This is a genomic window from Croceibacterium soli, from assembly GCF_009828065.1.
Classification (GTDB): Bacteria; Pseudomonadota; Alphaproteobacteria; order Sphingomonadales; family Sphingomonadaceae; genus Croceibacterium_B; species Croceibacterium_B soli.
The window spans coordinates 332167-388665 of sequence record NZ_WTYK01000001.1; the positions used below are offsets into that span (position 1 = coordinate 332167).

Consider the following 56499-nt stretch of genomic DNA (forward strand, 5'->3'; position numbering starts at 1 on the left):
GCGCGTCATGTTACGATATTCACCAGTCGGTCGGGCACGACGATCACCTTGCGAATGTCCGCTCCGTCAAGCGAACGCTGGACCTTCTCGCTGGCCAGCGCAAGCGCCTCGAGCGCTTCCTTCGAGGCGCCCTTGGGTGCGGTCAGCGTGTCGCGCAGCTTGCCCTTGTGCTGCACGGCGATGGTCACTTCGTCCTCCACCAGCAGCGCAGGATCGGCTTCCGGCCAGGGCGCGTCGGCGACCAGCCCCTGCTGCCCGATGGCGGCCCAGCCTTCTTCCGCCAGGTGCGGCATCATCGGCGAGGCGAGCAGCAGGATCGTGCGGATCGCCGCGCTGCGGTCCGCCGAAGGCGCCGCCTTCTCGGCCGCTGCGGTCAGTTCGTAGATCCGCGCCACGGCCTTGTTGAAGGACAGTGCCTCGATGTCCTCGCCCACCGCGGCGATGGCCTGGTGCGTCTTGCGGGCGAGCGCCTTGTCCTCGCCTTGGGCGCCGCCGTCGTACTGGCCGAACAGGCGCCACAGGCGCTGGACGAAGCGCCAGCAGCCTTCGATCCCCGCTTCGGACCATGGCAGGTCGCGCTCGGGCGGGCTGTCCGAAAGCATGAACCAGCGCACCGCGTCTGCGCCATAGCGGGCGACGATTTCGTCCGGGTCGACCGTGTTCTTCTTCGACTTGGACATCTTGATGACCCGGCCGATCTCGACCGGCTGGCCATCTTCCGTGAGAGTCGCGCCCGCGCTCGTCCGCTCGATTTCGGCGGGGCTGTAGAAGACCTCGCGTCCGTCGATCTCGCGGAAATAGGTCTCGTGCGTCACCATGCCCTGGGTGAACAGGCTGGCGAACGGTTCCCGGACTTCCAGCTTGCCTGTCCGCGCCAGCGCGCGGGTCCAGAAGCGGGCGTAGAGCAAGTGCAGGATCGCGTGCTCGACCCCGCCGATATACTGGTTCACCGGCAGCCAGCGGGCGACCTCCGCCGGATCGAACGGGCGGTCGGCCGGCTGACTGGCAAAGCGCAGGAAGTACCACGAGCTGTCGACGAAAGTGTCGAGCGTGTCGGTCTCCCGCTCCGCCTTCCCGCCGCATTGCGGGCAGTCGACATGCTTCCAGGTCGGATGGCGCACCAGCGGGTTGCCGGGGACCGAGAGGTCCACATCTTCCGGCAACACGACCGGGAGCTGGTCCTTCGGCACCGGCACCACGCCGCAGGCGGAGCAATGAATGAACGGGATCGGCGTGCCCCAGTAACGCTGGCGCGAAACGCCCCAGTCGCGCAGGCGCCAGACGGTCTTGCCTTGGCCCCAGCCTTCGCTCTCGGCCCGGCCGATCACGGCGCGCTTGGCCTCCTCGACGCTCATGCCGTCGAGAAAGTCGGAGTTGACCAGGATCCCGTCGCCCGCCTCGGCTTCGCTCAGCGGAGCATCGGCCTCGGCAGCATTCGCCGCGACCACGCGGACGATCGGCAGGCCGTATTTGGTGGCGAATTCGAAGTCGCGCTGGTCGTGGCCGGGCACGGCCATGACCGCCCCGGTGCCGTATTCCATCAGCACGAAGTTGGCGATGTAGACCGGTAGCTCCGCCCCGCTGAACGGATGCGTCGCCGTGATCCCGGTATCGAAGCCGAGCTTCTCCGCCGTCTCGAGTTCGGCCGCCGTCGTGCCCCCGCGCTTGCACTGCTCGATGAAGGCTTCCGCCTCCGGATTGTTCGCGGCAGCGGCCTGCGCGACCGGGTGGTCGGGTGCCACCGCGACGAAGCTGGCGCCGAAGATCGTGTCCGGCCGCGTGGAATAGACCTCCAGCGAGCCGCCGTCGGACAGCTTGAAGGAGAACTGCAAGCCGGAGCTTTTGCCGATCCAGTTCTCCTGCATCAGCCGGACTTTGTCGGGCCATTCCTCCAGCGTGCCGAGACCTTCGAGCAGCTCGTCGGCGAAGTCGGTGATCTTGAGGAACCACTGGCTCAGCTTGCGCTTCTCGACCGGCGCGCCGGAGCGCCAGCCCTTGCCGTCGATCACTTGTTCATTGGCCAGCACGGTCTGGTCGACCGGGTCCCAGTTGACCGCGCTTTCTTTGCGGTAGACCAGGCCGGCTTCGAACAGGTCGACGAACAGGGCCTGCTCGTGCCCGTAGTAGTCAGGATCGCAAGTCGCCAGTTCGCGGCTCCAGTCGAGCGCGAAGCCGAGGCGCTTGAGCTGCGCCTTCATGTTGGCGATGTTCTGGTAGGTCCACGCCCCGGGGTGGACCTTCTTCTCCATCGCCGCATTCTCGGCCGGCATGCCGAAGGCGTCCCACCCCATCGGGTGGAGCACTTCGTGGCCGGTCATCCGCTTGTAGCGGGCCAGCACGTCGCCCATCGTGTAGTTGCGCACGTGGCCGATGTGGATGCGCCCCGATGGATAAGGGAACATCTCCAGGACATAGCTGCGCGGCTTGGTGCTGGAATCGTCGGCGCGGAAGGTCTGCGCGTCGTCCCACGCGCGCTGCCAGCGCCCGTCGGCCTGCCCGGGGTCGAACCGGGCGTCGAAACGGCTATCGCTCATTGTCGGCCCCTCAGCCGATGTCGGTACGCCGCAGGTCGCGCGCCTTGGTCAGGATGATGTCTTCGAGCTTCTGCACGGTCGCGGCCTGCACCGGCGCGGCGACCCAGGCGCCGCCCTGCTGCACTTCGCGGCTCGCCGCGACGCGCAGCGCATCGGCGCGCAGGTCCTGGTCGAGGATCGAGACGGTCACTTTGACCCGCTCTCCCGGATTGGACGGGTTCGCATACCAGTCGGTGACGATCACGCCGCCCGCGCTGTCCGCCTGGGTCAGCGGCATGAACGACAGGGTTTCCAGCGTGGCGCGCCAGAGGTAGGAATTGACGCCGATCGCGGTCACGTTCGCGGCAGCGACATCGGCCTGGGGCCGTTCCCGTCCGCCGCAGGCCACGAGCGCCAGGCCGAGTCCGCCGACGAGCGCCGCACGAGCGATGCTGCGCGCGGCCGGGATGCGGGAAGCTGCGGCGCGGGTAGTCGGAAATGCCATTCTCGATCCTGTCATGCTGTGGGGGCTGGGCACGCCCGTGATCGCCTCTATAGCCTTCCAGCCGCGAGCGACAAGTGGCGTGGCGGCAAGCCGGCTGAGCGTCCGAATGGCCGCCCGGACCGTGAACCCGGGCTTAACCGGCGGCGATTCTGTGTGAGACTTGCAACACTGTGTGAAAACAGCCGCCTGGCGGCGATTCAAAGCTAGGCCGCAAGTCCGGCAGTGCCTATCATGCAATCCAGTCCACGGGCGCGAGGCGATTCTCTGACGGTCAGGAACCGTTAAGTGCCGCAAGCGTCAGTTGGACGGGGGAACCAGGAGAGGGCTTCGCGACATGTTGTACGGGCGGATCAGCAGCAAACGGGGCGGCCTGACCGCGTCGGTGGCGGCTGCGGCGCTTGTCTTCGCGGGCGTGCCCACCGCCAGCTTCGCGATCGACGCCCTGGGCAACGAGGAGCGGCCGGGCCTGTCCGGATTTGCATTCACCCCGGCTTCGGTCGATCCCAAGCTCGCCAAGTTCGTGGCCGAGCGGGCGACCGGCTCCAAGAAGCTGATGCGCTTTACGCCTGCCGGCGTGGCGGAGCGCGGATCGCGTTCGGTCACAGTGGCGGTGCGGGTGGACGAAGGTTCGGCCAAGGCGATCTCGGTCCGCTCGGCCATCGCCGCGGCGCGCGAACAGATGGCGCTGGGCAGCGTCGTCCGCCTTGCACCCGTGCGCTACAACCTCGGCCTGTCCCGCGGCTACCAGAGCTTCGCTCAGCCGAGCGAACTGTCCAAGAAGTTGTCCGACGCGGCGATCCCGGATCTTTCCAGCTACAAGCCCAGCGCCGGCGTGAAGGAAGAGCCGAGCCGGTTTGGAGCGCGCATCGCTCTCGATCAGGAAGACAAGGCGGGCAGCGCGCCGCGCACCCACGATGCGCTGGGCGACCAGACGCTCGATGTGGCCGGCAGCTATCGCCTGACCCGCAATCTCGATGTCACCGCCGGCGTGCGCTACTCGCAAGAGCGGGACAGGATCGCCCCGCTGGCCGATCCGGAACTGGACAGCCAGGCCGTCTACGTTGGAACCCAGTTCCGCTTCTGACCCGATAGCTGCGAATTGTTTCGAAGACCCCGCTCCGGCGGGGTTTTTCTTTGCGCCGTTCGCCCCCGCGCCTTAATCGCAGGAACGGAGAGGGCATCTGAAAGGAATTGCGATTCATGTCTCGCGTTGCGATCGTTACCGGGGGCACCCGCGGCATTGGCCGCGCCATTTGCGAAACGCTCAAGGACCAGGGCCTGACGGTCGTGGCGAACTATGCCGGCAACGAGGAGAAGGCGCGCGCCTTCTCCGAGGAGACGGGGATGCCCGCCTACAAGTGGGACGTCGGCGATCATGAAGCCACTCTCGAAGGCTGCCGGCAGGTGGAGCGTGAGGTCGGCCCGATCGAAGTGTTGGTCAACAATGCCGGCATAACCCGCGACGGCACGTTGCTGAAGATGACTTTCGACGATTGGTACGACGTGATGCGGATCAACCTCGGCGGCTGCTTCAACATGGCCAAGGCCGTGTTCCCGGGCATGAAGGAGCGCGGCTGGGGCCGGATCGTCAACATCGGCTCGATCAATGGGCAGGCCGGCCAGTACGGACAGGTCAACTACGCCGCGGCCAAGAGCGGCATCCACGGCTTCACCAAGGCCCTGGCGCAGGAAGGCGCCCGCTTCGGCATCACCGTCAACGCCATCGCCCCGGGCTACATCGACACCGACATGGTGGCCGCCGTGCCGGAGAACGTGCTGGAGAAGATCGTCGCCCGCATCCCGGTCGGCCGCCTCGGCCATGCCGACGAAATCGCCCGCGGCGTCGCCTTCCTCGCCTCGGAAGAAGCTGGCTTCGTCACCGGCTCCACCATGAGCATCAACGGCGGCCAGCACATGTACTGAAGGGCGGCGAGGCCCACCCAAATCCTCCCCCTCTGGGGGAGGTGGCAGCGCGAAGCGCTGACGGTGGGGGCTTGGCCTGGCTCTACCGTTCTTCCAGGCCAAGCCCCCACCACCACCGCCTTCGGCGGCGGTCCCCCTCCCCCAGAGGGGGAGGATTATTCAATCACGCGAAGGCGCAAAGGTGCTGCGGCGGAGCCGCCTTCTGCTTCAGACGGGAATGGGCAGTCGCCTGCTGCGCGGGCGCAACACCTTCGTGTCTTCGTGCCTTCGTGTGAGTCAGACAACCACGTTAGCTGGCCTTACTCTTCGCGCCTTTGCGCCTTTGCGTGAGAATCTCAGGCACCACCGGAGCGGCCAAGCGCGACCGCGCCATTAAATCGCTTCCCCACCGGCTCACCGTCGCCATATTGCGCGGATGACCCAGAGCCGCATCGAAACCGACAGCATGGGCGAGATCGCCGTCCCGGCAGACCGCCTGTGGGGCGCGCAGACCCAGCGCAGCCGCGAGAACTTCCGCATCGGCGGGGAGCGGATGCCGCTGCCGCTGGTCCATGCGCTGGGCCTGATCAAGGGCGCGGCGGCGCGGACCAACCGTGCGCTCGGCCTGCTCGAGCCCAGGCTGGCCGAAGCCATCGAGGCTGCCGCGGCCGAAGTCGCGGAGGGCAAGCTGGACGAGGAGTTCCCGCTGGTCGTCTGGCAGACCGGATCGGGCACGCAGAGCAACATGAACGCCAACGAAGTGATCGCCAACCGGGCCAACCTGGCGCTCGGCGGTGAACTGGGCGCCAAGAGCCCGGTCCATCCGAACGATCACGTCAACATGAGCCAGTCCTCGAACGACACCTTCCCCAGCGCGATGCACATCGCCGCGGCGCGCGAGATCGCCGGCAGGCTGCTGCCGGCGCTGCGGGCTATGCACGGGGACCTGGCGGCGAAAAGCGCCGCGTGGGACCACATCGTCAAGATCGGCCGTACGCACACGCAGGACGCCACGCCGCTCACCCTGGGGCAGGAATTCTCCGGCTATGCGCGGCAGGTCGAGGCGGGGATCGAGCGGATCGAACTCACGCTGCCGGGCCTCTACGAACTGGCGCAGGGCGGCACCGCCGTAGGGACCGGGCTTAACGCACCGAAAGGCTTCGCCGAAGGCGTCGCTCGCGAGATCGCCCAGGCCACCAGCCTGCCGTTCGTCACCGCGCCGAACAAGTTCGAGGCCCTCGCCGCGCAGGACGCGCTGCTGTTCGCCCACGGGGCGCTGGCAACGCTGGCGGCGGCGCTGCACAAGATCGCGGGCGATATTCGCTTGCTCGGCTCCGGCCCCCGCTCCGGCCTTGGCGAGCTGGCCCTGCCGGAGAACGAGCCCGGCTCCTCGATCATGCCCGGCAAGGTCAATCCCACCCAGTGCGAGGCGCTGACCCAGGTCTGCGCCCAGGTGTTCGGCAACCAGGCGGCGATCCAGTTCGCCGGCAGCCAGGGACAGTTCGAGCTCAATACTTATCGGCCGGTCATGGCCAACGCCTTCCTGCAGTCGGTCCGCCTGCTGGCGGACGCCACAGCCAGCTTCACGGAAAACCTGCTCGAGGGGCTGAAGCCGCGCGAGGACAACATCGCCGCCGGCGTCGAGCGCTCGCTGATGCTGGTCACCGCGCTGGCCCCGACGATCGGCTACGACAAGGCGGCCTCCATCGCCAAGTCGGCGCACGAGAAGGGGATCACCCTGCGGGAGGCCGCGGTTGCGAGCGGTGCGGTGAGCGCCGAGGACTACGACAGGATCGTGCGGCCGGAGGCGATGCTCGGCCCGGACCGCTCCGCCTGATGAGCGAAGTGCCCTACCACCCGCCGGTCAAGCGCTCGGTGGAGATCGCCGGCCACAAGACCTCGATCAGCCTGGAGCCGCTGTTCTGGGACCTGCTGCGCCAGGCCGCCGAGCAGGAGGCGCTGCCGATCAACGCGCTCGTCGCGCGGATCGACGAGGAGCGTATCCGCGTGCAGACGCCGCCCGGCCTGGCCGGGGCGATCCGCCTGTGGCTCGCCGCGCGGCAGGCGGATCGCGGCGCGGCTCAGTAAGTCGAGGGCGGATCGGACGCGGGGAAGCTCTCGTCGCTGGCTTCGTCGGCCTTGGACCAGTCACGCACCGGCTTGTCGGCCATCGCTTTCGGCCCGGCGTCCCGCACTTGCGCGAAATTGTCGTCGGCCCCCTGGCCATCGGCGAAAGCAGCGCGGTGTCCGCCCTTGTGCTTCTCGAAATACTTGTAACCGGCGTATCCCAGCGCTCCGAGCGCGGCCATCTTGAGCAGTGCCATGCAAGTTCTCCTTCTTCGCCGCCCCAACGCGCGGTGGCGGTGATGGGTCCGGCAGGATGCGCCGAAGCGACGCGCGTTGTGGGCCGCGCGAATTGTTGACGGAGCGCCGCGCGGGATCCTATCGCCGGTGGATGAGCAGCCGCAAACCGATCCGCAAAGCCGTGTTCCCCGTCGCCGGGCTGGGCACGCGCTTCCTCCCGGCAACTAAGGCGATCCCGAAGGAGTTGCTGCCGATCGTGGACCGGCCGCTGATCCAGTACGCGGTCGACGAAGCGCGCGAGGCCGGGATCGAGCAGATGATCTTCGTCACCGGGCGCGGCAAGACCGCCATCGTCGAGCACTTCGACATTGCCTACGAGCTCGAAACGACGATGGCCGAGCGGGGCAAGAGCCTCGATGTGCTGGAATCGACCCGCTTCACGCCCGGCGACATGATCACCGTGCGCCAGCAGGTGCCGCTGGGCCTGGGCCATGCGATCTGGTGCGCGCGGGCGATCGTCGGCGACGAACCGTTCGCGATCATGCTGCCGGACGAGCTGATGGTCGGCTCCCCGGGCTGCATGGCGCAGATGGTCGCAGCCTACCACGAAGTCGGCGGCAACCTGATCAGCGTGCTCGAAGTCCCGCGCGAGGAAGTCTCCAGCTACGGCGTGATCACCCCGGGCGCGGAGAACGGCGCGCTGACCGAAGTCCTCGGTCTGGTCGAGAAGCCGCCGGTCGAGGAGGCCCCTTCGAACAAGATCGTCTCCGGCCGCTACATCCTGCAGCCGGAAGTGATGCGCACGCTCGAAGGGCAGGGAAAAGGCGCCGGCGGCGAGATCCAGCTCACCGACGCGATGGCCCGGATGATCGGCCAGCAGCCGTTCCACGCGGTGACTTTCGCCGGGCGCCGCTACGACTGCGGCAGCAAGACCGGGTTCGTCGAGGCGACCCTTGCGCTGGCGCTGGAGCGGGAGGACATGGGCCGCGAAATCCGCGCCATCGCGGAGCGCCTGCTGGCTGGAGGCTAGCAAGAAAATCCTCCCCCTCTGGGGGAGGGGGACCGCGCGCGAAGCGCGTGGTGGAGGGGGCCTTTGGCCTGGTAGAACGGTAGAGCCAGGCCAGGCCCCCTCCGTCAGCGCTTCGCGCTGCCACCTCCCCCAAAGGGGGAGGATCAGGTTGCGAGCCCAGAAACGAAAAAGGCGGCAGGATGACCTGCCGCCTTTTTATTGCCGTCCAAGCAAATCTCTTAGTCTTCGGGGCCGCCCTGGCCGCCGTGGCCTGCAACCAGGTTGCCGGCATCGGCCATCATGTAGGGCCGCGGATCGACCGAGTCACCGGCGATGCGGACTTCGTAGTGCAGGTGCGGGCCGGTCGAACGGCCGGTGCTGCCGATATAGCCGATCAGGTCGCCCTTGCGAACCTTCTGGCCGGCGGAAACCGTGTAGCCCGAAAGATGGGCGTAGCGGGTTTCCAGCTGGCCGCCATGCTCGATCTGGATGTAGTTGCCGTAGCTGCCGAAATACTCGGCCTTGCCGACCACGCCGTCGGCGGTGGCATAGACCGGCGTGCCGGTCGGGCCGGCCAGGTCGACGCCGTTGTGCGAGCGGCGGCCGCCGAGCACCGGATGGGTGCGCATGCCGTAGTCGCTGGTCAGGCGGACGCCGCCGACCGGCATCCCTGCGGGCACCGAAACGGCCGGGCGCGCCGCGGCCACGCCGCCGACACCGCCTTCGAGCTGCTTCCAGTTGGCGAACAGCTGGCTGAACTCCTTATCGCCTTCCACCAGCGGGCCGGCAGCTTCACCCTTGAGGGCGCCGGAGATCTGCGTGGTGGTGGCGGTCTCGTTCGCCATTGCCGGGGTGGCGGCCATCGCAACGGCGGCGATGGCGAGACCTGCGACAGCGCGAAGAGCCTGTTTGAAAATCATGCGACCTGAATTCCCGTCCGTGTTTCGACTGGCCTGCCGACTGCGCCGGCGAACCGCGAAGGAGCCTAAGCTCCGGATTTTTTGAGAAAGGTCGGAACCCCCCGCCCGTCTCGTTGATTGTGGGGTATCCGGGAAGAAGTTAATTACGCAACAGCCGCGTACCAATCGCGCGGCAGACCGGCTGCGAGACGCGCCGAGTCGTTGAACGGTGGCTTCAGCGCCCCGCGAAAATGCAGTTTCACCAGCGTTTGCCACAATTTGCGCGGCGGTTCGTCGCGCATGAGGCTCGCTTCGCGGAAGTGTTTTGCGCCGACCGCGACATGGCGAATCTCGTCGTCAAGGATTCGCTGGAGAATGGCCGTTCCGCCATGGTCGCCAGAGGCCCGGATTCGCTCCAGCATGGCCGGCGTGACGTCGAGTCCCCGCGCCTCCAGCACCATCGGCACCACGGCCAGGCGGGCCGCGACGTCATGCCGCGTCTCGTGCGCGGCTTCCCACAGCCCGGCGTGGACGGGCAGCGAGCCGTAGCGGGCGCCCATCGACGCCAGCTTCCGTTCCACGACCGCGAAATGCATCGCCTCGTCGGCGGCGACGGCAAGGAAATCGCCGATGAACTCCGGGCCCATCGTGCCGCCGAAGCGCCCCGCCATGTCGAGCGCGAGATCTATCGCCACGAACTCGATGTGCGCCAGGGAGTGCCACAGCGCGATGCTGTTCTTCAGCGAGCCGCCCTTGCCGCGCTTGGGCATTCGGTTCGGCGGCAGCAGCTCCAGCCCTTCCGGCCAGCGCGGCTGTTCGGGCATCGCAATGTCGAACACGGGTGCCAGCCGGCCAAGCCGCCAGTCGCGCGCGATGCGCCGCGCGGCCATGACCTTGGCGCGCGCATCTCCCGTCAGCAGGGCCTCCCGGATCGCCTGAGCGGCAGTCTGCATCAGAGCGCCCTGGCCGCCGCCAGGACTTCTTCGGCGTGCCCCTTCACTTTTACCTTGCGCCAGATTCGGGAGATCGTCCCATCGGCGTCAAGCAAGTAGGTTGTACGCTCCATCCCCATGTAAGTGCGGCCATACATGCTCTTTTCCACCCAGATGCCGAGCGCATCGGCCAGTCCGTCCGCTTCGGGATCGGATGCCAGCGGCGCCGTCAGCTCGTGCTTCGCAGCGAACTTCAAGTGCTTCTTCGGCGGATCCTTACTCACGCCCAGCAGCGCCGTGCCGGCCTTCTCGAACTCGCCTGCGAGCGCGGAGAAATCCTTGTTCTCGGTCGTGCAGCCGGGGGTGTCGTCCTTCGGGTAAAAGAACAGCACCAGCTTGCGGCCGCGGAAGTCCGACGGCTTTACGCTGCCGCCTTCGGGCATCTCCAGGGCGATGTCGGGCAGGGCATCCCCTACGTCGGGGCGGTCGGTCATCGTGGTTCCTCCAGGGTTTCGCCGAACGTCTCGGCCCATGTACGGATGACCGCATGGCGCGCAGCATCGATGGCATGCAAGAGCCCGGCGAAATCCTCCGTCCGGCAGGCGGCGGCGAGAACCCTCCGCGCGGCTTCCGGCGGCGGCTGGCAGTCGGGAGCGAGCAGCCGCACGGCCACCAGCAGGCGGCTCAGCAGGTCGTAGTGCGCGCGGAACTCGGGCGGCAGCAACCCGGTCGCCATGAGCTCCTCTATCGCCGGGGCCAAATCCGGTGAAAGGGCGATCCGCTCGCGGAGTTGCAGGTAGTGGACGATGAACTCGCAATCGACCAGCCCGCCGCGCTGCAGCTTGGCGTCTAGAGGGCCCGCCGGGTTTTTGTTGGCGGCGATCTCCCCGCGCATCTTGAGCACGTCGGCGCGCAGCTTCGCGGGATCGCGCTCCTGCCGCAGCACGGTGTCGATGATGGCCTGCAGCTCCCTGCGCGCGCCTTCGGGGCCGACCAGAGGGCGGGCCCTGGTCAGCGCCATGTGCTCCCAGGTCCAGGCGTCCTCACGCTGGTAGCGGGCGAAGCTGTCGAGGCTGACGGCGAGCGGCCCTTGCGCCCCTTGCGGGCGCAGGCGGGTGTCAATTTCGTACAGCGCCCCCGCGGCCGTCGCCACACTGAGCGCGCCTGTGACCCGCTGCGCCAGGCGGTTGAAGTAGAGCGATGCGGTGAGCGGGCGCGCGCCTTCGGACTCGACGCCGATCTCTCCGCTGAAGAGGTAGATCACGTCGAGGTCCGAGGCATGGGTCAGCGCGCCCCCGCCGAGCCGGCCGAGGCCAAGCACGAGCAGGTCCCCGCCGGGGATCCGCCCATGGACGTTCTCGAACTCCCCGGCCGCGGCCTCCGCTCCAGCCTCCAGCGCCGCTTCGGCGACGCGGGAGAGCCCGGCGGCGATCTCGATCGGGTCGTGCCGCGCTTCGACCAGCTGCACGCCCAGCGAGAAGCGCTCCTCGCCGACCACCTCGCGGATGCGGTCGAGCCGCCGCTCGTAGTCCGGCGCGCGCTGGCGCATGCGTTCGGCGATGCTCTCAACCGGTCCCGGCAGGTCGAGCGCGCGGGCGTCGATCAGCGCGTCGAGCAGCTCGGGATGGCGGCCGAGGTCGTCGGCCAGCGGCTTGGCCAGGGTGACCACGCGCAAGACCTGGTCGAGCAGCCCGGGCCGCGCCTCGAACAGGCGGAACAGGTTGATCGCCGTCGGGACCCTCTCCAGCACCGTCTCTAGCCTGGTCAGCGCGCGTTCCGGCTCCGGCGCGGCGGCAAGGGCTTCGACAAGCGCGGGGCGCACGGCGGCGAGGGCGGCCCGTGCTTCGCTGCCGCGCAAGGTCCGCAGCGTCTCGCGCCACTTGTCGATACGCGCTTCGACCATGGCGATCACGCCGCTGTCGGGAGCAGCCGGGCGCGAGGCGGCGCGCTCTTCCGGCCGGTCGAGCAATCCGTCGTAGAGCGCGGCAACTTCGCCGGTGATCGTGCGCAGTTCGCCGATCAGAGCCGCGCCGTCGGGCAGGCCATCGAGCCGGGCCACGTTGTCGATGGCGGCGACGTCCGTGGGCAGCGAATGGGTCTGGCGGTCGCTGACCATCTGCAGCCTGTGCTCGATCGTCCGCAGCCGGTCGTAACGCTCGCCCAGCAGCGTCGCGTCTGCTTTGGGCACGATCCCGGCGGCGGCCAGGGCGTCAAGCGCGGCGCGGGTCCCGCGCAGCCGCAGCGCCGGGTTGCGGCCGCCGTGGATCAGCTGGTGCGTCTGGGCGAAGAACTCGATCTCGCGGATCCCGCCGCGCCCGCGCTTCACGTCGAACCCTGGGCCGGGCTCGCGCGGACCGGCGTGGTGATCGCGGATGCGGCGGGTAAGGCGGCGAATTTCCTCGATCGCGGTGAAGTCCAGGCTCCGACGCCAGACGAACGGCGTGATCGCCTGCAGGAACGCCTCGCCTGCGGCGACATCGCCGCTCGCTGCGCGGGCGCGGATGAAGGCGGCCCGTTCCCAGGCGATGGCGGAGCTTTCGTAGTGCGACAGCGCGCCGTCGAAGGAGATCGCCAGCGGGCTGACTTCCGAAGCGGGGCGCAGGCGCAGGTCGACCCTGAACACGTAGCCCTCGCCGGTCTGCTGGCTCAGCAGCTCCAGGATCTTGCGCGCATAGCGCTGCGCGGCTTCGGCGGGCTCGTCCCGCTCCCGCCGCGGCAGGGCTTCCGGATCGTAGAGCAGGATCGGATCGATGTCGGAGCTGTAGTTGAGCTCGCCCGCGCCGTGCTTGCCCAGCGCCAGCGCGGTGAACCCCGCCGGTTCCGCCTCCGGCACGCGGCCACGGATCGCCCCGGCAATGGCCGCGTCGAGAGCACGGTCGGCGAAGGCGCTCAGTTCCCCCATCACGCGCGTCAGCGGGAAGGCGCCGGCAAGGTCGCCAACGGCCAGCGACACGGCCAGCGCCCACCGCTCGCGGCGCAGCGCCAAGCCGACGTCATCGCTTTCCGTGCTCAGCGAGCGGGCATGGGCCAGCGCTTCCTCGCCGCGCCCTTCGCCCAGCAGCCGCTCCAGCTCCGGCTGCCGGTCGAGCCCCATCGTCAGGAACGGCGAATGGGCTCTCGCCCGCGCGAGCGCGCCTTTCCAGTCGGCTGCAGTGGGATCGGCCATCGCACGCTCACCTGCATGGGCGAGCGCGCGAGGGCAAGGGCGCTTGTGGCGCGGCGGCGGCTTTGGCAGGGAGGGTGCATGATCAGGGTTCGCGCCCGGAAAGGAATTTCCATGCTCCGATATGCCTGCGGCCCGCTTGCCGCTCTCGCGCTCGCCTCCTGCACCACCGTACCCGCGCCTACTGCCGGACCGGCCGCCGTGCCGCCGATCTCGGTCGAATCGCTGAAGGAGATGACCCGCACCCTCTCCTCCGATGCGTTCGAGGGCCGCGAGCCCGGCACGCCCGGCGAGGAGAAGACCCTCGCCTACCTGGTGGAGAAATTCGCCGAAGCCGGGCTGCAGCCGGGCAACAACGGTAGCTGGTTCCAGGACGTGCCGCTGGTCGAGATCACCGGCAAGAACCTCGCCCCGCTGACCGTCTCCATACCCAACGCCGCCGCGCCGCTGGCCTTGCAGCCGAGCAGCGACTGGGTCGGCGTGACCTACCGCGAACAGCCGCGGACCGAACTGAAGGACAGCGAGCTGGTCTTCGTGGGCTACGGCATCGTCGCGCCGGAGAAAGGCTGGAACGACTACGAAGGGATCGACATGCGCGGCAAAACCGCCGTCATCCTCGTCAACGATCCCGACTATCGCAGCGAAGGTCTCGACGGTCCGTTCAACGGCCGGGCGATGACCTACTACGGGCGCTGGACCTACAAGTATGAGGAGGCCGCCCGCCAGGGCGCCGCAGGCGCGCTGATCGTGCACGACAGCTTCCCCGCCTCCTACGGCTGGAACGTCGTCGAAAGCTCCTGGACGGGCCCCCAGGCCTATGCCCAGCGGCCGAACGGCGGGGCCGACCAGACGCTGGTCAACGGCTGGGTGCAGAAGGCGGCGGCCGAACAGATCGTCGCGGCGGCCGGGCAGGACCTTGCCGCGCTTTCGGCGGCGGCGGAGCGGAAGGGCTTCAAGCCGGTCCCCCTCGGGCTCAAGGTCTCGACCAGTTTCGATAACGATATCCGCAAGTTCGCTTCGAAGAACGTCATCGGCGTGCTGCCGGGCAGCGAGCGGCCCGGCGAATACGTGCTGCACACCGCGCACTGGGATCACCTCGGCCGCTGCACGCCGAATGCCGAAGGTGACGACATCTGCAACGGCGCGATCGACAACGCCACCGGCACCGCCGCGCTCGTCGCCCTGGCCGACGCGCATAGGCGGGCAGGCCCGACGGCACGCTCGCTGGTGTTCCTCGCCGTGACGGCGGAGGAGTCGGGGCTCCTCGGCTCTGAGTATTACGGCGCCAACCCGGTCTTCCCGCTGGAGCAGACGGTCGGCGGGCTCAACATGGACGCCCTCTCCCTCGCCGGCCCGGCGCGCGACGTGACCGTGATCGGCGGCGGCAAGAGCGAGCTCGACGCATACCTCGATCGCGCGCTCGCGCGGGTTGGCCGCACCGCCACGCCAGACCCGGCGCCGCAGGCCGGCTACTACTACCGCTCCGACCATTTCAGCTTCGCCAAGCGCGGGGTGCCGATGTTCTATCTCGACAGCGGGGAGGACCTGGTCGAAGGGGGCCGCGAAGCCGGCGCGGCCTGGGCGGCGATGTACCGCGACGAGATGTACCACGGGCCGGACGACGAATACGATCCGAACTGGGACTGGCGCGGGGTCGCGGAAGACCTCGAGCTGTTCTACCTGCTCGGCCGCGAGATGGCCGAGACCGATGACTGGCCGAACTGGCTGCCGGGTGACGAGTTCCGCCGCATCCGCGACGAACGCTGCGCCGCGCCTGGAGGATGCTGAACCGATGAACACCCCGCTGCCGATGCCCGCCGAATTCGCGGAGCAGGAATGGATCTGGATCGGCTTCCCACACCGCGCCGACTTGTGGGAGGAGTTCACCCTTCCCGCGCAGGAGCAGATTGCCGCTTACGCCAATGCTGTCGCCGAAACCGGCCAGCAGGTGCGGCTGGTGGTGCACGACGCCGCCAACGAGATGCGTGCGCGGCAGCTGGTGACCGGGTCTGTGGTGATCGAGCGGCACCCTTACGGCGATATCTGGCTGCGCGACACGGGGCCGCTGGCGCTGTTCGACCAAGCCGGCCGGCGCTTCGCTCGCCAGTTCCGTTTCAACGGCTGGGGCGGCAAGTACGACGACATGGAAGGCGACCAGGAAGTCGGCCGGTCCCTCGCTGCGGCCGGTGGGCTGCCGGTCGAGCAGTCGGACTGGGTGCTGGAGGGCGGCGCGATCGACAGCGACGGCACGGGCTTGGTGGTCACCACAGAGCAGTGCCTGCTCAATCCGAACCGCAACCCCGATCTCTCGAAAGCGGATATCGAAGCGCGGCTGCGGAGCGAGCTCGGGTTCGAGCGGATCCTGTGGCTCGGCGAAGGCCTCGCTTGCGATCACACCGACGGGCACGTGGACAACCTGGCGCGGTTCGTCGGCCCGGGCGAGCTGGCGATCCCGCTGGCGACCGGCCCCGACGACCCCAACGCCGCGATCTACGAGGACGCCCGCGCCCGCGCGCGCGACTTCGGCGTGTCGGTGCGCGACGTGCCTTCGCCCGGGCGTATCGAGGCGGCCGACCTGGTGGAGCCGGCGAGCTACATGAACTTCACGATCTGCAACGACGTGGTCGTGGTGCCGACTTACGGCACGATACACGACGCCGACGGGGTTGCCGCCATCGGGGACCTGTTCCCCGGCCGGGCCGTGGTGGGCGTGCCTGCCGATGCGGTGCTGTCGGGCGGCGGCAGCTTCCACTGCGCCAGCCAGCACGTGCCGAAAGCGCCGCGTTAGGGTTTCGTTAGCCCTTCGGGCGGAGAATGGCCGCATGACGCGCATTCCCGCCAGATCCCGGCAACTGACCGGCCGCCTGACGGAAGCCGCGCGTGTGGCGATCGTCACGGCCTTCGCGCTGGTCCTGATCGCCGCCGGGCAGGCGCTTCCTTTCTAATCCGCGACAAATCCTCGCCGGAGGGGGAGGATTGGGGATCAGTCCGCTACCGCTGATCCGGCGGCGTCGCCTCCACCTTCAGGAAAGCGATCGCCTCGTCCAGCGAGACGAACTTCTGTTGCTGCTCGCCCAGGGTGCGGATGGCGACGGTGCCTTCCTCGGCCTCGCGCTTGCCGACCACCAGCAGGTGCGGGACTTTCGCCACCGAGTGCTCGCGAACCTTGTAGTTGATCTTCTCGTTCCGCAGGTCCGCCTCGGCGCGAATGCCGGCCGCGCGCAGCTTCGCCAGCGCCTCGTTGGCATAGTCGTCGGCGTCGGACACGATCGTCGCGACCACCGCCTGCACCGGCGCCAGCCACACCGGCAGCTTGCCGGCGAAGTGCTCGATCAGGATGCCGATGAAGCGCTCATAGGAGCCGAAGATCGCCCGGTGGAGCATCAGCGGGCGGTGGCGTTCGCCGTCTTCGCCGACATAGCTCGCGTCGAGCCGCTCGGGCAGCACGCGGTCCGACTGGATCGTGCCGACCTGCCAGGTGCGGCCGATCGCGTCGGTGAGATGCCATTCGAGCTTGGGGGCGTAGAACGCGCCTTCGCCGGGAAGCTCCTCCCAGCCGTACTCCTCCGTGGCGAGGCCCGCTTCGATGACGGCGGCGCGCAGCTCCGCCTCGGCCTGGTCCCACTGCGCGTCGGTGCCGAAGCGCTTCTCCGGCCGCAGCGCGAGCTTGATCGAGTAGGTGAAGCCGAAATCGCCGTAGATCCGGTCTGCCAGTTCGCAGAACGCGCGCACTTCGGCGACGATCTGGTCCTCGCGGCAGAAGATGTGCGCATCGTCCTGCGTGAACTGGCGCACGCGCATCAGGCCGTGGAGCGCGCCGTGCGGCTCGTTGCGGTGGCAGCAGCCGTTCTCGTAAAGCCGCAGCGGCAGGTCGCGGTAGGACTTGATGCCGTGCTTGAACACCAGCACGTGCGCCGGGCAGTTCATCGGCTTGAGCGCCATCCACTCGGCGCCGTCGGAGACCAGCGGGCCTTCATCCTCGGTGTTCGGCACTTCGTCGGGAATGACGAACATGTTCTCGCGGTACTTGCCCCAGTGCCCGGACTGCTCCCACTGGCGCGCGTCCATCACTTGCGGCGTCTTGATCTCGCGATAGCCGGCGGCGTCAATCGCCCGGCGCATGTAGGCCTCCAGCTCGCGCCAGATCACATAGCCCTTGGGGTGCCAGAAGACCGAGCCGTGCGCCACGTCCTGCAGGTGGAACAGATCCATCTCGCGGCCCAGCTTGCGGTGGTCGCGCTTGGCGGCCTCTTCCAGGCGGACGAGGTGCTCGCTGAGCTGCTTCTTGTTGAGCCAACCGGTTCCGTAGATGCGGCTGAGCATTGCGTTCTTCTGGTCGCCGCGCCAATAGGCGCCGGACACGCGGGTCAGCTTGAACGCTTGCGGATCGAGCTTGCCGGTGCTGGCCAGATGCGGGCCGCGGCAGAGGTCAAGCCAGCCTTCGCCGGAATGGTAGACCGTCAGCGGCTCGTCGCCTGGAAGCTCGGCAGCCCACTCGGCCTTGAACGTCTCGCCCCGTTCCTTGAACCAGGCGATCAGCCGGTCGCGGTCCCACTCCTCGCGGCGGAGCGGTTTGTCGGCGGCGATGATCTCGCGCATCTTCGCCTCGATGACCGGCAGGTCCTCCTCGGTGAAGGGACCGCGGGCGCCGGGGGCGAAGTCGTAGTAGAACCCGTCCTCGGTCGCCGGACCGAAGGTGATCTGCGTGTCCGGCCAGAGCATCTGGACCGCTTCGGCCAGCACGTGGGCATAGTCGTGGCGGACCAGCTCGAGCGCGTCGGCTTCGTCTCGCGCGGTGATCAGCGCGAGCTCGGCATCGCCTTCGAACGGGCGCATGATGTCGCGCACTTCGCCGTCGACCCGCGCGGCGAGCGCCGCCTTGGCGAGCCCCGGGCCGATCGCCGCGGCCACATCCGCCGGGGTCGATCCCGCGGGCATCTCGCGCACGGAACCATCGGGCAGGCTGATCTTGAGCAATTCGGTCATCGTCGGTCCGTCACATCTGTTCGGCGGGGCCTTGGCACAAGGCGCGGCCCGCCGGAAGGGGCGGCTTGGAAGGGGAACCGGTTTCGGGAGGAAGCCGCGCCACCCGAAACCGGGCGGCGGCGGCCAGCGTCAACGCGCGGCCGACCGCCCCCGGAGCACCGGGGTGGTGGTAGTCGTCGCGGTGAGCTTCGTAGCCATGGACGGCTCTCTAGCAGAGGCAGGTTGGCGAGTCACTAACGGGCGAACGGCTTCGCTCAGCGCGCCCGGGCTGCTGATGCGCTAGAATAAATCATCTCCAGCAAGGGGAGGATTCGGAGTGACTAAATCCTCCCCCTCTGGGGGAGGTGGCGCCGGCCAAAAGCCGGTGACGGAGGGGGCTTGGCCTGGACGAACCGGTGAGCCAGGCCACTCCCCCTCCGTCATCGCTACGCGATGCCACCTCCCCCAGAGGGGGAGGATCTTTCTGAGCGCCTCTTCAAATCCTCCCCGGGACGGGGAGGGGGACCGCCCGCGAAGCGGGTGGTGGAGGGGGCGCGTGGCCTGGACGAACGGCTGGTCCAGGCCGCGGCCCCCCTCCGTCAGCCCTGCGTGCTGCCAGCTCCCCGTCCCGGGGAGGATTTTGGCTGAGCGTTCAAGCAATCCAATCCTTCCCCGGAGGGGGAGGATCAGTCCCGATCCGGGACCGAGAAGCTGCCGCTGACGCGGCCGCTGGTGCCGCCCGGCGCAGTGCCGCCGCGGCCGTCGACGCTGGAGACGCCGCTGTTGAGGTCCATCACCAGGCGCCCGCCGTTCAGCGTGTCGCTGCCCCGGCGCAGGGCGACGCCGCCGGACAGGATGATCACCCGCCGGTTGAAGTCGTAGACGGCTGCGGAGCCGCTCGCCCGCTCGGCACCGCGGACGACGGTGACGCCGCCGGTGGCGTCGATCCGCTGGATGCTCAGGCTGCCCGTGTCGGTATAAGCGACCGTGGTGCGTCCGGCCGTCAGCCGCATGTCGCCCTGGTCGATGACCACGTCACCCGAGAGCACGACGCGGTTCTGCCGGTCCTGCAGCTCGATCCGGTCCGCCGCGTAGTTGACCGGCTGGTTGGAATTGAACCCGGCGATCCCTTGCGCGCCGGCTTGCGAGCCGAGCGCCAGCGCGCCGATCGTTCCGGCGATGGCGCCGGCGGCGAGCCCGCGGAGGGCAAGACGGGACAAGGAGGATCGGCTACGCATCGCAGGGGTGACTAGCCGCTTGCGGCGGGCGGGGGAAGCTGTCTCGGCAGTCATCGCGGCATCTGCAGCTTGCCGGGGGTCATGCGCAGGCGGGCGTTGCCGTCCAGCGTGACCGTACGGGCGTCGAGATCGGCGCGGAGCGAGTTGGCCGAGAACGTGCCCGCCGGGATAGCGCCCTCGACCCCGCCGCTGCCGACCAGGGCCTTGTCCTTCAGGTCCACGGCCACGCCGCTGGCGGTCATCCGGTATCCGTCGGCGGCGGTCAGCCGCACCTGGCTGTCCACCACGACCCGCTCGGTGTTGTAGTTGTAGCGCCCGACGTCGGCGGTCAGCACCGCTGGGCCTTCCGAAAGAAGAATGCGGGCGATCAGGTCGCGCATGCGCACGACCGGTTCCGTCACCGTGCGTTGGACCGCTTCCCCGGCGGAGACCGAGAACGGGCGGCCCTTGGCGTCGGCCCCGCGATAGACGGCGTTGTCCACGCGCAGGCGGTCCTCTGCGACCGAGACTTTGTTGCGGTCGAGCAGGAAGCTGACTTCGCCGCGCGGGGATAGCGGCGTGACGATCATCAGCGCGGCGATCACGCCCACGGCGGCAGGCAGCCCCACCGCCAGCCAGCGGACCATCCGGTCGAGCGACCCGCCGGGCGCGGCGAAGGCGCGGCGGCGGTCGCGAATCTGGTCGGCTTGGACGGTCATTCGGACTCTTTGGCGGATCGTACCTTAGTCGTGGCTGAAGATATCGCGGTCGGCCCAGCCGGCGATGTCCAGCCGCGCGCGTGCAGGAAGGAAATCGAAGCAGGCCTGGGCAAGTTCCTGGCGGCCTTCGCGGCGGAGCCGTTCGACGAAGACCTGGTGAAGGCGGTGGAGATAGCGCACGTCGGAAGCGGCATAGTCCCGCTGCGCGTCGGTCAGCTCGGGCGCGCCCCAATCGCTCGACTGCTGCTGCTTGGATATGTCTTCGTTCAGCAGCTCGTTGAGCAGGTTCTTGAGGCCGTGGCGGTCGGTGTAGGTGCGCGTCAGCTTGCTGGCGATCTTGGTGCAGAACACCGGCGCTCCGACGACCCCGAGGTAGTATTCGATCGCGGCCAAGTCGAACCGGGCGAAATGGTAGAGCTTCAGCCGGGCGGGATCGGCCAGGACCGCCTTGAGGTTCGGCGCGTGGTAGGAACTGCCGACGCGGAAGCGCACGAGGTGCTCGTCGCCCCCGCCGTCGCTGACCTGCACCACGCAAAGGCGGTCGCGCGGGGTGACGAGACCCATCGTTTCGGTATCGACGGCGATCGGACCCGGGGCGAGCACGCCTGCGGGCAAGTCTTCTTCATGAAAATGTACGGCCATGGCCACGGGCCTTAGTGACATTGGGGAAAGAGGGAAAGCCTGCGTGGAGCTGCCGCCCGCGGCGGTGTATGGCGCGGTGCATGCTGGAAGCAGTCCCCGAAAGCTGGCGCGTCGCGCTTGGTCCGGTGCTGGCGCTGCCCGAGTGCGCCCGCCTGGACGAGTGGTTGCGCACGGAGGAAGGCGAAGGGCGGATGATCTACCCGCCGCGCGAGCATCGGCTCCGGGCGTTCGAGCTGACCCCGCTCGATGCGGTGAAGGTCGTGATCCTGGGGCAGGACCCCTATCACGGGCCTGGCCAGGCGCACGGGCTGGCCTTCTCGGTGCCGGAGGGGGTGCGTATCCCGCCTTCGCTGGTGAACATCTACAAGGAGCTGGAGAGCGACCTGGGCGTGCCCCGCCGCGCGCACGGCAATCTCGAGCATTGGGCCAGGCAGGGGGTGCTGCTGCTCAACGCCTCGCTCACCGTGGAGGCCGGGAAGGCCGGAAGCCACGCCAAGTGCGGGTGGGACGCGATCACGGACGCGGCGGTTGCCGCGGCCGCCGCGCGGGCGGAACCGAGCGTGTTCATCCTGTGGGGCAATCACGCGCGCAAGAAGGCGCTCCGGGTGCCCGAACTGGCGAACAATGGGACGCACCTGGTGCTGGCTTCACCGCACCCCAGCCCGCTGTCCGCTTACGGCGGCTTCTTCGGTTCGAAGCCGTTCAGCCAGGCGAACGCGTTCCTGGACGCGAACGGCCGCGGCGCCATCGAGTGGTAGCACTTGTTCGCCGGCCGCAACCGGTTGCAAAAGCTACGGTCCGGTGCGAGCAAGGGACATGATCAAGCCTACAGGAGCGGAACGGCCCGCGGAAACGCCTCTCGAATGGGGGCAACTCGCCGGCTCGGTAGGGCCGCGGCTGCGGCTGCTGCACAATGTGATGGTCGCCCGCTCGATCGCCGCGCTCGACGGCAGCGGACTGCCGACGGGCTCGCACACCGTGCTCTCGCTGATCGCCGCCAACCCGGGGTCGACGCAGACCGCGCTGGCCGACGCAGCCGGGCTCAACAAGTCGGCCCTTGTGGGGATTGTCGACGAGCTGGAAAAGCGCGGTTTTGCCGAGCGGGTCCGCTCGCCGACCGACCGGCGGCGCAACCATCTCACGGTCACCCCCGCGGGCGTGACCGAGATGAAGGCGATGTTCGCCAAAGTCTCGCCAACAGAAACGAAGATCCGCGAAGCGCTGGGCCCGCGCGATCATGCTCTTCTGCTGGAGCTTCTGGACCGGGCTTACGCCGCGCTGGACTGAGCCTCAGCGCGGCAGTTCGGTTACCCCCATCAGCGCCTCGTCGACCGCGCGCGCCGCCTGGCGCCCCTCGCGGATCGCCCATACGATCAGGCTCTGGCCGCGGCGCATGTCGCCGCAAGCGAAGATCATGTCGTCGCTCGTGCGGTAGTCCAGGGTGTTCGCGTCGACATTGCCGCGCTCGGTCAGCTTCACGCCGCTCTGGTCGAGCATGCCGGCCTTGACCGGGCCGACGAAGCCCATCGCCAGCAGGATCAGATCGGCCGGCAGCACGAACTCGCTGCCTTCGATCTCCTGCATCTGCCCGCCGACCCATTCGATCCGCACGCAGCGGAGGCCGGTGACCTTGCCGTCTTCGCCGACGACTTCCTTGGTCAGGACTGCCCAGTCGCGCTCGGCGCCTTCCTCGTGGCTGGAAGACGTGCGCAGCTTCATCGGCCAGTTCGGCCAGGTCAGCGCCTTGTTTTCCTTCTCGGGGGGCTTGGGCATGATCTCGATCTGAGTCACGCTTTTGGCGCCCTGGCGGTTGGAGGTGCCGACGCAGTCGGAACCCGTGTCGCCGCCGCCGATCACGATCACGTCCTTGCCGGTCGCCGTCAGCGTGCCGCGCGGCGCGGCGCGCTCTTCGCTGTCGCCGGCGTTGCGCTTGTTCTGCTGGGTGAGGAACTCCATCGCCAGGCGCACGCCGGGCAGTTCGGCGCCGGGAATGTTGAGCCCGCGCGGATCCTCGGCGCCGCCGGCCAGGACGATCGCGTCGAAGTTCTCCTTGAGCGACTTGATCGAGATGTCGACGCCGACTTCGGTGCTGGTCCGGAAGGTCACGCCTTCGGCTTCCATCTGCACCGCGCGGCGGTTGATCAGATGCTTTTCCATCTTGAAGTCGGGGATGCCGTAGCGGAGCAGGCCGCCGAGGCGGTCGCTCTTCTCGAACACCGTCACCGAATGGCCGGCGCGGGCGAGCTGCTGGGCGCAGGCGAGGCCCGCGGGGCCGGAGCCGACCACGGCGACGCGCTTGCCGGTCTTCGTCAGGGCCGGACGCGGAACGATCCAGCCTTCCTTCCAGCCGCGATCGGCGATCGCGCACTCGATCGACTTGATCGTCACCGGCTGGTCCACGATGTTCAGCGTGCACGCGGCCTCGCACGGCGCGGGGCACACGCGGCCGGTAAATTCCGGGAAGTTGTTGGTCGAATGGAGATTGTCCAGCGCTTCGCGCCAGTCGTCCTCGTAGACCAGATGATTCCAGTCGGGGATCATGTTGTTCACCGGACAGCCGTTATGGCAGTACGGGATCCCGCAGTTCATGCAGCGCGACGCCTGGTTCTTCAGCTTTTCCGCCGGCAGCGGGATCGCGAACTCCTTGTAGTTCTTGATCCGCTCCTGCGGGTCTTCGTAGCTGCGGTCCTCGCGATCCAGCTCGAGGAAGCCGGTTTCCTTACCCATCTTCGTAAATCCTATTCGGCCGCGACGGAGGCGGCTTCCTCGCGTTCGGCTTCGAGTTGCCGGAGCGCGCGAGCATAGTCGCGCGGCATCACTTTGATGAACTTTTTCAATGCGTTGTCCCAGTCGTCGAGCAGCGCGGCCGCACGGGCGGAGCCCGTGTGCAGCTTGTGCCGTTCGACCAGGATGCGCAGGCGCTCGGCATCGTGGCGGAGCATGTCGCCCATGCCCATGTCGTCCACACTGCGCGGGCGCTGCGAGGGACGGCCGGTGCCTTCCTCGGCGTCCGGAGCGGGATCGATCTCTTCCAGGTCGACCTGGGCTAAGTTGCACAAGTTACGGAAGGTGCCGTCCTCGTCGTAGACATAAGCCAAGCCGCCCGACATGCCGGCCGCGAAGTTGCGCCCGGTCTTGCCGAGCACGCAGACCACGCCGCCGGTCATGTATTCGCAGCCGTGATCGCCGGTGCCTTCGACGACGGCCACGGCGCCCGAGTTGCGCACCGCGAACCGCTCCCCGGCCACGCCGTTGAGGAACGCCTCGCCGGCGATCGCGCCGTAGAGCACGGTGTTGCCGACGATGATGTTGTCGGTCGCCTCGCGCCCGACGCCCTGCGGCTGGCGTACGATGATGCGGCCGCCGGACAGGCCCTTGCCGACGTAGTCGTTGGCATCGCCGGTGAGGTCCAGCGTCACGCCGTGGGCCAGCCACGCGCCGAAGCTCTGCCCGGCAACCCCGGTGAAGTTGATCCGGAGCTGCTCGGGCTTGAGGCCGGCATGACCGTGTGCCTTGGCGATTTCGCCCGAGAGCATCGCGCCCACGGTGCGGTTGACGTTGCGGACTTCGCGCTCGATCACCAGCGTCTCGCCGCTGTCGATCGCCGGACGCGCGGCGGCGATCAGCTCGTTGTCGAGCGCCGCGGCAAGGCCGTGATCCTGCGTGCCGGTGTTGTAGAGCGCATGGCCTTCCGCCGGCGGCACCTGGTGAAGGATGCGGCTGAGGTCGACCCCCTTGGCCTTCCACTGGGTGATCGCCGGGCGCATGTCGATGCGGTCGACCCGCCCGATCATCTCCTCGATGGTGCGGAAGCCCATCTCGGCCATGATCTGGCGCAGTTCTTCGGCCACGAAGAAGAAGTAGTTGATCACATGCTCGGGCTGGCCGGTGAAGCGCGCGCGCAGCACCGGGTTCTGAGTCGCCACGCCGACCGGGCAAGTGTTGAGGTGGCACTTGCGCATCATGATGCAGCCCGCGGCGATCAGCGGCGCGGTGGCGAAGCCGAACTCGTCCGCGCCGAGCAGCGCGCCGATGGCGACGTCGCGCCCGGTGCGCAGCCCGCCGTCGACCTGCACGGCGATGCGCGTGCGCAAGTCGTTGAGGATCAGCGTCTGCTGCGTCTCGGCCAGGCCGATCTCCCAGGGGGAGCCGGCATGGGTCAGGCTGGTCAGCGGCGAAGCGCCGGTCCCGCCTTCGTAGCCGGAGATCGTCACGTGATCCGCGCGCGCCTTGGAAACGCCCGCGGCGACCGTGCCGACGCCCACTTCGGACACCAGCTTGACCGAAACGCGCGCAACTGGGTTCACGTTTTTGAGGTCGTGGATCAGCTGCGCCAGATCCTCGATCGAGTAGATGTCGTGGTGCGGCGGGGGCGAAATCAGGCCGACGCCCGGGGTCGAGTGGCGGACTCGGCCAATCGTCTTGTCGACCTTGTGGCCAGGCAACTGGCCGCCTTCGCCCGGCTTCGCGCCCTGGGCCATCTTGATCTGGATGTCGTCGGAGTTGACCAGGTACTCGGTCGTCACCCCGAAGCGGCCCGATGCGACCTGCTTGATTGCGGAGCGCATCGAATCGCCGTTCGGCAGCGGCAGGAAGCGGTCGGCTTCCTCACCGCCTTCGCCGGTGTTGGAACGGCCGCCGATGCGGTTCATGGCGATCGCCAGCGTGGTGTGTGCCTCGCGGCTGATCGAGCCGAAGCTCATCGCCCCGGTGCTGAAGCGCTTGACGATCTCCTCGGCCGGTTCGACCTCGGAGATGTCGAGCGGCTTCTCGGCCTTCTTCAGGTCCATCAGCCCGCGGATCGTCAGCAGGCGTTCGGACTGCTCGTTGATCGTCTTGGCGTATTCTTCGTAGTTGGCCCAGTTGTTGCCGCGCACCGCATGCTGCAGGTTGGAGACCGTGGTCGCCGTCCAGGCATGCTCTTCGCCGCGCAGGCGCAACTGGTACATGCCGCCGACGTCGAGCATGTTCTCGTAGACCGGGTTGTCGCCATAGGCGCACTCATGGCGGCGGACCGCCTCTTCGGCGACTTCCCGCAGGCCGACGCCCTCGATAGTCGTGGCGGTGCCGGTGAAGTACTTGTCGACGAACGCGCTCGACATGCCCACGGCGTCGAAGATCTGCGCGCCGCAGTAGGACTGGTAGGTGGAGATGCCCATCTTGGACATCACCTTCATGATGCCCTTGCCGATGGCCTTGATGTAGTTCTTGCGAACCGTCGCCTCGTCGATCTCCGGGAACTTGTCGCGCCGCAGGTCCTCGAGCGTCTCGAACGCAAGGTAGGGGTTGATCGCTTCGGCGCCGTAGCCCGCGAGAACGCAGAAGTGGTGCACTTCGCGGGCTTCGCCGGTCTCGACCACCAGGCCGGTCTGCATGCGCAGGCCCTGGCGGACGAGGTGATGGTGCACCGCCGCCGTGGCGAGCAGCGCAGGCATCGGGATGCGGTCGGGGCCCTGGGCGCGGTCGGACAGGATCAGGATGTTCTTGTCCTGCAGCACCGCTTCCGTGGCCGCCCAGCACATCTCCTTGAGCGCCAGCTCGAGCCCTTCGGCCCCGGTCGCGGCATCCCAGGTGATGTCGACCGTCTCGGTGCGGAAGGCGCCATCGAGCGAGGCTTCGACCGAGCGGATCTTCTCCAGGTCCTGGTTGGTCAGGATCGGCTGGTCGACTTCGAGCCGCTTGTGCGTGCCGGCCTCATGGCCGAGCAGGTTCGGGCGCGGGCCGATCATCGACAGCAGGCTCATGACCAGTTCCTCGCGGATCGGGTCGATCGGCGGGTTGGTGACTTGGGCGAAGTTCTGCTTGAAGTAGTCGTAGAGCAGGCGGCTGCGATCCGACAGCACGGCCAGCGGCGTGTCCGTGCCCATCGAGCCGATCGGATCGTCGCCGGCGGTGCCCATCGGCTCCAGGAAGCGCGAGAGGTCTTCCTGGGTGTATCCGAACGCCTGCTGGCGATCGAGCAAGCTGGTTTCCGTCGCCCGGACGGCGTCGTGGTCGGTCTCGATCGTCTCGAGATCCTGCAGCTTGTACTGCGCCTGCTCGAGCCACTTGGCGTAAGGCTCGTCGCCCGCGAGCTGGGCCTTGAGCTCCTCGTCCTCGATGATGCGGCCCTGCTCGAGATCGATCAGCAGCATGCGGCCCGGCTGCAGGCGCCACTTGCGGACGATGTCCTCCTCGGCGAACGGCAGCACGCCGCTTTCGGAAGCGAGGCAGACGATGTCGTCGCGGGTGATGCTGAAGCGCGCCGGGCGCAGGCCGTTGCGGTCAAGCGTGGCGCCGATCTGGCGACCGTCGGTGAAGGCCACGGCGGCGGGGCCGTCCCACGGCTCCATCAGCGCGGCATGGTATTCGTAGAACGCGCGGCGCGCCGGATCCATCAGCGGGTTCTTGGCCCAGGCTTCAGGGATCAGCATCATCATCGCATGGGCGAGCGAGTAGCCGCCGAGCAGCAGCAGCTCGAGCGCGTTGTCGAGGCAGGCGGTGTCCGACTGTCCGTGCGGGATGATCGGCCAGAGCTTGTCGAGATCGGCGCCGAGCAGCGGCGATTCCATCGTGCGGCGGCGGGCGTTCATCCAGTTCACGTTGCCGCGAACGGTGTTGATCTCGCCGTTGTGGGCCATGAAGCGGTACGGGTGCGCCAGCTTCCAGCTCGGGAAAGTGTTGGTGCTGAAGCGCTGGTGCACGAGGCCGAGGGCGCTGGTGCAGTCCGGGTTCCGCAGGTCGTCGTAGAAGCTGCCGACCTGGTTCGCCAGCAGCAGGCCCTTGTAGACCACCGTGCGGCTGGAGAAGCTGGGCATGTAGAGCTGGGTGATCTCCGGCATGCCGTGCTTTTCGGCGAGCGCGGCGAGCGGGTTCTGCGTCTGCTTGCGGATGACGATCAGCTTGCGCTCGAACGCGTCCTGGTCGGCGCAGTTCTCGCCCCGGGCGATGAAGCACTGGCGGATCACCGGCATGGAGGCGAGCACGGCCTTGCCGAGCCCGTCCTTGGTCGTCGGCACGTCGCGCCAGCCGATCAGCCGCTGGCCTTCCTTGGCCACGAACTTCTCGAACTGACCGGTGATGAACTCCCGCGCTTCGTCGTTCTGCGGCATGAAGCACATCGCGACCGCGTATTCGCCCAGCGGCGGCAGGCTCAGGCCTTCGCCTTCCGCCCACTTGCGGTAGAGCGGATCGGGCATCTGGATCAGGATGCCGGCACCGTCCCCCAGCAGCGGATCGGCGCCCACGGCGCCGCGGTGGTCGAGATTGGCCAGAATCTCCAGCGCCTGGCTGACGATCGCGTGCGATTTCTCACCCTTGATGTGGGCGACGAAACCCACACCGCAGGAGTCGTGCTCATTGCGGGAATCGTAGAGGCCTTGAGGCGCGGGGTACTCGGTCAATTTACTCGTTCCTGTTTCCGGCGAGGCAAGCGGCCTTGCGGAGCGGCAGGGCCGCAACGAAAGGCGACTCACCCCGTCGGGGTGCTTACGAAAATGTCGCGAATTTTCCCAATGCCGACAGGAAGGTGCTTTTGCAAGCGTGGGTAAACGCGCGCGGCGGCGCCAACAGCCACTCCGGGGTTATCGCGAGGCGCCGATCGGCGACTGCAGGAGTCAGGCGGCGCCGCTGATTCTTTGTAGTGCGGCGAGTGCTGCGCGCAAGTCCTGCCCGTTGCGCGTGCGATTGGGCGGTGCGCTGGAAGGATGCGTGGAATTCGCCGGAATTCCGGCCTCTTCGGAGGGGCACGTGGGGGCAATGACGGCGCCGGTTTCGCGGTTCCGAGGGGCCGCGGACGGCCTCACATGAGCCGCCGGCAGGGCTCCGAACGGAAAGCTGACGACCGGCTCGACATGGTCGCTATCCGTCTCCCGATCCGGGCGGCGCACGAATTCCTCGTGGCCGCTAAAGGGATTCTTCATCGCTGGCTCGGCGTCGCTGGCGAGCTTGTCCTGCGATCCGAAGAAGCTGGCGATCGCACGGGCGGCGTCCTCCGGTTCGGCGGCTTCGAACTCCGCCGATAGGAAGGGGGCGGGCCCGGGCGCCGGTGCAGGTCCGGAAGCCTCGAGCGTTCGCCGCCTCTCTATTGCGGCGCCGAGCCGTCCCGCGAGCTGCACCAGCCCAAGCTCCTCGAGCGGGCTGGCGTCGAGCGGCAGGCGAGGGGCAGCTTCGCCGCGCTCGCCCTCGGCAATGGAGAACCAATGGACCGGGGTGTCGAACATGGCGGAGTCGTCGCCATGTCGGCGAAGATCGTCGGCACGTTCGCCGAGATCGCCGAGAGGCTCGGGTTCATCCTCGGCGATGTCCGCTTGCGTATCGGCATGCGGCAGATCGGGCCCGGCTCGCCACCAGTCGTCCAGGTCCGGGTCTCGTTCACCGCTCGGCGCCGAGTTCTCGCCGTTGCGCATTTCGGCCCGCGTGACGACAATCTCGGGACTGCTCCGGTGCGACTGGCCGATGATGGGGGAGCCGTGCTCGGAGATGAAGTCGAGCCATTCGAAGCCTTCCTCGCCCAATTCGGCGTGCGCCGCGATCGGGCGGCATTCGCGGGCTTCGGTGCGGTCAGTGGCGCGCACTCTGGCGCCCGGCTCCTGCGAGCGCGCAACCTGGCGCGCGAGCAGCAGGCCGGCCGCGGCGCCGGCCATGGCTGCCGCCAGGGCGATCAGGGTACGGGCGGTGGAGCCGAGCGGCGGTTCGGCCGCCGGCACGAGAGCGGCGATGCCGGTCAGCGCGACAAGCCGATCGACCAGGGCTGCCGGCAGCACCAGGCTGCCGAGTCCGAGCAGGCAGGCGAACCACAGCGCCACGATGGCCGGGAACGCCGGATGCGTGCTGATCGGCGCCTTGTCCGCTTGTCCTGGAGAGTCCGGTTCTACCACTTCTGCCTTCCACTGCTGCGCCGGCCCGCCGCTGCCCTATCGAGCGGCGGTGCGGGCCCCGGCATCCGCCGCCGGGGCTAGCAAGCCTTCGTAAACGTCCCGATAACGGCGGACGTTGCGGGCCCAGTCGTGATGTTCGGCGACATGCGCGCGGGCCGCGGCGCGTATCCGCGGCCATGCTTCCGCCTGCGAGAGCAGCGCGGCCAGGGCCCTGGCGCAGGCCGGCGGATCGTCGGCCGGAAACAACGCCCCGGTCACCCCGTCGCGGATCAGCTCCCGATGCCCCCCGACATCCGAGGCGGCGACGATCCGCCCTTGCGCCATCGCCTCGAGCGGCTTGAGCGGCGTGACCAGGTCCGTCAGGCGGCTGCGCTTGCGCGGGTAGGCCATGACCGAACACAGCGAATAGTACCGCTCCACCTCGTGGTGCGGCACGCGGCCGGCGAAGTGGATGGCGAAAGCGGCCGGCGAGGCTTCGGCCTGCACCCGCAGAGCCTGCTCCATCGGGCCGCCGCCGACCAGAAGCAGGCGCGCGCCGGGCTGCTCCGCGATCAGCTGCGGCATCGCCGCGATCAGGTCGTCCAGGCCTTCGTAGTCGTAGAAGCTGCCGATGAACCCGATCACCGGGCCATCGCCGAGCGCCAGTTCGCCGGCCAGCGCCGCGTCGCGTGGGAGCGGGGTGCCGAACAGCCCCAGGTCCACGCCGTTGGGCATCACGCCGATCTTGTCCGGACGCACGCCGCGGGCGATCAGATCCTCCCGCAAGCCCCGGCAGATCGTCATCACCGAGTCCGCCCCGGCCACGGCGCGGTTTTCGAGCGCGCGCGTGATCCGGTACCGAAGCGAGCCTTCGTGCGTGGCGCCGTTGCCGACGGCGGCGTCCTCCCAGAACGCGCGGATCTCGTAGACCAGCGGGACCCCGAGGGTCCGCGCCGCCTTGAGCCCGGCGAGGCCGCACAAGGCCGGCGAGTGGGCGTGGAGCACATCGGGCCGCCAGACGCGCGCGGTGGCGACGACTGCCTCGGCGAGGGCGTTCACCTCGCGCCATTCGCGCAAGCCCGCCGGGCCACTCGCCGCACCGGGCGTACGGTGGAAGGTCATGTCCTCGATGGTCTCGACCTCCGGCCCGTCTGCGCTGTGCCGTTGCCCGGTGACGGCCCGGACCTCGAGCCCATCGGCCTGCTGCGCGCGGAGAATGGCGCGCGTGCGGAAGGTGTAGCCGCTGTGCAGCGGCAGCGAGTGATCGAGAATGTGGAGGACCCGGGTCATGCAGGCTTGGTGTCACGACAAGCTTAACGGCCCGTCAACCGGAGCGGGCTAGTAGGGGCGGACCGGCGCCTCTGGAGCGGACTTTGATCGATTATCTCACCCTGGCGCTGACAAGCGGGCTGATCGCCTTGGCGCTGTGGCGCCTGCTCTGGCGGGACGATCTCGATCGCGATGCCGGCACCGCGCCGGCGCGGCGGCGGCCTTGGGTCAAGGGGACGGACAGCGGCGCCGCTCCCGAGGACGATACGGACCGATGATCGACCTCGTCCTGATCGCCTTTGTCGGCTTTTTCCTCGCGCTCGGCCTGAAGCGCCCATTCATCTGGGTGCTGGCCTATATCTACATCGACATCGTCGCGCCGCAGAAGATCGGCTGGGGCCCGATCACCGCCCTGCCGCTGTCGCTGATCGCCTTCGTTCTGGCGTTCGCCGGCTGGCTGATGCTCGACCATAAGGAAGGCAGCCGATTCACCCTGCGCCAGGGCCTGATCGCCCTGCTGCTGGCTTACTGCGGCTATACCACAGCGTCCGCCGACTACCCGATCGAGGCGATGGTCAAGTGGGATTGGGTGTGGAAGGCCTTGTTCTTCGCGATGTTCCTGCCGCTGACGCTGCGAACCAGGCTGCGGCTGGAGGCGGCGGCGCTGATCATGGTCCTGGCGATCGCCACGATCGTCATCAACGGCGGGATCAAGACCGCGCTCGGCGGCGGCGGCTACGGCACCCTGAGCCTGCTGGTACGCGAGAACGCGGGGCTCTACGAAGGCTCGATCCTGTCGACCGCGGCCATCGCCACCATTCCGCTGGCGCTGTGGCTCGCGCGGCACGGGACGGTCTTCAAGCCCGATTGGCGCGTGTGGACCTTCACCGCTGGGTTCGTCTTCGCCGCCCTGCTGATCCCGGTCGGCACTGCCGCCCGCACGGGCCTCGTCTGCGCCGCGTTTCTCGCCGTGCTGATGCTGCGTTCGGTGAGGTACCGGTTCGTCTATGCCGGACTGGCGGGCGTGGCGCTGCTCGCCTCGCTTCCCTTCCTGCCGCAGAGCTTCGTGGAACGAATGAGCACGATTACCGAGCACCAGGGCGACGAATCTGCTTCGACTCGCGTGCAGGTGTGGAAGTGGACGCTCGAATACGCCCAGCGCAACCCGCTCGGCGGCGGGTTCGACGCCTACCTCGGCAACAGCTTCACTTACCAGACCCGCAAGCTGGAGGGCGAACCGCCGAACCAGCGCGTCGTCTACGCCGAAGTGACCGACCGCGGCAGGGCCTACCACTCTTCCTACTTCGAACTGCTCGGCGAGCAGGGCTGGCCCGGCCTGGTCCTGTGGTTCTGGCTGCAGGCGCTCGGCCTGTGGCATATGGAACGGCTGCGCTGGCGCTTCCGCAAGAGCGAGGCAGGCGAAAGCAGCTGGCAATGGGGCCTGGCAACCGCCCTGCAGCAGGCGCAGGCCGTCTACCTGGTCGGCGCCCTGTTCGTCGGCATTGGGTATCAGCCGTTCATCTTCATGCTCATCGGGCTGCAATGCGGCCTGTGGAGCTATGTGAAGCGCACCACGCCGGCAGCGGCCCGGAGCCGTATGAGGCGGGCAGGCGAGCCGGGGATCGGGTTGGCCGAGGCGAGGTTGCGCAGCACCTCCACCACCCCCAACCCCCTCCTCTGAAGAGGAGGGGGCTAAGGGACCTCACTCGTGCTTTCGTTCGCGGGTCGATTCCACCATGCCTTCGTGGACGAAGCCGATCGGGTTGACCGCCATTGCCCGTCGCTTCAGTTCGCCCTTCATCTTGGCGTATTCGGCTTCCATCTCTTCCGTCACCGTAGGGCGGCTGTCCGTCAGGGCTTCGGCGAAATCGGCCGCGGTGACCGTGTCCGCCATCTCGGCCGAGCGGCGAATGGCGACGAGGCCCGCACGGCGGACGACGTCCTCGAGATCCGCGCCGGTGTAGCGGTGCGTCTCGGCGGCGAGGGCCGCCAGATCGACGTCCGCCGCCAGCGGCATCTTGCGGGTGTGGATCTTCAGGATCAGCTCGCGCCCGGACTGGTCGGGCGGTCCGACATAGACCAGCTCGTCGAAGCGGCCGGGGCGGAGCAGCGCCGGATCGACCAGCGCCGGGCGGTTGGTGGCGCCGATCACGACGATCGAGTTCAGCTCCTCCATCCCGTCCATCTCGGCCAGGATCGTGTTGACCACCCGCGCGGTCACTTGCGGCTCGTTGCCGCTGCTGCCGCGCGCGGGCACGAGGCTGTCGATCTCGTCGATGAAGATCACGCACGGCGCCACCTGGCGGGCGCGGGCGAACATGCGGCTGATCTGCTGCTCGCTTTCCCCGTACCACTTGGACAGCAGGTCGGAGCTTTTCATCGAGATGAAGTTCGCCTCGGCCTCCTTGGCGACGGCCTTGGCGAGCAGCGTCTTGCCGGTGCCGGGCGGGCCGTAGAGCAGGAAGCCCTTGGCCGGGCGGATGCCGAGCCGGTCGAACGCCTGCGGGTTCTTGAGCGGCAGCTCCACGCCTTCGCGCAGAAGCTTCTCGGCCTCGTCGACCCCGCCGATGTCGGCCCAGCCGACCGTCGGCGCCTGGACCATGACTTCGCGCATGGCGCTGGGCTGCACCCGCTTGAGCGCTTCGCGGAAGTCGGATTTCTCGACCTGCAGGTCCTGGAGCACCTCCGGCGGGATCGTGCGCGCATCGAGATCGAGCCGCGGCATGATCCGGCGGACGGCCTCGATCGCCGCCTCGCGCGCCAGCGCGGCGATGTCGGCGCCGACGAAGCCGTGGGTGCTGCGGGCCAGCTCGTTGAGATCGACGCCTTCGCCCAGCGGCATGCCGCGGGTGTGAATGCCGAGGATCTCGCGCCGGCCCTGCTCGTCCGGCACGCCGATGATAATCTCGCGGTCGAACCGGCCCGGCCGGCGGAGCGCTTCGTCGATCGCCTCAGGCCGGTTGGTCGCGGCGATCACCACGAGGTTGGAGCGCGCCTGCAGCCCGTCCATCAGCGTCAGCAGCTGCGCCACGAGGCGCTTTTCGGCCTCGCCCGAAACTTGCCCCCGCTTGGGCGCGATCGAATCGATCTCGTCGATGAAGACGATCGCCGGGGCGGCACGCTCGGCCTGCTCGAACACCTCGCGCAGGCGCTTCTCGCTCTCGCCATAGGCGGAGCCCATGATCTCGGGGCCGTTGATGGTGAAGAACTCGGCGTCGCTCTCGTTCGCCACGGCCTGCGCCAGGCGGGTCTTGCCGGTGCCGGGCGGGCCGTGCAGCAGCACGCCTTTGGGCGGATCGACGCCGAGGCGGGTGAACAGCTCGGGATAGCGGAGCGGCAGCTCGACCATCTCGCGCAGCGCCTTGATGGTCTCTTCCATCCCGCCGACGTCGTCGTAGTTGATCACGCCGCGGCCGTCGCGCGGCTCCTCGAACTCGGCGCGCAGCTCCACTTCGGTGTTCTCGTCGATGTGGACGACGCCTTTGGGCACCGTAGTCACGACCTGGAGGCGGATCTGCGTAAGGGCATAGGCCGGCGCGTTGAACATGCGCCGCACTTCCGGCGGCACGTTCTGCACCGGCTGCTGCCCGTGCGTGGCGACGAGGTCGCCGGCGGTCAGCGGCTTTTCGAAGAACACCCGCTTCAGCGCTTCGGTCGGACCCTGCAGGCGCATCTCGCGCTGAGCCGGGGCGAAGACAACGCGCGTGGCGGCCTTGGTCTCGGCGCGGCGGATCGTCACGTGCTCGCCCGAGGATGTCCCCGCGTTGGCGCGCTGCAGCCCGTCGAGCCGCACGACCGCGAGGGCTTCGTCTTCGGGGTAGCCGAGCACGGCGACTGCGGCAGTGATGCGCTTGCCTTCGATCTCGACGAAATCGCCCTCGGTGATGCCGAGCGCCTGGAAGGCCGAACGCGGCATCCGGGCCACGCCCTGGCCGCTTTCCTCCTGGCGAGCAGCGGCTACCTGCAGCCTCGCGGTGCCCTTTTCGACTTTCGCCGCATCCGCATCCGCCATAGGTCCGCTTGCTCCCTGAGTGTTGATGTGTCCGGCACAGCTAGGGACGGGGTCTGCCGATTGCAAACCCCGGTGCCGCCCTCCCAAGGACAATGCCCGCGCGATCACGGCGTATCCCGCGCAGAGCAAAAAAAACCCGGCCGTTGCCGGCCGGGCTTGGAAGTTTTGGGAGAGGATGCCTGAAAGGCCCGCTCCATATGCTGCAGGTGCTCACTGTTCGCAAGTGCGAAAAGGGCACCAGTTGTTGCGAAATGCGCAACAGTTAGCGTCTGAAGCAGTCGATTGCGCCGAATCAGTAGCATTCTTCGCATCTGCCGAGACTATGATGCACCTGCGATGCTGCGCTGCAGCACGTCTGTGGCTGCTCGGGTTTTTCGCATAAGCGAAAAGCGGCTTGTGCCATGCGCTGCCCTTCCTAGAACGGCAGAGCGCAATTGCGGCCGCCACGGCGGCCAAGGAGGACCGATGAAGAAGCTCTACGCCGATGCCGCCGCCGCTCTCGACGGAGTGCTGTTCGACGGCATGCTGATCGCCGCCGGCGGCTTCGGCCTGTGCGGCATTCCCGAGCGCCTGTTGGGCGCGATCCAGGCGAGTGGGGTGAGGGACCTGACCTTCGCCAGCAACAACGCCGGGATCGACAACGAAGGCATCGGCAAGCTGCTGCGCACGAAGCAGGTGCGGAAGATGATCAGCTCTTACGTCGGCGAGAACAAGGAGTTCGAGCGCCAGTACCTCGCAGGAGAGCTCGAGGTGGAGTTCTGCCCCCAAGGCACCTTGGCCGAACGGATGCGCGCCGGTGGGGCGGGGATCCCCGGCTTCTACACCAAGACCGGCGTCGGCACTCTCGTCGCCGAAGGCAAGGAAGTGAAGGAGTTCGGCGGCGAGGACTATATCCTCGAGCGCGGCATCTTCGCCGATCTCAGCATCGTGAAGGCCTGGAAGGCGGACGAGACAGGCAACCTGGTGTTCCGCAAGACCGCCCGCAACTTCAACCTGCCGGCCGCCACCTGCGGCAAAGTCTGCGTCGTGGAAGTGGAGGAGGTGGTACCCGCGGGATCGCTCGATCCCGACTGCATCCACCTGCCCGGGGTCTACGTCCAGCGCATGATCGTCGGCGCGCCCTACGAGAAGAAGATCGAGTTCACGACCACGCGCGAGAGGGAGGCGGCATAATGGCCTGGGATCGGAACCAGATGGCCGCCCGCGCGGCGCAGGAACTGCAGGACGGCTACTACGTCAACCTCGGCATCGGCATCCCCACGCTGGTGGCGAACCATATCCCGGCGGGGATGCAGGTCACGCTGCAGAGCGAGAACGGGATGCTCGGCATCGGCCCGTTCCCATACCCGGACGAAGTCGATCCCGACCTGATCAACGCCGGCAAGCAGACCATCAGCGAGCTGCCGCACAGCGCCTATTTCGACAGCGCGCAAAGCTTCGCCATGATTCGCGGCGGGCACATCGACCTGACCGTGCTCGGCGCCATGGAAGTCTCCGAGACCGGCGACATCGCCAACTGGATGATCCCGGGCAAGCTGATCAAGGGCATGGGCGGGGCGATGGACCTCGTCGCCGGGGTCAAGAAGATCATCGTTGTGATGGAGCATGTCTCGAAGGACGGCTCGCCCAAGTTCCTCCGCGAATGCAAGCTGCCGCTGACGGGCAAGAACGTGGTCGACATGATCGTCACCGATCTGTGCGTTTTCCGCCGGCCCGATCACGACAGCCCGTTCCAGCTGGTGGAGCTCGCTCCCGGCGTGACCGCGGAACAGGTGGCGGAGAAGACCGCGGCGCATTACCAGTCCTGACTGAAGCTCCTCGGGAGCACGGGAGAGGACAGGAATGACAACACGTCGCACATCGCCGTGGCTGGCGCTGGTCGTGCTGATGGCGATCAGCACGGTCGGCTTTATCGACCGAATCGTGGTCAACGTGCTGGTCGAGCCGATCAAGGGCGAGTTCGCCCTTAGCGACGCGCAAGTCTCGCTGATGGGGGCCGCGTTCACCGTGCTCAACATCGGCGTGGGCCTGGTCATCGCGCGTTATGCCGAACGGGCGCGGCGGCTGACGCTGATCTCGCTCGGCACCCTGCTGTGGTCGGCGGCGACGGCGGCTTGCGGCGCGGCGGCGACCTGGGTGCAATTGCTCGTCGCCCGCATGGGCGTGGGGCTGGGGGAAGCGATCGGGCTGCCGAGCAACCAGTCTGTCATCTCGGACTACTTCCCGCCGAACCGGCGCGGCCTGGCGATCTCCGTCCTGATGCTGGCACCGCCGGTGGGGGCGTTCATCGGCTTCGTCGGCGGCGGCTGGATCGCCCAGGAGTTCGACTGGCGCTTCACCTTCCTGATCGCCGCCGTGCCCGGCGTGGTGCTCGGCGTGATTGCCTGGCTGTTCGTGGCGGAGCCGAAGCGCGGGCAGCACGATGCCGGCGCCGGGGACGAGGTTCCGCCGATGAGCGACGTGCTGCGGCGCCTGTTCGTCCTGCGCAGCGGGCGCAACCTGGTGATCGGTTCAGCCCTGGCGGCGATGCTCGGCTTCGGGCTCAACTACTTCTTCACCTCGCTGATGATCCGCCGGTTCGAGGTGGGCCTGGCGGAGGCGGGGCTCTACTCGGGCCTGATCGCCAGCCTCCCCGCGGCTATCTCCGTGATCGGCAGCGGCTGGCTGGGGGACAAGCTTGGCGCGAAGAACCCGGCCGCCTACGCGCTGGTCCCGGGCATCTGCCTGATCGTCGGCGGGCCGATCTACGCCTTCGCCATCACCCGCGAGAGCCTGGGCCTGCTGCTGGGGCTGGTGAGCGTCGCGACCTTCCTCAACTTCGGCTATCTCGGGATCACTTACGCGGCGCTCCAGAACCTGATGCACCCGCGCATGCGTGCCACCGCCTTCGCCGTGCTCAACGTGGTCTATGGCATCGCCAGCGCGCTCGGACCGTTCCTGATCGGGCTGCTCAGCGATCGCATGGCGCTGTCGCATGGCCCGGCGGACGGGCTGGCCGTGGCGATGGCGATCTCGGGCCTGGTTTATGTCTGGGCCGGCGCGCACTACCTGCTCGCCGCGCGCCACGTGGGGCCGGACATGGTCCGGATGCACGGCGCGCGCGAAGCCGCTGCGCTTCGGGAGTAGCTGCGCCACGGCGGGAAACAATCGCCGGGCGCGCGGTTCGGGTTTTCATGCCCGACCGTACCTCATCAGCTCGTCCCCTGGCTGACCCTGGCCCAATTTGCGCGCGCGTCCGGAAGGAGTGCGCGGCATGAAGATCACTTCGGCACGGGTGATCGTCACCTGCCCGGGGCGCAATTTCGTCACCCTGCTGATCGAGACCGACCAGGGGGTCACAGGGATCGGCGACGCCACGCTGAACGGGCGCGAGCTGGCTGTCGCCTCCTACCTATCGGACCACCTCATCCCCTGCCTCATCGGGCGCGATCCGCAGCGGATCGAGGACATCTGGCAGTACCTCTACCGCGGCGCCTACTGGCGGCGCGGGCCGGTGACGATGACCGCGATCGCCGCGGTCGACACGGCGCTGTGGGACATCAAGGCCAAGCTGGCCGGAATGCCGCTCTACCAGCTGCTCGGAGGCAGGAGCCGCGACCGCGTGCTGGTCTACGGCCATGCCAACGGTGCCGATCTCGAGCAGACAGTCGAGGCCGTCGGCCGCTACATCGACCTGGGCTACAAGGCGATCCGCGCGCAAAGCGGCATTCCCGGGATCGACAAGGCCTACGGCGTCGGCCGCGGGGAGCTGCATTACGAGCCCGCCGACGCCCGGCTGCCGACCGAGACCGTCTGGGACACGCAGAAGTACCTGAACTTCGCGCCCAAGCTCTTCGAGAAACTACGCGACACTTACGGCTTCGAGCACCACCTGCTGCACGACGTCCACCACCGCCTGACGCCCAACGAGGCGGCGCAGCTCGGCAAGTCGCTGGAGCCTTACCGCCTGTTCTGGATCGAGGACGCCACGCCGGCTGAGAACCAGGAAGCCTTCCGCCACATCCGCCGGCACACGACCACGCCGCTCGCTGTCGGCGAGGTGTTCAACACCATCTGGGACTGCAAGCAGCTGATCGAAGAGCAGCTGATCGACTATATCCGCACCACGGTGGTCCACGCCGGCGGGATCACGCACTTGCGGCGCATCGCCGATCTCGCCGCGCTCTACCAGGTGCGCACCGGCAGCCACGGCGCCACCGACCTCAGCCCGGTATGCATGGGCGCGGCGCTGCACTTCGACACCTGGGTGCCGAACTTCGGCATCCAGGAGTACATGCGCCACACCCAGGAGACCGACGCCGTCTTCCCGCACGACTACCGGTTCGAGGACGGGCACCTGATCTGCGGCGAGACGCCGGGGCACGGCGTGACGATCGACGAGGATCTGGCAGCGAAGTACCCTTACGACCCGGCCTGCCTGCCGATCGCCCGCCTGGAAGACGGAACCTTGTGGAACTGGTGAGATGACCCGTCGGCGCCCGCGGATCGTCTGTGTCGGCGAGGCGATGGTCGAGCTTTCTCCGCGCGGCGAGGGCTGGGAGGTCGGCTACGGCGGCGACACGCTCAACCAGGCGCTGCACCTCGCCCGCTTCGGCTTCGACGTGGCCTACCTGACAGTGCTCGGGAACGATCCGTTCGCGCCCCGCATGGGGGCCGACTGGGAACGCGAAGGCCTCGATCCTTCGCTTTTGCTCGAAAGCGACAGCCGGACGACCGGGCTCTACGCCATCTCCATCGACGAGCGCGGCGAGCGGCATTTCCACTACTGGCGTTCCGCCAGCGCGGCGCGGGAGCTGTTCGACCACCCGCAGATCGACGACGCGCTGGCGCAAGCGGCCCAGGCGGACGCGCTGGTCTATTCGCTGATCTCCCTCGCCATCCTGCCGGAGCACGGTCGTAAGAGACTGGTCGATCTCGCCCGCGAGGTGCGCCGGCGCGGCGGCAAAGTCGCGTTCGACGGCAACTACCGGCCCGCCCTGTGGGAGAGCGTCGAAGCAGCCCGCACCTGGCGAGACCGGGCGGCCGCCGAAGCAGACTTCGGCCTGCCCACGATCGACGACGAGCGCGCGCTGGCGGGCGCGGACGCCGTCGGCGCGGTCGCCGCACACTGGCAGCGAGCGGGCTGCGGCGAAGCCGTGGTCAAGCTCGGCAGCGAAGGCTGCCGCCTGCCGGATGGAAACGTCGTCCCCCCGCCGAGCCTCCTCGAACCCGTGGACAGCAGCGGCGCCGGCGACGCGTTCTCCGCCGGCTACCTCGCCGCGCGCCTGGGCGCCGCCTCACCGGAGGAAGCCGCCCGCCGCGCCCACGCGCTAGCTGGCTGGACCGTCATGCGGCCGGGAGCGATCCCGCCGCGCGACGATGAGGCGCCCTACGCCTGACCCCCATACAAGGAGGTACCACACTCACCCGTTCGTCCTGAGCCTGTCGAGGGACAGAGGCGCGGCGCTCCGTTCGTGGTTCGGCAAGCTCACCACGAACGGGAAAGGCGCGCCGATAAGCCCTATCGAACGGCGGCCTTGAGATCCTCGACCAGGTCGGTCTTCTCCCAAGGGAAGAAGTCGCCTTCCGCCTGGCGGCCGAAGTGGCCGTAGGCGGCGCTGCGGCGGTAGATCGGCTTGTTGAGCTTCAGGTGCTCGCGGATGCCGCGCGGGGTCAGGCCGCCGAGCTTGCCGATCGACTTGATCGCTTCCTCGAGCGTCGGGTCCTCGACCGTGCCGGTGCCGTGGGTGTCGACATAGAGCGACAGCGGCTCGCTGACCCCGATTGCATAGGCGAGCTGGATCGTGCAGCGGCGGGCGAGGCCCGCGGCGACGATGTTCTTGGCCAGGTAGCGCGTGATGTAGGCGGCGGAGCGGTCAACCTTGGTCGGGTCCTTGCCGCTGAACGCGCCGCCGCCATGCGGGGCTGCGCCGCCGTAGGTGTCGACGATGATCTTGCGTCCCGTCAGACCGGCGTCGCCGTCGGGCCCGCCGATCTCGAAGCTGCCGGTCGGGTTGATGTGGTACACGGTCTCGTCACTCAGCAAGTCGGCCGGAAGCACGTCGGCGACGACTTTTTTCACGTACGCCTTCAGCTCCGCTTCCTTCTCGCCCTGGTCATAGCCCTTGGCGTGCTGGGTCGAGACGACCACCGCGGTCGCCGCCACCGGCTTGCCGTTGGCGAAGCGCAGGGAGACCTGACTCTTCGCGTCGGGCTCGAGGAACGGCGCCGCGCCGCTCTTGCGGTCGGCGGCCATGCGGTGGAGGATCTTGTGGCTGTAATCGAGCGTCGCCGGCATCAGGTCCGGCGTCTCGTCGCAGGCGAAGCCGAACATGATGCCCTGGTCGCCGGCGCCTTCGTCCTTGTCGTCAGCGGCATCGACGCCTTGCGCGATGTGTGCGCTCTGGCCGTGCAGGTGGTTCTCGAAGGTAAGCGTTTCCCAGTGGAATCCGTCCTGCTCGTAGCCGATATCCCGGACCACACCGCGCACCGTCCGCTCGATCTCCTCGAGCGCGCCTGGCGCCCATTCATCGTTCTCGTAAACGCCCTTGCAGCGGATCTCGCCCGCCAGCACCACGCGCTGGGTCGTCGTCAGGGTCTCGCAGGCAACACGCGCTTCCGGGTCCTTGGCCAGGAACAGATCGACGATCGCGTCGGAAATCTGGTCGGAAACCTTGTCCGGGTGGCCTTCGGATACGCTTTCCGACGTGAACAGATAGCTGTTGCGCATTGCTGGCTGGGTCCTCTCAGATAGTCGCAGCCCGGACGGGCCCTCGGTTGGGGGGTCTAATCGCGACGCCTGCGGAAGACAACGCGGCTCGCGGCAAGAAATGCCAGTGCCCAGGCAAGCGGCAGGATGTTGCCGAGGCGGGAGAACAGCGTCGGCGCGCCTGGCGGGGGCACATGGCCGTCGATCCTGTCCGCCCGGCGCATCGGCACGTGCGACCGCACGACCCCGCGGGAGTCGATCACGGCGCTGATCCCGGTGGTCGTGGCGCGCAGCACCGGCAAGGCTTCCTCGATCGACCGCAGCCGCGCCTGGGCCAAGTGCTGTGGCGGCCCGAAAGCGCCGAACCAGCCGTCGTTCGAAGGGTTGAAGATATAGTCCGGCCGCTTGTCGGGATCGACGACCTGGCCGGAAAAGATGATCTCGTAGCAGATCTGCACCCCCGCCTGCCCCCAGGCGCCGGAATCCAGCGTACGCGGGCCCGGCCCGGGAATGAAGTCGAACGCACCGGGGACCAGGCGCGTGAGGCCGAGCGGCTCGAACAGCCAGCGCAGCGCCAGGTACTCGCCGTAGGGCACGAGATGCGCCTTGCGGTAGCCGCCCACGATCGCGCCATCCGCGGCAACCGCCGTAACGGCATTGTAGGCGCCAACGGCACGGCCGCCCTCGATCTCCAGATCGACCGCCCCGGTCAGCAGCAGGCCGCCTTCGCCGATCACCTGGCCGATCCTGCGCCGGGCAAGCGCGGGATCGCCGAACGCGGTCGTGGAGAGGTAGTAGCGCTGCGGGTAGCCTTCGCGGAGATAGTCGGGCAGCCCGGATTCGGGCCACAGGACAAGCCGGCGGGCGCTTGGCCCCTCAGGCCGCGAAAGCGCTGCGGTCTTCTGGAAGTTCGCTTCGTAGAGCCGCGGTTCGTCGAGTTGCTCCTGCCGCACGTCCGGCTGGACGAGGGTGAAGGGCAGGGTGCCCTGTGCTCCCTCGCCGACCGGGAGATACATGCCGAGCATGAGCAGCAGGGAGGCCGCACCGGCGGCGACCCAGCGCCGCTCGCTCAGCGCGAGCACGAGGCCGCTGCCGATCAGGACGGCGATGCCGGAAAGCGCGTAAGTGCCCATCCAGGGCGCCAGCGCGGCAAGGCCGGGCCGGTCGAACGGACCGAGCAGGACTATCCCGAAGGGGTTCCAGGCATAGCCGGTGAACACCCAGCTGCGCAGCCATTCGGCAACGATCCAGCAGCCGGCAAAAGCGAGCAGCAAGGCTGTTCGACTGCCGCGTCCACCGATCAGCTTGCTGCCAGCCGAGGCGAGCGCGGGGTAGACAGCGAGGTAGAGCGAGAGGAGCGGCACGGCGATCCAGCCGAGCACCGCGGGCATGTTCGCCTGGTAGGTGAAAGCCGTGGCGATCCAGCTGTTGCCGAAGGTGAAATGACCGACGCCGAAGATCCAGCCGAGCAGGGCGGCACGGCGCCAGTCGGGCGCGCGGGCGATAAGGATCAGCAAGCCGCCCATCGCCAGCAAGGCGAGCGGCCACAGGGAGAGCGGTCGAAACCCCGTCGCGGCAACCACGCCGAGAAGCAGGGCCACGATGCGCGGATGCGCGAGAACCGCCTCGATCGCGCGCTCGATGCGCGTCATCGGACAGCCCCGCATGCCACCCGGGCAGTGCCGCGTCGCAGTGCCATCGCTGGGCTTTGCCGTCAGCCTACGGCTTCGAGAGTCTCGTCACCGCCGTCCGCTTCGGGAGTGCGGCGCGTGCGGCGGCGCGGACGCGGCTTTTCTTCCTCGGCGCCGATTGCCGGCGGCAGGCTGGCGGGATCGAGCCCCAGCTCGGCCTGGGCTCTCGGAGCGGTGCGGGCGGCCTTGGCGGGCTTCGCGTCCTTCATGGGAGCTTCGGCCGTGTCGCTGGCGCGAGGGGTGCGGCGCGGGCGGCGCGGCTTGCTCTCGCGGACGAAGGGGTTTTCCTCTTCGTCGGCCGAGACGTCCTCGCCCTCGCTTGCACGATTGCCTTCGTTCGCCCGGTTGCCTTCGCTGCTGCGATTGCCCTCGTTGCCGCGATTGCCTTCGTTGCTACGGCCGCCGTCGCTCTCGTCTCGCTCTTCGCGGCGCGGGGCGCGGCTGGGCTGGCGCTGGCCGAACGTTTCCTCGCCGTCGTTCTCGTCGTCGCCGTAATCGTCCTGCTCGCGATCGTCGCGGCGGCCGCGCGGCTGCTGATCGTCGCGCTGCGTCTTCATGTCGGCGATGACGCGGAAGTAATGGTCGGCGAACTGCAGGTAGTATTCGGTCTGCACGCGGTCGCCGTTCAGCGACGCGTCGTGCGCCATCTTCTTGTACTTCTCCAGCATCTGGGGCGCGTTGCCGCGCGCCCGGCTGTCGATCCGGTTGCCCTGGTTGCCGCCACCCGGGCCGCGATTGTTGTTGCGGCCACGCCGGCGGTTGGTATTTCTGTTGTTATTCAAGGGAAATCGCTTCCTTGCTTGCGACCGCCAGATCCACTCCTGACCGGTCATGACCCCTGGCCACGGCGCCTCTGGGCGCTGCGTGGTCCCCACCCCTCTGCACGTTCGGCAGCGCTCCTGTGGCTGCACTTTACGCGAATGACGGAGTTAGACCCGGCCCGGGCGAAAGGGCCCATTTGCCGCTGGTCTGGCTCTAGAGGTAGCTACTCATATCCTACTTGCCAAGCCCTAATCGCAAGATAACCGCCCGGTCGCGCCCGCCCAGGTCGCGGCGCACATCGGCAAGGAAGCCCGCGCCGGCTGCAATCTCGCGAACCGGGCCCGCCTGCGTCGCACCGATCTCGAGCACGGCGCAGCCGCCGGGCGCGAGCAGGGCAGGCAGTTGCGGGATCAGCACCTGGTAATCGTCGAGCCCGTCCGGCCCGGCGAAGAGCGCCTCCGCCGGCTCGTATTCGCTCACCGACAGGGCCAGCTCGGCGTCATCCTCGACATAGGGCGGGTTGGCGATCACGCAAGCGAACGTGCCCAGCGCATCGCGCCAATCGGGCCGATGCCAGTCGCCCAGCCGCAGCTCGGCGCGGCCGGACAGCCCGAGCCGCCCGGCATTGTCCGCCGCCACCGCGAGCGCGGCCGGGGAGCGGTCGATCCCCACGCCGCTCGCTTGCGGCAGCTCCGCCAGCAGCGTCAGCAGCAGCGCGCCGGAGCCGGTTCCGCAATCGAGGATGCGGCCGCCCGCCGGACAGGCCTCGATTGCCGCCGCTACCGTCGTCTCGCTGTCCGCCCGCGGGATCAGCACGTCGCGGGTCACGCGGAACTCGCGCCCGTAGAACTCCTTGCGGCCGAGGATCTGCGCCACCGGCTCGTGCGCCAGCCGCCGCTTGACCAGCGCCGCGAAAGCCTCCGGAACCGGATCGCGCATCCGCCACAGCAGCAGGTCCGAGCGCGACACGCCGAGCGTTGCCGCCATCAGCAGCTCCGCATCGAGCCGGGCGGTATCCGTCACCGTCCCCAGCCGCCGTGCAGCCTCGCGCAGCGCTTCGGCGACAGTCTCCCCCTCCTCTTCAGAGGAGGGGGCCGGGGGGTGGTGCTGGCCTGGACGGACGCGGGCGCCTCCACCACCCCCAACCCCCTCCTCTGAAGAGGAGGGGGCCCTAGCCACCCATCGCGGCGAGGCGCTTGGCCTCGTCCTCGGCGATGAGCGCATCGATCAGTTCGGCGAGCCCTTGTCCCTCTAGCACCTCGGGCAGCTTGTGCAGGGTCAGCCCGATGCGGTGGTCGGTCACCCGGCCCTGCGGGAAATTGTAGGTGCGGATGCGCTCCGATCGGTCGCCCGACCCGACCATGGCCTTGCGCGCCTCCGCCTCCGCCCCGTGGGCCTCGGCCCGCTTCAGATCGTAGATCCGCGTGCGCAGGACCTGCATCGCCTTGGCGCGGTTCTTGTGCTGGCTGCGCTCGTCCTGCTGGATGACGACGAGGCCGGTAGGCAAGTGGGTGAGGCGCACCGCGGAATCGGTCGTGTTGACGTGCTGCCCGCCGGCGCCGCTCGCGCGGTAGATGTCGATCTTGAGGTCCTTGTCCTCGATCTGCACGTCGACTTCGGTCGGTTCCGGAAGGACCGCCACAGTCGCCGCCGAAGTGTGGATGCGCCCGCCGCTTTCGGTCACCGGCACGCGCTGGACGCGGTGGACCCCGCTCTCGAACTTGAGCTTGGCGAACACCCCGGTGCCGGAGACATGGGCGACCACTTCCTTGAAGCCGCCGATGTCGGAGGCGTTCATGCTGATCGTCTCGACCTTCCAGCCCTGCCCGGCGGCATAGCGCTCGTACATCCGGAACAAGTCGGCGGCGAACAGCGCCGCCTCGTCCCCCCCGGTGCCGGCGCGGATTTCCAGCATCGCCGGGCGCGCATCCGCCGAATCGCGCGGCAGCATGGCGATGGCGAGGCGGTGCTCGGCCTCCGGCAGCTTCTTGCGCAGCTCGGCGAGCTCCTCGTCGGCCAGCGCGCGCATTTCCGGGTCGGCGGTGAGCGCGGCCAGCTCGGCGATCTCGGCGCGGATCGCGCGCACTTCCGCCGCCGCTTTCGCCACCGGCTCCAGCTCGGCATAGTCGCGGCTCGCCTGCACGAACGCCTCGCCATCGAGCGTGCCCGAAGCCATTCGCGCCTCGAGCTCGGCGAAGCGATGGCCGATCTGGGCGAGCCGGTCCTCGGCGATGGTCATGAGGCCGATCCCTTCACGCCCAACATCCTAAAACCCACCGTCGTCATCCCCGCGAAAGCGGGGACCCCGCTACCTTCACGACGCCGCAGAAAAAGCGGGGCCCCCGCTTTCGCGGGGGTGACGAGGAAAGGTGCGATGGTAGCGAGGACCTGGGAGCTCATCTGTACAGCGCCAGGATCTGCGAAATTCGCGGATCCGTCTCGTCATCCCCGCTGAGCCGGTGCCCCCCGTCATGCTGCAGACTGACGATCGCCCCGGGGGCCCGCTTCACGGCCTTGTCGTACCGCTTGCGCGGTGATCCCGTGGCGATCAGCTCGGCCGATATGCCCTCGCGGCGCAGCGCCTGCTGGGCCGCGATCGCTTCGTTGATGCGCGCGTCGTCCTCGACCACCAGCACGACCGCCAGCGGTTCTTCCGCCGTGCCGTCGACCAGCATCGCCAGCCGCTCGATCCCGGCGGCCCAGCCCACGGCGGGGGTATGCGCGCCGCCGAGCGTCTCGATCAGCCCGTCGTAGCGTCCGCCGCCTAGCACCGTCCCTTGCGCGCCGAGGCGGTCGGTCACGAACTCGAAGGCGGTGTGCCGGTAATAGTCCAGCCCGCGCACCAGCGCCGGGGCGCGGGTCCAGGCCACGCCGGCGGCCTTCAGACCTTCGCAGACCTGGCTGAAATAGGCCTGCGCCTCGCCGGACAGGTAGTCGTCGATCTTCGGCGCGTCGGCCACGAACGGCTTGTCGCGCGGGTCCTTGCTGTCGAGGATGCGCAGCGGATTGCGCTCGAGCCGGTCCTGGCTCTCCTCCGACAGTTCGGCGCGGAATGCCTGGAAGTAGGAAACCAGCGCCGCGCGCCAGGCTTCGCGGCTGTCCGCGTCGCCCAGCGTGTTGAGCTGCAGCGTCACGCCGGCGGCAATGCCCAGCTCCTTCAGCAAGTGGTCGGCCATCGCCAGCAGCTCGACGTCCGCCTGCGGCTCTGCCGCGCCGATGATCTCGGCGTCGATCTGGTGGAACTGGCGGTAGCGGCCCTTCTGCGGCCGCTCGTAGCGGAACAGCGGCCCGTGCGTGGCGACCTTGAGCGGCGCGTACTGCTGCCAGCCGCCGGTCAGATAGGCGCGGGCGATCCCGGCGGTGAACTCCGGCCGCAGGGTCAGGGATTCCCCGCCGCGGTCCTCGAAGCTGTACATCTCCTTCGCCACGACGTCGGTCGTCTCGCCGAGCGAGCGGCTGAACACTTCGGTCTTCTCGAATACCGGCATCTCGATCCGGCGGAACCGATAGAGCTTGCGAATGCGCTCGAACGTCTCGACGACATACGCGAATGTCTCGGCCTCCGGGCCGAAGATGTCCTGCGTGCCGCGGATCGGGCGGGGAGTTTCGATTTTCGCCATGGCCGGCGCGCTTAGCCGGTCTGCCGCCGTTCGCAAAGATGCGTCCGCCGCAGGTGGTTGCGGTTGTGACCGGTTGCAGCCATGACAGGCATATGAAGACCTGCCGCGCGCTCGCCCCGCTCCTTTCCGCCCTCCTCCTCACCGCTTCGCCGGCTGTCCTGGCCGAGACCGCCGTGCGGTCCGCCCCGCTGGCAGTGCCCATCTCCCCGTCGATCCCGGGCCCGCAGGACGTGCCCTACCCCGGAACGATCGCGCTGGAGATCGACGCCAGCGATGTCGTGCGCGGCATCTACCGGGTGAGGCAGACAGTGCCGGTCCCACCCGGACAGAACGAGCTGATCCTGCAACTGCCGCAGTGGCTGCCCGGCAACCACGCACCGCGCGGGCCGATCAACCTGATCGCCGACATCCGCTTCGAGGTGGACGGCAAGCCCGTGCGGTGGACGCGCGATCCGGTCGAAGTGCACGCCTTCCACATCCCCCTGCCCGCCGGGGCGAGGGAAGTGACCGCCCGTTTCGTCCATACTTCGCCGCTGCAGTCGGGCCAGGGTCGCGTGACGATGACCGAGGAAATGCTCAACCTGCAGTGGGAGAAGATGAGCCTCTATCCCGCAGGCCACTACGTGCGGCAGATCAAGGTCACGCCGACGGTGACGTTTCCTGAGGGCTGGGAGGCTTTTGCCGCGCTCGACGGGATGCGCCGGCGAGGTAACACCGTGAGCTGGGCGACGGTCGACTACGAGACGCTGGTGGATTCGCCGATCTTTGCCGGCAAGCACTCGCAGGTCTGGGACCTCGGCCACAATGTGAAGCTCAATGCCGTAGCCGACGAGCCGAAGGATCTCGCGCTCGCGCCCGAGAACCTAGCGACCTTCAGGAAGCTCGTCGACGAGTCGCTGGCCTTGTTCGCCGCGCCCCATTTCGACCGCTACGAATTCCTGCTGGCGATGACCGACGAACTCGGCGGCATCGGCCTGGAGCACCAGCGATCGAGCGAGAACCAGTACCAGCCCACCACGTTGATCGAGTGGGACAAGATGGCCTGGGACCGCAACGTCGTCGCCCACGAGCTGGTCCACAGCTGGAACGGCAAGTACCGCCGGCCGGCCGGCTTGTGGACGCCGGACTACCGACAGCCGATGCAGGACAACCTGCTGTGGATGTACGAAGGGCAGACGCAGTTCTGGGGCCAGGTCCTGGCGGCGCGATCGGGCCTGCAGCCCAAGGCGATCGTGCTCGGGGCCCTGGCCAATTCGGCGGGCTACTATGCCGGGCAGCCGGGCCGCGCCTGGCGTTCGGTGGAGGACACGACGCACGATCCGATCATCAACGCCCGCCGGCCGCTGCCCTACAGCTCGCTCAACCGCAACGAGGACTACTATTCCGAAGGCATGCTGGTCTGGCTCGAAGCCGACCAGATCATTCGCGAGGGCACCGGCGGCGCGCGCGGGCTGGACGACTTCGCGGCGGCCTTCTTCGGCGTGAACCCCGGCGACCTGGGGCAGCTCACCTACACATTCGAGGATATCGTCGCCACGCTGAATGCCGTCCATCCTTACGACTGGGCCACCTTCCTGGACGAACGGTTCCGCCTGCCCGGGCGCCCGGCGCCGCTCGCAGGGATCGAGAAGGCCGGCTACCGCCTCGTGTGGAAGGAAGAGCCCAATCCATACGCCGCCGGCCGCGAGGCGGATGGGACTTCAACCAGCTTCAGCTATTCGCTCGGGTTCACGCTCGAAAAGGACGGCAAGATAACCGGCACGGAATGGGACAGCCCTGCCTTCGACGCGGGGCTGGTTGCGGGCGCCCAGGTCACCGCCGTGAACGGCAAGGCTTACAGCCCGGAGGTGCTCAAGCAAGCGATCACCGCAGCCAAAGGCGGCAAGGATCCGATCGAGCTGCTGGTCCGCCGCGACGATCGCTACTTCACCGTGCCGATCGCCTATCATGGCGGCTTGCGCTATCCCTGGCTGGAGCCGGTGGGAGCGGGCGAGCAGCCGCTCGACCGCCTCCTCGCGCCGCGTACCGGCGCGCGCTGAACCATAAACGTCGCGCCCGTTCATCCTTCGACAAGCTCAGGACGAACGGATCGGGGTTGTGCTGGGCATGGCTAACCTTCTGACCTACTACCTCCGTACGTGGTGAGCTTGTCGAACCACGAGCTGGCACACCCGTGCAGTCCGTCGCTCATTCAGGCGCAGCGCGGCACTCAGCCGGAGTCGGGCGGATCGTCGGGCGGGGAGCTCGGCGGCACGAAGGACAGGTGGCCGAGCCGCCAGGCGGGATCGCCGCCCATCAGTTCGGCGGCCGAAGGAAGCGGGCCCGGATCGGCGACGCCCTCGACCGAGGCCATCATGTAGCGCCCGGACTCCCGCAGGCGCACGGTCGCCTCGGGCCAGCGCTTCTGCAGCCGTTCGTGCAATCGCTTCGCCTCCTGCGAAATCGCCGGGCCCTTCAGTTCGCGGGGCGCGCCGTCGAGCAATTCGGCCGATGCCGTGCGCATGTTGGTCAGCCCGTCCCACAGGATCGACAGTGAGATGAACGCCGCCGCCGCCGAGTCCGCCCACCAGTAACCGAGCCCGACGCCGAGGATCCCGGCAATGCCCGCGAGGCCGGTCATCCAGTCCGCCTTCTGCATCAGCGCATCGGTGTGCAGCACTTTGTCGCGCAGGCGGTGGGAGACCGGCTTCTTCAGGCGGCCGAGGATCACCGGCGGAATGACCGAATAAGTCAGCGCGGCGATCATCACCCAGCCGAGCCAGACGGTCTGTCCGAACAGCGTGATCGGGCCGATGGTGGGGTGTTCGCCTTTGACCAAGCCCATGACGCCCTCGAACAGCAGCAAGCCGCCCATGACCGTCAGCACCACGGCCGAGGCGAGGAAGGCGAGGCTGTTCACTCGCACGAAGCCGTACGGGTACTTCTCCGATGGCCGCTTCGGTTCCAGCCGCGCGGCGATCAGGAAGGTGATTGCCGGGATCAGGCTGAGCATGTCCTCGAGGAAGGCGGTCTTCATCGCCTGGCTCGAACCCATCGCGAGGTACATCACCACGACGACGCTGCTCATCCAGAACAGCGTCAGCCACTCCAGGCGCTTGGCCCGGCGCATGTCGTGCACGATGGGCTGGGGCAGGCCGCTCATTCAGCGGCCCCGGAACCGGCGCGCGCAACGGCCATGATCCACCCGTTCTCACCGTTGCGCATCGCGAAGCGGGGCGCGTGCCGGTCCTTCGGCGGCTTCTTCTTCGCCCCCTCGGCCTCGCCGAGGTGGACCTTCGTAGCCCAGGGGCTGCTTTCGGCGAAGTGGCCGTAGACCAGATCGAGCCGGCCCTCCTCCAGCTCGCTCAGCAGGGCCTCGCTCTCGCCTGCGTGCCGCTCCACGCGCGCGCCAAACTTGCGGGAGAGCTTGGCCAGCGTGGCCTGTGCCGCGGGGTCCGGCCGGGCACCGCTGACCCAGCCGAGCCGGATGGTTTGGCGGGAGCGAACAAGGCTTTCGGTGCCTTCCGGGTCGCGCGGCAGATCGCACCCGGCGAGCAAGATGCCGAGCGCGCCTGCGAAGACCAGTCTTGCCATCCTTGCGAGAACCCTTTCGCTCTGCGGCGGACACGGTTTTCACGCCCTGTTGCACCCCATAAACGCCGCCGGACCGCGATATTTCCCCTGCTCCGCACCGGCGGTCCACCGCCATGGTCACATATGGTGGAAAAAGCCCCTGCGCGAGGTGCTTCTCGCTTGGGTTTACCACCCGCAATTCCTATATGATCGGCATGGACAACTCCCCCGAAAACGCAGGCGAAAGCGCCGCGAACAAGAGCGGCTACGACGCCGACAGCATCAAGGTGCTCAAGGGTCTCGACGCGGTGCGCAAGCGGCCGGGCATGTACATCGGCGATACCGACGATGGTTCGGGGCTCCACCACATGGTGTTCGAAGTCTCCGACAACGCCATCGACGAAGCGCTGGCCGGTCATTGCGACCTGGTGCTGATCGAGCTCAATGCCGACGGTTCGGTGAGCGTGGAGGACAACGGCCGCGGCATTCCGGTCGACATGCACCAGGGCGAAGGCGTTTCCGCCGCCGAGGTCATCATGACCCAGCTCCACGCCGGCGGGAAGTTCGAGAACACGAACGAGGACAACGCCTACAAAGTCTCCGGCGGTCTCCACGGGGTCGGCGTTTCGGTGGTCAACGCGCTGTCCGAATGGCTCGAGCTGACCATCTGGCGCAACGGCAAGGAGCACTGGATGCGGTTCGAGCACGGCAATGCCGTCTCCCCGCTCGAAGTGAAGGGCGAAGCCGGGCGCGAGCGCACGGGCACCCGCGTGACCTTCCTGCCTTCGACCGACACGTTCAAGAACGTCACCGAGTTCGATTTCGAGAAGCTGGAGCACCGCTACCGCGAACTCGCGTTCCTCAATTCGGGCGTGCACATCCTGCTGCGCGACAAGCGCCACGAGGAGCCGGTCGAGCACGACCTGTACTACGAAGGCGGGATCGCCGCGTTCGTGAAGTACCTCGACCGCAACAAAGTCGCGCTGATCCCGGAGCCGATCTCGGTTTCGGCCGAGAAGGAAGGCGTCGGCATCGACGTCGCGCTCGAGTGGAACGATTCCTATTACGAGAACGTCCTCGCCTTCACCAACAACATCCCCCAGCGTGATGGCGGCACCCACCTGGCCGCGTTCCGCGCCGCGCTGACCCGTACGCTCAACAACTATGCCGAGCGGTCCGGGCTGCTGAAGAAGGAAAAGGTTGCGCTGACCGGCGAGGACATGCGCGAAGGGCTCACCGCGATCGTCTCGGTCAAGCTGCCCGATCCCAAGTTCGGCAGCCAGACCAAGGACAAGCTGGTCAGTTCCGAAGTCCGCCAGCCGCTCGAAAGCCTGATGGGCGAGAAGATGTCGGAGTGGCTGGAGGAGAACCCCGCCGACGCCAAGACCATCGTCCAGAAGATCATCGACGCCGCCGCGGCGCGTGAGGCTGCCCGCAGGGCGCGCGAGCTGACCCGGCGCAAGGGCGCGCTCGACATCGCCAGCCTGCCGGGCAAGCTGGCCGACTGCCAGGAACGCGATCCCGCGAAGTCCGAGCTGTTCCTGGTCGAGGGTGACTCGGCCGGCGGATCGGCCAAGCAGGGGCGCGACCGCCACTACCAGGCGATCCTGCCGCTGAAGGGCAAGATCCTCAACGTTGAGCGGGCCCGGTTCGACCGGATCATCTCCTCCAAGGAAGTCGGCACGCTGATCCAGGCGATGGGCACCGGCATCCGCGACGAGTTCAACATCGGCAAGCTGCGCTACCACAAGATCGTCATCATGACCGACGCCGACGTGGACGGCGCGCACATTCGCACCCTGCTGCTGACGTTCTTCCACCGGCAGATGCCGGAGATCATTCGCGAAGGGCACTTGTTCATCGCCCAGCCGCCGCTGTTCAAGGTCAGCAAGGGGCGCAGCGAGGTCTATCTCAAGGATCAGGCCGCGCTCGACCGCTACCTCGTCGACAGCGGGCTCCAGGGCCGGGTGCTCGAGGCATCGGGCGGTGCCCGCGCGGGCGAGGAGCTGCGCTCGCTGGTCGAGCATGCGCTGCGGCTGCGCAACATGATCGGCTTCGTGCCGCGCCGCTACGACGTCGGCGTGATCGAGCAGATGGCCGTGGCCGGCGCGTTCGATCCCGAGCTCGACCGGGCCGGGCGCGAGGCGGCGCTGAAGCGCGCGGCCGAGCGGCTGCACATGGGCGATCCGGAAGGCGAATGGACCGCCACGATCTCTCCCGAAGGCGCGATCCGCTTCGACCGCATTTGGCGCGGCGTCACCGACGCGCATCTGATCGAGGCCGGCTTCGTCACCAGCGCCGAAGCACGCAAGCTGCACCGCATCGCGATGGAGCAGACGGAGCCTTACGCTGCGCCGTCGCAACTCGTGCGCGCCGGCGCCGAGCCCGAGACGAGCGAGGACGCCGCGAGCGACGAGGAGGCGGATGCGCCCGTGGCGGTCGAAGGCGCAATCACCCGGCCGACCGAGCTGCTCGACGCGGTGCTCGCGGCGGGGCGCAAGGGCCTCTCGATCCAACGCTACAAGGGTCTCGGCGAGATGAACGCCGAGCAGCTCTGGGAAACCACGCTCGACCCCGAGAACCGGGCCCTGCTGCAGGTCAAAGTCGAAGATGCCGACGTGACCGACGAGATTTTCACCCGCCTGATGGGCGACGTCGTCGAACCGCGCCGGGAGTTCATCCAGACCAATGCGCTGAACGTCGCCAATCTGGACGTTTAGAAGCTCTCGGGCGTCCGAGCATCGGGTTCTCTTTGGATCCTCCCCTGCAAGGGGAGGTGGCAGCCCGAAGGGCTGACGGAGGGGTGTCACGCTTTCGGCTGGCGGTCACACCCCTCCACCACCGCCTTCGGCGGCGGTCCCCCTCCCCTTGCAGGGGAGGATCGTATCAAGCCGGCCGGGTCGTCGCGGCGCTCGTCACGGGGCGGGTGGAGCTATCGTCAGCAACGTCCCTCACGAGGTCGTCGAACAGCGCCTCGAAGTGGATCATCGCCTGGCGCAGGTCCTCGGTCGAGGCGTCGCCCCGCTCGTGCCGCGTGGTGATCTCGTGCCCTTCGCGGTAATGGCGGGCGACGTCGGCATGGCCGACGGTCAGGTCCTCGTACCGCCGGTCGAAATCGGCCATCGGAAAGCCGCGGGTCTTCATGACTTTCACCAGCAGCCGGTCGGCATGGTGGACGGCTTCGGTGGGGCTTTCGACGAAGACCGCCTTCACCTCCTGCCATTCGCCGGTGAACTGAGCGCGCTCCTGCGGGGCCAGCGGACGTATGTCGAGCCCGGCGACGCGGCGCTCGCGCTCTTCCAGTGCGGCCTCGGCCTTGCCGCGCCCGCCGGCGGATTCAACGGTACGGTCGTACTCGTCGCCGAAGTGCTCACGCAAGGCGCTGGTGCGGCGGCGTCGGAACATGAAGTAGAGAATCAGCGCGAGAACGATCACGACGCCGATCAGCAACCATACCGCGGGATCGACCTGTTCCATGGGAAACTCCTGCTCCTAGAGCCCCGCCCGCTCTGGATTGCAAACGCCGACCGGACCCCGCCGTTCCGGTCGGTGAGTGCAAAGAAGTGTTACTCCGCCGCCTGCGCCGCTTCGTGCCTGACGAACTCCAGCGTCGCCAGGAAGCGCTCCGCATCCAGCGCGGCCATGCAGCCCGTGCCGGCCGCGGTAACGGCCTGGCGATAAGTGTGGTCCATCACATCGCCGCAGGCGAACACGCCGGGGACGTTGGTCTTGGGCGTGCCCGGCTCGACTACCAGGTAACCGCTGTCGTCCATCTCCAGCTTGCCCTTGAACAGCTCGGTCGCCGGGGCGTGGCCGATGGCGACGAACGCGCCCTGGCAGGCGAATTCGCTTTCCTGGCCGCTGACGGTGTCGATCAGCTTCAGACCGGTCAGCCCGCCGCCCATCGGATCGCCGAGGAACTCGTCCACCCGCTGGTTCCACAGGACGCTGATCTTCGGGTGCGCGAACAGACGGTCCTGCAGGATCTTCTCGGCGCGCAAGTCGTCGCGGCGATGGATCAGGGTCACGTCGTCCGAGTGGTTGGTGAGGTAGAGCGCTTCCTCGACCGCGGTGTTGCCGCCGCCGATCACCGCCACCTTCTTGCCGCGGTAGAAGAACCCGTCGCAGGTCGCGCAAGCCGATACGCCCTTGCCCGAAAGGGTCTCCTCGCCCGGTACGCCGAGCCACTTGGCCTGCGCGCCCGTAGCGATGACCAGCACGTCGCCGACGTATTCGTCGCCGCTGTCGCCGCGCGCGCGGAACGGGGTGCCGCCGGCGATGTCGACGTCGACGATCGTGTCCCACATCATACGCGTGCCGACATGTTCGGCCTGGGCCTGCATCTCTTGCATCAGCCAGGGGCCCTGGATCACGTCGCGGAAGCCGGGGTAGTTCTCGACATCGGTGGTGATGGTCAGCTGGCCGCCGGGCTGCAGGCCCTGGACCACGATCGCCTGCATCCCGGCGCGCGCGCCATAGATCGCCGCCGAAAGGCCCGCGGGGCCCGAACCGATAATCAGCATGCGGGTGGTGTGAACGGCCATCCCAAGTCCCTCTAAGTTCCGTTTGCAGTTAAGTGATCACTCGGCACGCCGCGATCAAGGGTGCGTTATGCCCCGTCCCTCGCAGGCAGGCCCGTGTCGAGCTTGGCGAGCAGGCCGCCGAGGAACTCGTTGGTCTGTTCGATCATCTCCGGCGGCAAGCCTTCGACCAGCCGCGCGCGCAGCGCCTCGACCACTTCAAGGATGTCCGCCAGCGCCTTTTCGCCCGCCGGGGTTAGGCGCAGCTTGTTGGTCCGCCGGTCCGTCGGATCGGGCAGCCGCTCGACCAGCCCGTCCTTCTCGAGCGTGTCGAGCATCCGCGTCAGCGTCGGCCCTTCGATCCTGAGGCGCTTGGCGATATCCACCTGCGCGCTCAGCGGCGGCGAGGCTAGGATCGCGGACATCGCCTCCATCCGCGCGGAACTCTGGTCGATCCGGCGCAAGTGCTCGTCCAGCAGCGAACGCCAGCGCCGCGCCACCAGGACCAATTGCACCGTGAAACGAATTTCCGGCGTCATGCCGCCGGGGCTATAGGCTGCGAAGCTGCTCTCACCCTTGCTTTTGCGCGCCGGCTTGCGCGCCGTTGCCGTCGAAGTCATCGAACCATTTCCCGCCCTGATCGTGCGCGGGCACATGGCGACAGCCAGCCCCCGCTTCACCCGGTGTCCCTGCAGAAACCCTAGGGTGCTGGTTCCCGGGTGGCAATGCCTGGCGGCTTACGCGTGGGCACCTAGCCCCGGATCATTCGGCCGGCGCT

48 protein-coding genes (2 of these 48 cut by a window edge) are annotated in these 56499 nt (G+C 68.1%); 19 read left to right on the top strand and 29 right to left on the bottom strand.

Going from position 1 to position 56499, the window contains the following annotated elements; all coding sequences use genetic code 11:
- The 3 genes in view from lptE to GRI75_RS01685 are tightly spaced (at most 10 nt apart) and all read right to left on the bottom strand, a layout consistent with a single transcriptional unit that may run on beyond the window.
- On the bottom strand, positions 1 to 9 hold the 5' portion of the coding sequence (gene lptE / locus GRI75_RS01675; RefSeq protein ID WP_160745193.1) for an LPS assembly lipoprotein LptE. 486 nt of this gene lie to the left of the window's left edge; the window shows 9 of its 495 coding nt (coding positions 1-9); its start codon is at positions 7 to 9; its stop codon lies beyond the left edge, outside the window.
- The gene (leuS, locus tag GRI75_RS01680) at positions 6 to 2534 is read right to left on the bottom strand and encodes a leucine--tRNA ligase (protein ID WP_160745194.1); all 2529 of its coding nucleotides are present in this window, start codon (positions 2532 to 2534) and stop codon (positions 6 to 8) included. The genes lptE and leuS overlap by 4 nt, the downstream gene beginning before the upstream one ends.
- A 10-nt stretch (positions 2535 to 2544) precedes the next feature.
- Entirely contained in the window at positions 2545 to 3018 is a 474-nt protein-coding gene (locus tag GRI75_RS01685; protein WP_202389525.1) for a DUF3576 domain-containing protein, read from the bottom strand.
- A 334-nt stretch (positions 3019 to 3352) separates the two neighbouring features.
- Here GRI75_RS01685 and GRI75_RS01690 point away from each other — a divergent pair, with 334 nt between their 5' ends.
- The 4 genes from GRI75_RS01690 to GRI75_RS01705 all read left to right on the top strand — a co-directional run bounded on the left by GRI75_RS01690 (position 3353) and on the right by GRI75_RS01705 (position 7008).
- The gene (locus GRI75_RS01690; protein WP_160745196.1) at positions 3353 to 4102 is read left to right on the top strand and encodes a hypothetical protein; all 750 of its coding nucleotides are present in this window, start codon (positions 3353 to 3355) and stop codon (positions 4100 to 4102) included.
- Positions 4103 to 4218: 116 nt separating this feature from the next.
- On the top strand, positions 4219 to 4941 hold the full coding sequence (gene phbB / locus GRI75_RS01695) for an acetoacetyl-CoA reductase (RefSeq protein WP_160745197.1): 723 nt from the start codon (positions 4219 to 4221) through the stop codon (positions 4939 to 4941).
- A 415-nt stretch (positions 4942 to 5356) separates the two neighbouring features.
- A complete protein-coding gene (fumC, locus tag GRI75_RS01700; protein WP_160745198.1) occupies positions 5357 to 6757 on the top strand; it encodes a class II fumarate hydratase in 1401 nt (466 codons plus the stop codon).
- Positions 6757 to 7008 (top strand): ribbon-helix-helix domain-containing protein, encoded by a 252-nt coding sequence (locus GRI75_RS01705; protein WP_160745199.1) that lies wholly within the window; start codon positions 6757 to 6759, stop codon positions 7006 to 7008. The genes fumC and GRI75_RS01705 overlap by 1 nt, the downstream gene beginning before the upstream one ends.
- Here the strand turns inward: GRI75_RS01705 and GRI75_RS01710 are convergent.
- On the bottom strand, positions 7002 to 7244 hold the full coding sequence (locus GRI75_RS01710) for a hypothetical protein (protein WP_160745200.1): 243 nt from the start codon (positions 7242 to 7244) through the stop codon (positions 7002 to 7004). The genes GRI75_RS01705 and GRI75_RS01710 overlap by 7 nt on opposite strands.
- A gap of 131 nt (positions 7245 to 7375) precedes the next feature.
- Between GRI75_RS01710 and GRI75_RS01715 the strand changes: the two genes are divergently transcribed.
- On the top strand, positions 7376 to 8254 hold the full coding sequence (locus GRI75_RS01715) for a UTP--glucose-1-phosphate uridylyltransferase (protein ID WP_160745201.1): 879 nt from the start codon (positions 7376 to 7378) through the stop codon (positions 8252 to 8254).
- Between the two features lie 218 nt (positions 8255 to 8472).
- Here the strand turns inward: GRI75_RS01715 and GRI75_RS01720 are convergent, their stop codons facing one another.
- The 4 genes from GRI75_RS01720 to glnE all read right to left on the bottom strand — a co-directional run bounded on the left by GRI75_RS01720 (position 8473) and on the right by glnE (position 13230).
- Positions 8473 to 9153, bottom strand: coding sequence for a M23 family metallopeptidase (locus tag GRI75_RS01720; protein ID WP_160745202.1), 681 nt, complete (start codon positions 9151 to 9153; stop codon positions 8473 to 8475).
- A gap of 143 nt (positions 9154 to 9296) precedes the next feature.
- Positions 9297 to 10085 (bottom strand): ferritin-like domain-containing protein, encoded by a 789-nt coding sequence (locus GRI75_RS01725; RefSeq protein WP_202389526.1) that lies wholly within the window; start codon positions 10083 to 10085, stop codon positions 9297 to 9299.
- On the bottom strand, positions 10085 to 10558 hold the full coding sequence (locus GRI75_RS01730; RefSeq protein ID WP_160745203.1) for a peroxiredoxin: 474 nt from the start codon (positions 10556 to 10558) through the stop codon (positions 10085 to 10087). The genes GRI75_RS01725 and GRI75_RS01730 overlap by 1 nt, the downstream gene beginning before the upstream one ends.
- Positions 10555 to 13230, bottom strand: coding sequence for a bifunctional [glutamate--ammonia ligase]-adenylyl-L-tyrosine phosphorylase/[glutamate--ammonia-ligase] adenylyltransferase (gene glnE, locus GRI75_RS01735; RefSeq protein WP_160745204.1), 2676 nt, complete (start codon positions 13228 to 13230; stop codon positions 10555 to 10557). The genes GRI75_RS01730 and glnE overlap by 4 nt, the downstream gene beginning before the upstream one ends.
- A gap of 111 nt (positions 13231 to 13341) precedes the next feature.
- Here glnE and GRI75_RS01740 point away from each other — a divergent pair, with 111 nt between their 5' ends.
- The 3 genes from GRI75_RS01740 to GRI75_RS14660 are packed head-to-tail and all read left to right on the top strand — an operon-like array spanning position 13342 to position 16172.
- On the top strand, positions 13342 to 15015 hold the full coding sequence (locus tag GRI75_RS01740) for a M28 family metallopeptidase (RefSeq protein WP_160745205.1): 1674 nt from the start codon (positions 13342 to 13344) through the stop codon (positions 15013 to 15015).
- 4 nt (positions 15016 to 15019) lie between these two features.
- Positions 15020 to 16015, top strand: a complete 996-nt coding sequence (locus GRI75_RS01745) for an agmatine deiminase family protein (RefSeq protein ID WP_160745206.1) — start codon at positions 15020 to 15022, stop codon at positions 16013 to 16015.
- A gap of 34 nt (positions 16016 to 16049) precedes the next feature.
- Positions 16050 to 16172, top strand: a complete 123-nt coding sequence (locus GRI75_RS14660; protein ID WP_268891478.1) for a hypothetical protein — start codon at positions 16050 to 16052, stop codon at positions 16170 to 16172.
- 46 nt (positions 16173 to 16218) lie between these two features.
- On the opposite strand, the gene thrS is transcribed toward GRI75_RS14660, so the two are convergent.
- The 4 genes from thrS to GRI75_RS01765 all read right to left on the bottom strand — a co-directional run bounded on the left by thrS (position 16219) and on the right by GRI75_RS01765 (position 20770).
- Complete coding sequence (gene thrS / locus GRI75_RS01750) at positions 16219 to 18213, bottom strand: threonine--tRNA ligase (RefSeq protein WP_160745207.1); 1995 nt, start codon at positions 18211 to 18213, stop codon at positions 16219 to 16221.
- A gap of 665 nt (positions 18214 to 18878) precedes the next feature.
- Positions 18879 to 19430, bottom strand: coding sequence for an LptA/OstA family protein (locus GRI75_RS01755; protein ID WP_160745208.1), 552 nt, complete (start codon positions 19428 to 19430; stop codon positions 18879 to 18881).
- A gap of 50 nt (positions 19431 to 19480) precedes the next feature.
- Positions 19481 to 20128 carry an LPS export ABC transporter periplasmic protein LptC gene (gene lptC / locus GRI75_RS01760; protein ID WP_160745209.1) on the bottom strand — a complete coding sequence of 216 codons (648 nt, stop codon included), beginning with the start codon at positions 20126 to 20128 and terminating at the stop codon, positions 19481 to 19483.
- Positions 20129 to 20152: 24 nt separating this feature from the next.
- Positions 20153 to 20770, bottom strand: coding sequence for a ribonuclease D (locus tag GRI75_RS01765; RefSeq protein WP_160745210.1), 618 nt, complete (start codon positions 20768 to 20770; stop codon positions 20153 to 20155).
- Positions 20771 to 20850: 80 nt separating this feature from the next.
- Between GRI75_RS01765 and ung the strand changes: the two genes are divergently transcribed.
- Positions 20851 to 21528, top strand: a complete 678-nt coding sequence (gene ung, locus GRI75_RS01770) for a uracil-DNA glycosylase (protein ID WP_160745211.1) — start codon at positions 20851 to 20853, stop codon at positions 21526 to 21528.
- A gap of 58 nt (positions 21529 to 21586) precedes the next feature.
- Entirely contained in the window at positions 21587 to 22057 is a 471-nt protein-coding gene (locus GRI75_RS01775) for a MarR family winged helix-turn-helix transcriptional regulator (RefSeq protein ID WP_160745212.1), read from the top strand.
- Between the two features lie 3 nt (positions 22058 to 22060).
- Here the strand turns inward: GRI75_RS01775 and GRI75_RS01780 are convergent, their stop codons facing one another.
- The 4 genes from GRI75_RS01780 to GRI75_RS01795 form a co-directional block, all read right to left on the bottom strand.
- Positions 22061 to 23497, bottom strand: coding sequence for a glutamate synthase subunit beta (locus GRI75_RS01780; RefSeq protein ID WP_160745213.1), 1437 nt, complete (start codon positions 23495 to 23497; stop codon positions 22061 to 22063).
- An 11-nt stretch (positions 23498 to 23508) separates the two neighbouring features.
- Positions 23509 to 28152 carry a glutamate synthase large subunit gene (gltB, locus tag GRI75_RS01785; protein ID WP_235911108.1) on the bottom strand — a complete coding sequence of 1548 codons (4644 nt, stop codon included), beginning with the start codon at positions 28150 to 28152 and terminating at the stop codon, positions 23509 to 23511.
- 213 nt (positions 28153 to 28365) lie between these two features.
- The gene (locus GRI75_RS01790; RefSeq protein WP_160745214.1) at positions 28366 to 29628 is read right to left on the bottom strand and encodes a hypothetical protein; all 1263 of its coding nucleotides are present in this window, start codon (positions 29626 to 29628) and stop codon (positions 28366 to 28368) included.
- 36 nt (positions 29629 to 29664) lie between these two features.
- The gene (locus GRI75_RS01795) at positions 29665 to 30897 is read right to left on the bottom strand and encodes a TIGR04063 family PEP-CTERM/XrtA system glycosyltransferase (RefSeq protein WP_160745215.1); all 1233 of its coding nucleotides are present in this window, start codon (positions 30895 to 30897) and stop codon (positions 29665 to 29667) included.
- Between the two features lie 83 nt (positions 30898 to 30980).
- Between GRI75_RS01795 and GRI75_RS14400 the strand changes: the two genes are divergently transcribed.
- Together GRI75_RS14400 and GRI75_RS01800 are read left to right on the top strand one after the other, a co-directional pair.
- Positions 30981 to 31154, top strand: coding sequence for a hypothetical protein (locus GRI75_RS14400; RefSeq protein WP_202389527.1), 174 nt, complete (start codon positions 30981 to 30983; stop codon positions 31152 to 31154).
- The gene (locus GRI75_RS01800) at positions 31151 to 32557 is read left to right on the top strand and encodes a DUF5935 domain-containing protein (protein ID WP_160745216.1); all 1407 of its coding nucleotides are present in this window, start codon (positions 31151 to 31153) and stop codon (positions 32555 to 32557) included. The genes GRI75_RS14400 and GRI75_RS01800 overlap by 4 nt, the downstream gene beginning before the upstream one ends.
- 21 nt (positions 32558 to 32578) lie before the next feature.
- On the opposite strand, the gene GRI75_RS01805 is transcribed toward GRI75_RS01800, so the two are convergent.
- A complete protein-coding gene (locus GRI75_RS01805) occupies positions 32579 to 34888 on the bottom strand; it encodes a CDC48 family AAA ATPase (protein ID WP_160745217.1) in 2310 nt (769 codons plus the stop codon).
- A 465-nt stretch (positions 34889 to 35353) separates the two neighbouring features.
- Between GRI75_RS01805 and GRI75_RS01810 the strand changes: the two genes are divergently transcribed.
- The 5 genes from GRI75_RS01810 (at position 35354) to GRI75_RS01830 (ending at position 40266) form a co-directional block, all read left to right on the top strand.
- Positions 35354 to 36061: a CoA transferase subunit A gene (locus GRI75_RS01810; RefSeq protein WP_160745218.1), complete on the top strand. Its 708-nt coding sequence runs from the start codon at positions 35354 to 35356 to the stop codon at positions 36059 to 36061.
- Positions 36061 to 36696: a CoA transferase subunit B gene (locus GRI75_RS01815; RefSeq protein WP_160745219.1), complete on the top strand. Its 636-nt coding sequence runs from the start codon at positions 36061 to 36063 to the stop codon at positions 36694 to 36696. Before GRI75_RS01810 ends, GRI75_RS01815 begins: the two co-directional genes overlap by 1 nt.
- 34 nt (positions 36697 to 36730) lie before the next feature.
- Positions 36731 to 38014 (top strand): spinster family MFS transporter, encoded by a 1284-nt coding sequence (locus GRI75_RS01820; protein ID WP_160745220.1) that lies wholly within the window; start codon positions 36731 to 36733, stop codon positions 38012 to 38014.
- Positions 38015 to 38141: 127 nt separating this feature from the next.
- Entirely contained in the window at positions 38142 to 39350 is a 1209-nt protein-coding gene (gene manD / locus GRI75_RS01825; protein ID WP_160745221.1) for a D-mannonate dehydratase ManD, read from the top strand.
- 1 nt (position 39351) lies between these two features.
- Positions 39352 to 40266, top strand: a complete 915-nt coding sequence (locus GRI75_RS01830) for a sugar kinase (RefSeq protein ID WP_160745222.1) — start codon at positions 39352 to 39354, stop codon at positions 40264 to 40266.
- A 122-nt stretch (positions 40267 to 40388) separates the two neighbouring features.
- Here GRI75_RS01830 and metK read toward each other — a convergent pair whose 3' ends face one another.
- From metK to hisS, 6 genes are all read right to left on the bottom strand, one after another.
- The gene (metK, locus tag GRI75_RS01835) at positions 40389 to 41597 is read right to left on the bottom strand and encodes a methionine adenosyltransferase (protein WP_160745223.1); all 1209 of its coding nucleotides are present in this window, start codon (positions 41595 to 41597) and stop codon (positions 40389 to 40391) included.
- Positions 41598 to 41653: 56 nt separating this feature from the next.
- Positions 41654 to 43228 carry an apolipoprotein N-acyltransferase gene (gene lnt, locus GRI75_RS01840; RefSeq protein WP_160745224.1) on the bottom strand — a complete coding sequence of 525 codons (1575 nt, stop codon included), beginning with the start codon at positions 43226 to 43228 and terminating at the stop codon, positions 41654 to 41656.
- Between the two features lie 62 nt (positions 43229 to 43290).
- Entirely contained in the window at positions 43291 to 44049 is a 759-nt protein-coding gene (locus GRI75_RS01845) for a DUF4167 domain-containing protein (protein ID WP_160745225.1), read from the bottom strand.
- 214 nt (positions 44050 to 44263) lie between these two features.
- A complete protein-coding gene (gene prmC / locus GRI75_RS01850; protein ID WP_268891487.1) occupies positions 44264 to 45082 on the bottom strand; it encodes a peptide chain release factor N(5)-glutamine methyltransferase in 819 nt (272 codons plus the stop codon).
- Between the two features lie 118 nt (positions 45083 to 45200).
- Entirely contained in the window at positions 45201 to 46268 is a 1068-nt protein-coding gene (gene prfA / locus GRI75_RS01855; RefSeq protein ID WP_160745227.1) for a peptide chain release factor 1, read from the bottom strand.
- Positions 46269 to 46425: 157 nt separating this feature from the next.
- Positions 46426 to 47649, bottom strand: coding sequence for a histidine--tRNA ligase (gene hisS / locus GRI75_RS01860; protein ID WP_160745228.1), 1224 nt, complete (start codon positions 47647 to 47649; stop codon positions 46426 to 46428).
- 92 nt (positions 47650 to 47741) lie between these two features.
- Between hisS and GRI75_RS01865 the strand changes: the two genes are divergently transcribed.
- Positions 47742 to 49688 carry a M61 family metallopeptidase gene (locus tag GRI75_RS01865; RefSeq protein ID WP_160745229.1) on the top strand — a complete coding sequence of 649 codons (1947 nt, stop codon included), beginning with the start codon at positions 47742 to 47744 and terminating at the stop codon, positions 49686 to 49688.
- A gap of 170 nt (positions 49689 to 49858) precedes the next feature.
- On the opposite strand, the gene GRI75_RS01870 is transcribed toward GRI75_RS01865, so the two are convergent.
- Positions 49859 to 50791 carry a cation diffusion facilitator family transporter gene (locus tag GRI75_RS01870; protein WP_160745230.1) on the bottom strand — a complete coding sequence of 311 codons (933 nt, stop codon included), beginning with the start codon at positions 50789 to 50791 and terminating at the stop codon, positions 49859 to 49861.
- Positions 50788 to 51222, bottom strand: coding sequence for a hypothetical protein (locus tag GRI75_RS01875; protein WP_160745231.1), 435 nt, complete (start codon positions 51220 to 51222; stop codon positions 50788 to 50790). The genes GRI75_RS01870 and GRI75_RS01875 overlap by 4 nt, the downstream gene beginning before the upstream one ends.
- A 194-nt stretch (positions 51223 to 51416) precedes the next feature.
- Between GRI75_RS01875 and gyrB the strand changes: the two genes are divergently transcribed.
- A complete protein-coding gene (gene gyrB / locus GRI75_RS01880) occupies positions 51417 to 53921 on the top strand; it encodes a DNA topoisomerase (ATP-hydrolyzing) subunit B (protein WP_160745232.1) in 2505 nt (834 codons plus the stop codon).
- Positions 53922 to 54087: 166 nt separating this feature from the next.
- Here gyrB and GRI75_RS01885 read toward each other — a convergent pair whose 3' ends face one another.
- The 4 genes from GRI75_RS01885 to GRI75_RS01900 form a co-directional block, all read right to left on the bottom strand.
- On the bottom strand, positions 54088 to 54678 hold the full coding sequence (locus GRI75_RS01885; RefSeq protein ID WP_160745233.1) for a hypothetical protein: 591 nt from the start codon (positions 54676 to 54678) through the stop codon (positions 54088 to 54090).
- A gap of 89 nt (positions 54679 to 54767) precedes the next feature.
- The gene (trxB, locus tag GRI75_RS01890) at positions 54768 to 55745 is read right to left on the bottom strand and encodes a thioredoxin-disulfide reductase (protein WP_160745234.1); all 978 of its coding nucleotides are present in this window, start codon (positions 55743 to 55745) and stop codon (positions 54768 to 54770) included.
- Between the two features lie 65 nt (positions 55746 to 55810).
- On the bottom strand, positions 55811 to 56341 hold the full coding sequence (locus tag GRI75_RS01895) for a MarR family winged helix-turn-helix transcriptional regulator (protein ID WP_160745235.1): 531 nt from the start codon (positions 56339 to 56341) through the stop codon (positions 55811 to 55813).
- 142 nt (positions 56342 to 56483) lie between these two features.
- Positions 56484 to 56499 carry the 3' portion of a copper resistance protein NlpE gene (locus tag GRI75_RS01900; protein WP_160745236.1) on the bottom strand. Its footprint extends 512 nt past the window's final position, so 16 of the gene's 528 nt are visible here — the last part of the coding sequence; the start codon falls outside the window, past its right edge; its stop codon occupies positions 56484 to 56486.

What these genes read in the sequence shown, in the direction of transcription:
- glnE (WP_160745204.1), bottom strand. Translation starts at nt 13,230, where the DNA reads ATGGCCGATCCCACTGCAGCCGACTGGAAAGGCGCGCTCGCGCGGGCG.
- GRI75_RS01810 (WP_160745218.1), top strand. Translation starts at nt 35,354, where the DNA reads ATGAAGAAGCTCTACGCCGATGCCGCCGCCGCTCTCGACGGAGTGCTG.
- GRI75_RS01725 (WP_202389526.1), bottom strand. Translation starts at nt 10,085, where the DNA reads ATGCAGACTGCCGCTCAGGCGATCCGGGAGGCCCTGCTGACGGGAGAT.
- GRI75_RS01795 (WP_160745215.1), bottom strand. Translation starts at nt 30,897, where the DNA reads ATGACCCGGGTCCTCCACATTCTCGATCACTCGCTGCCGCTGCACAGC.
- GRI75_RS01805 (WP_160745217.1), bottom strand. Translation starts at nt 34,888, where the DNA reads ATGGCGGATGCGGATGCGGCGAAAGTCGAAAAGGGCACCGCGAGGCTG.
- fumC (WP_160745198.1), top strand. Translation starts at nt 5,357, where the DNA reads ATGACCCAGAGCCGCATCGAAACCGACAGCATGGGCGAGATCGCCGTC.
- lnt (WP_160745224.1), bottom strand. Translation starts at nt 43,228, where the DNA reads ATGACGCGCATCGAGCGCGCGATCGAGGCGGTTCTCGCGCATCCGCGC.
- manD (WP_160745221.1), top strand. Translation starts at nt 38,142, where the DNA reads ATGAAGATCACTTCGGCACGGGTGATCGTCACCTGCCCGGGGCGCAAT.
- ung (WP_160745211.1), top strand. Translation starts at nt 20,851, where the DNA reads ATGCTGGAAGCAGTCCCCGAAAGCTGGCGCGTCGCGCTTGGTCCGGTG.
- GRI75_RS01780 (WP_160745213.1), bottom strand. Translation starts at nt 23,497, where the DNA reads ATGGGTAAGGAAACCGGCTTCCTCGAGCTGGATCGCGAGGACCGCAGC.
- GRI75_RS01895 (WP_160745235.1), bottom strand. Translation starts at nt 56,341, where the DNA reads ATGACTTCGACGGCAACGGCGCGCAAGCCGGCGCGCAAAAGCAAGGGT.
- GRI75_RS01865 (WP_160745229.1), top strand. Translation starts at nt 47,742, where the DNA reads ATGAAGACCTGCCGCGCGCTCGCCCCGCTCCTTTCCGCCCTCCTCCTC.
- GRI75_RS01740 (WP_160745205.1), top strand. Translation starts at nt 13,342, where the DNA reads ATGCTCCGATATGCCTGCGGCCCGCTTGCCGCTCTCGCGCTCGCCTCC.
- GRI75_RS01800 (WP_160745216.1), top strand. Translation starts at nt 31,151, where the DNA reads ATGATCGACCTCGTCCTGATCGCCTTTGTCGGCTTTTTCCTCGCGCTC.
- GRI75_RS01685 (WP_202389525.1), bottom strand. Translation starts at nt 3,018, where the DNA reads ATGGCATTTCCGACTACCCGCGCCGCAGCTTCCCGCATCCCGGCCGCG.
- GRI75_RS01875 (WP_160745231.1), bottom strand. Translation starts at nt 51,222, where the DNA reads ATGGCAAGACTGGTCTTCGCAGGCGCGCTCGGCATCTTGCTCGCCGGG.
- GRI75_RS01705 (WP_160745199.1), top strand. Translation starts at nt 6,757, where the DNA reads ATGAGCGAAGTGCCCTACCACCCGCCGGTCAAGCGCTCGGTGGAGATC.
- GRI75_RS01745 (WP_160745206.1), top strand. Translation starts at nt 15,020, where the DNA reads ATGAACACCCCGCTGCCGATGCCCGCCGAATTCGCGGAGCAGGAATGG.
- phbB (WP_160745197.1), top strand. Translation starts at nt 4,219, where the DNA reads ATGTCTCGCGTTGCGATCGTTACCGGGGGCACCCGCGGCATTGGCCGC.
- GRI75_RS01730 (WP_160745203.1), bottom strand. Translation starts at nt 10,558, where the DNA reads ATGACCGACCGCCCCGACGTAGGGGATGCCCTGCCCGACATCGCCCTG.
- metK (WP_160745223.1), bottom strand. Translation starts at nt 41,597, where the DNA reads ATGCGCAACAGCTATCTGTTCACGTCGGAAAGCGTATCCGAAGGCCAC.
- gyrB (WP_160745232.1), top strand. Translation starts at nt 51,417, where the DNA reads ATGGACAACTCCCCCGAAAACGCAGGCGAAAGCGCCGCGAACAAGAGC.
- trxB (WP_160745234.1), bottom strand. Translation starts at nt 55,745, where the DNA reads ATGGCCGTTCACACCACCCGCATGCTGATTATCGGTTCGGGCCCCGCG.
- thrS (WP_160745207.1), bottom strand. Translation starts at nt 18,213, where the DNA reads ATGACCGAATTGCTCAAGATCAGCCTGCCCGATGGTTCCGTGCGCGAG.
- GRI75_RS01885 (WP_160745233.1), bottom strand. Translation starts at nt 54,678, where the DNA reads ATGGAACAGGTCGATCCCGCGGTATGGTTGCTGATCGGCGTCGTGATC.
- GRI75_RS01715 (WP_160745201.1), top strand. Translation starts at nt 7,376, where the DNA reads ATGAGCAGCCGCAAACCGATCCGCAAAGCCGTGTTCCCCGTCGCCGGG.
- GRI75_RS01830 (WP_160745222.1), top strand. Translation starts at nt 39,352, where the DNA reads ATGACCCGTCGGCGCCCGCGGATCGTCTGTGTCGGCGAGGCGATGGTC.
- GRI75_RS14660 (WP_268891478.1), top strand. Translation starts at nt 16,050, where the DNA reads ATGACGCGCATTCCCGCCAGATCCCGGCAACTGACCGGCCGCCTGACG.
- GRI75_RS01720 (WP_160745202.1), bottom strand. Translation starts at nt 9,153, where the DNA reads ATGATTTTCAAACAGGCTCTTCGCGCTGTCGCAGGTCTCGCCATCGCC.
- prfA (WP_160745227.1), bottom strand. Translation starts at nt 46,268, where the DNA reads ATGACCATCGCCGAGGACCGGCTCGCCCAGATCGGCCATCGCTTCGCC.
- GRI75_RS01710 (WP_160745200.1), bottom strand. Translation starts at nt 7,244, where the DNA reads ATGGCACTGCTCAAGATGGCCGCGCTCGGAGCGCTGGGATACGCCGGT.
- hisS (WP_160745228.1), bottom strand. Translation starts at nt 47,649, where the DNA reads ATGGCGAAAATCGAAACTCCCCGCCCGATCCGCGGCACGCAGGACATC.
- GRI75_RS01815 (WP_160745219.1), top strand. Translation starts at nt 36,061, where the DNA reads ATGGCCTGGGATCGGAACCAGATGGCCGCCCGCGCGGCGCAGGAACTG.
- GRI75_RS01870 (WP_160745230.1), bottom strand. Translation starts at nt 50,791, where the DNA reads ATGAGCGGCCTGCCCCAGCCCATCGTGCACGACATGCGCCGGGCCAAG.
- GRI75_RS01765 (WP_160745210.1), bottom strand. Translation starts at nt 20,770, where the DNA reads ATGGCCGTACATTTTCATGAAGAAGACTTGCCCGCAGGCGTGCTCGCC.
- GRI75_RS01755 (WP_160745208.1), bottom strand. Translation starts at nt 19,430, where the DNA reads ATGCGTAGCCGATCCTCCTTGTCCCGTCTTGCCCTCCGCGGGCTCGCC.
- lptC (WP_160745209.1), bottom strand. Translation starts at nt 20,128, where the DNA reads ATGACCGTCCAAGCCGACCAGATTCGCGACCGCCGCCGCGCCTTCGCC.
- leuS (WP_160745194.1), bottom strand. Translation starts at nt 2,534, where the DNA reads ATGAGCGATAGCCGTTTCGACGCCCGGTTCGACCCCGGGCAGGCCGAC.
- GRI75_RS01820 (WP_160745220.1), top strand. Translation starts at nt 36,731, where the DNA reads ATGACAACACGTCGCACATCGCCGTGGCTGGCGCTGGTCGTGCTGATG.
- GRI75_RS01690 (WP_160745196.1), top strand. Translation starts at nt 3,353, where the DNA reads ATGTTGTACGGGCGGATCAGCAGCAAACGGGGCGGCCTGACCGCGTCG.
- GRI75_RS01775 (WP_160745212.1), top strand. Translation starts at nt 21,587, where the DNA reads ATGATCAAGCCTACAGGAGCGGAACGGCCCGCGGAAACGCCTCTCGAA.